51 protein-coding genes and 1 pseudogene (2 of these 52 running past the window's edge) are annotated in these 56,607 nt (G+C 71.4%); 22 read left to right on the forward strand and 30 right to left on the reverse strand.

Translation table 11 applies throughout. The annotated features are described in order from the left end of the window. On the reverse strand, positions 1-242 hold the 5' portion of the coding sequence (locus QSJ40_RS09665) for an NAD-dependent succinate-semialdehyde dehydrogenase (protein WP_006213627.1). 1,138 nt of this gene lie to the left of the window's left edge; 242 of the gene's 1,380 nt are visible here — the first part of the coding sequence; it begins with the start codon at positions 240-242; the stop codon falls past the left edge of the window. A 115-nt stretch (positions 243-357) separates the two neighbouring features. Here QSJ40_RS09665 and QSJ40_RS09670 point away from each other — a divergent pair, with 115 nt between their 5' ends. The 7 genes from QSJ40_RS09670 to QSJ40_RS09695 all read left to right on the forward strand — a co-directional run bounded on the left by QSJ40_RS09670 (position 358) and on the right by QSJ40_RS09695 (position 7,096). After that, positions 358-1,482, forward strand: a complete 1,125-nt coding sequence (locus tag QSJ40_RS09670) for an APC family permease (protein WP_352156407.1) — start codon at positions 358-360, stop codon at positions 1,480-1,482. A gap of 2 nt (positions 1,483-1,484) precedes the next feature. Beyond that, positions 1,485-1,814 carry a hypothetical protein gene (locus QSJ40_RS12815; RefSeq protein WP_352156409.1) on the forward strand — a complete coding sequence of 110 codons (330 nt, stop codon included), beginning with the start codon at positions 1,485-1,487 and terminating at the stop codon, positions 1,812-1,814. A 62-nt stretch (positions 1,815-1,876) separates the two neighbouring features. Further along, on the forward strand, positions 1,877-2,551 hold the full coding sequence (locus QSJ40_RS09675) for a histidine phosphatase family protein (RefSeq protein ID WP_006213630.1): 675 nt from the start codon (positions 1,877-1,879) through the stop codon (positions 2,549-2,551). Between the two features lie 150 nt (positions 2,552-2,701). After that, positions 2,702-4,216 carry an NAD-dependent succinate-semialdehyde dehydrogenase gene (locus QSJ40_RS09680; protein ID WP_006213631.1) on the forward strand — a complete coding sequence of 505 codons (1,515 nt, stop codon included), beginning with the start codon at positions 2,702-2,704 and terminating at the stop codon, positions 4,214-4,216. Continuing rightward, positions 4,207-5,835: an amidase gene (locus QSJ40_RS09685; protein ID WP_006213632.1), complete on the forward strand. Its 1,629-nt coding sequence runs from the start codon at positions 4,207-4,209 to the stop codon at positions 5,833-5,835. The genes QSJ40_RS09680 and QSJ40_RS09685 overlap by 10 nt, the downstream gene beginning before the upstream one ends. Before the next feature lie 35 nt (positions 5,836-5,870). Further along, on the forward strand, positions 5,871-6,191 hold the full coding sequence (locus tag QSJ40_RS09690; RefSeq protein WP_006213633.1) for a putative quinol monooxygenase: 321 nt from the start codon (positions 5,871-5,873) through the stop codon (positions 6,189-6,191). A gap of 221 nt (positions 6,192-6,412) precedes the next feature. Then, positions 6,413-7,096: an SDR family oxidoreductase gene (locus QSJ40_RS09695; RefSeq protein WP_006213634.1), complete on the forward strand. Its 684-nt coding sequence runs from the start codon at positions 6,413-6,415 to the stop codon at positions 7,094-7,096. 66 nt (positions 7,097-7,162) lie between these two features. Here QSJ40_RS09695 and QSJ40_RS09700 read toward each other — a convergent pair whose 3' ends face one another. After that, complete coding sequence (locus QSJ40_RS09700; RefSeq protein WP_006213635.1) at positions 7,163-7,348, reverse strand: hypothetical protein; 186 nt, start codon at positions 7,346-7,348, stop codon at positions 7,163-7,165. A gap of 71 nt (positions 7,349-7,419) precedes the next feature. On the opposite strand from QSJ40_RS09700, the gene QSJ40_RS09705 reads away from it, so the two are divergent. The 7 genes from QSJ40_RS09705 (at position 7,420) to QSJ40_RS09735 (ending at position 15,046) form a co-directional block, all read left to right on the forward strand. Further along, complete coding sequence (locus QSJ40_RS09705) at positions 7,420-7,605, forward strand: hypothetical protein (RefSeq protein WP_006213637.1); 186 nt, start codon at positions 7,420-7,422, stop codon at positions 7,603-7,605. Positions 7,606-7,913: 308 nt separating this feature from the next. After that, on the forward strand, positions 7,914-8,957 hold the full coding sequence (locus tag QSJ40_RS09710) for a nucleoside hydrolase (protein ID WP_006213638.1): 1,044 nt from the start codon (positions 7,914-7,916) through the stop codon (positions 8,955-8,957). Beyond that, positions 8,954-9,895: a ribokinase gene (locus tag QSJ40_RS09715; protein WP_006213639.1), complete on the forward strand. Its 942-nt coding sequence runs from the start codon at positions 8,954-8,956 to the stop codon at positions 9,893-9,895. Before QSJ40_RS09710 ends, QSJ40_RS09715 begins: the two co-directional genes overlap by 4 nt. A gap of 75 nt (positions 9,896-9,970) precedes the next feature. Next, positions 9,971-11,605 (forward strand): phosphoglucomutase (alpha-D-glucose-1,6-bisphosphate-dependent), encoded by a 1,635-nt coding sequence (pgm, locus tag QSJ40_RS09720; protein WP_006213640.1) that lies wholly within the window; start codon positions 9,971-9,973, stop codon positions 11,603-11,605. Between the two features lie 225 nt (positions 11,606-11,830). Continuing rightward, positions 11,831-12,730: an ABC transporter substrate-binding protein gene (locus QSJ40_RS09725; protein WP_006213641.1), complete on the forward strand. Its 900-nt coding sequence runs from the start codon at positions 11,831-11,833 to the stop codon at positions 12,728-12,730. 4 nt (positions 12,731-12,734) lie between these two features. After that, the gene (locus tag QSJ40_RS09730) at positions 12,735-13,412 is read left to right on the forward strand and encodes a LysE family translocator (protein ID WP_285730601.1); all 678 of its coding nucleotides are present in this window, start codon (positions 12,735-12,737) and stop codon (positions 13,410-13,412) included. Positions 13,413-13,705: 293 nt separating this feature from the next. Continuing rightward, a complete protein-coding gene (locus QSJ40_RS09735) occupies positions 13,706-15,046 on the forward strand; it encodes a uracil-xanthine permease family protein (protein ID WP_285730706.1) in 1,341 nt (446 codons plus the stop codon). Positions 15,047-15,136: 90 nt separating this feature from the next. Here QSJ40_RS09735 and QSJ40_RS09740 read toward each other — a convergent pair whose 3' ends face one another. The 10 genes from QSJ40_RS09740 to QSJ40_RS09785 form a co-directional block, all read right to left on the reverse strand. Further along, positions 15,137-16,216 (reverse strand): enoyl-CoA hydratase/isomerase family protein, encoded by a 1,080-nt coding sequence (locus tag QSJ40_RS09740; protein WP_285730603.1) that lies wholly within the window; start codon positions 16,214-16,216, stop codon positions 15,137-15,139. 81 nt (positions 16,217-16,297) lie between these two features. Next, positions 16,298-17,731, reverse strand: a complete 1,434-nt coding sequence (locus QSJ40_RS09745; RefSeq protein WP_053446795.1) for an MFS transporter — start codon at positions 17,729-17,731, stop codon at positions 16,298-16,300. A gap of 61 nt (positions 17,732-17,792) precedes the next feature. Beyond that, positions 17,793-19,679, reverse strand: coding sequence for an ATP-binding cassette domain-containing protein (locus QSJ40_RS09750; protein WP_285730606.1), 1,887 nt, complete (start codon positions 19,677-19,679; stop codon positions 17,793-17,795). Then, positions 19,676-20,677: an ABC transporter permease gene (locus QSJ40_RS09755; protein ID WP_006213648.1), complete on the reverse strand. Its 1,002-nt coding sequence runs from the start codon at positions 20,675-20,677 to the stop codon at positions 19,676-19,678. Before QSJ40_RS09755 ends, QSJ40_RS09750 begins: the two co-directional genes overlap by 4 nt. Next, the gene (locus tag QSJ40_RS09760) at positions 20,674-21,630 is read right to left on the reverse strand and encodes an ABC transporter permease (protein ID WP_006213649.1); all 957 of its coding nucleotides are present in this window, start codon (positions 21,628-21,630) and stop codon (positions 20,674-20,676) included. Before QSJ40_RS09760 ends, QSJ40_RS09755 begins: the two co-directional genes overlap by 4 nt. Before the next feature lie 3 nt (positions 21,631-21,633). After that, a complete protein-coding gene (locus tag QSJ40_RS09765; protein ID WP_006213651.1) occupies positions 21,634-23,169 on the reverse strand; it encodes an ABC transporter substrate-binding protein in 1,536 nt (511 codons plus the stop codon). Positions 23,170-23,642: 473 nt separating this feature from the next. Beyond that, positions 23,643-24,515: a glycerophosphodiester phosphodiesterase family protein gene (locus QSJ40_RS09770; protein WP_006213652.1), complete on the reverse strand. Its 873-nt coding sequence runs from the start codon at positions 24,513-24,515 to the stop codon at positions 23,643-23,645. A gap of 77 nt (positions 24,516-24,592) precedes the next feature. Beyond that, a complete protein-coding gene (locus QSJ40_RS09775; RefSeq protein ID WP_006213653.1) occupies positions 24,593-25,498 on the reverse strand; it encodes an HAD family hydrolase in 906 nt (301 codons plus the stop codon). Further along, positions 25,495-25,995 carry a YbhB/YbcL family Raf kinase inhibitor-like protein gene (locus tag QSJ40_RS09780; RefSeq protein WP_006213654.1) on the reverse strand — a complete coding sequence of 167 codons (501 nt, stop codon included), beginning with the start codon at positions 25,993-25,995 and terminating at the stop codon, positions 25,495-25,497. Before QSJ40_RS09780 ends, QSJ40_RS09775 begins: the two co-directional genes overlap by 4 nt. An 80-nt stretch (positions 25,996-26,075) precedes the next feature. Then, positions 26,076-27,071 (reverse strand): carbohydrate kinase family protein, encoded by a 996-nt coding sequence (locus tag QSJ40_RS09785; RefSeq protein ID WP_051990392.1) that lies wholly within the window; start codon positions 27,069-27,071, stop codon positions 26,076-26,078. A 195-nt stretch (positions 27,072-27,266) separates the two neighbouring features. Here QSJ40_RS09785 and QSJ40_RS09790 point away from each other — a divergent pair, with 195 nt between their 5' ends. After that, complete coding sequence (locus QSJ40_RS09790; RefSeq protein WP_006213656.1) at positions 27,267-28,724, forward strand: glyceraldehyde-3-phosphate dehydrogenase; 1,458 nt, start codon at positions 27,267-27,269, stop codon at positions 28,722-28,724. Between the two features lie 176 nt (positions 28,725-28,900). Here the strand turns inward: QSJ40_RS09790 and QSJ40_RS09795 are convergent, their stop codons facing one another. From QSJ40_RS09795 to QSJ40_RS09805, 3 genes are all read right to left on the reverse strand, one after another. Further along, entirely contained in the window at positions 28,901-29,611 is a 711-nt protein-coding gene (locus tag QSJ40_RS09795; RefSeq protein ID WP_285730615.1) for a class F sortase, read from the reverse strand. Positions 29,612-29,701: 90 nt separating this feature from the next. Then, positions 29,702-30,142: a hypothetical protein gene (locus QSJ40_RS09800; RefSeq protein WP_285730618.1), complete on the reverse strand. Its 441-nt coding sequence runs from the start codon at positions 30,140-30,142 to the stop codon at positions 29,702-29,704. A gap of 173 nt (positions 30,143-30,315) precedes the next feature. Continuing rightward, positions 30,316-31,677, reverse strand: a complete 1,362-nt coding sequence (locus QSJ40_RS09805) for a M18 family aminopeptidase (protein ID WP_502875248.1) — start codon at positions 31,675-31,677, stop codon at positions 30,316-30,318. Between the two features lie 159 nt (positions 31,678-31,836). On the opposite strand from QSJ40_RS09805, the gene QSJ40_RS09810 reads away from it, so the two are divergent. Further along, complete coding sequence (locus tag QSJ40_RS09810) at positions 31,837-32,247, forward strand: hypothetical protein (RefSeq protein ID WP_040560389.1); 411 nt, start codon at positions 31,837-31,839, stop codon at positions 32,245-32,247. A 103-nt stretch (positions 32,248-32,350) separates the two neighbouring features. Here QSJ40_RS09810 and QSJ40_RS09815 read toward each other — a convergent pair whose 3' ends face one another. The 3 genes from QSJ40_RS09815 to ptsP form a co-directional block, all read right to left on the reverse strand. After that, positions 32,351-33,664 (reverse strand): CPBP family intramembrane glutamic endopeptidase, encoded by a 1,314-nt coding sequence (locus tag QSJ40_RS09815; protein ID WP_285730624.1) that lies wholly within the window; start codon positions 33,662-33,664, stop codon positions 32,351-32,353. A 215-nt stretch (positions 33,665-33,879) separates the two neighbouring features. Then, positions 33,880-34,629, reverse strand: a complete 750-nt coding sequence (locus QSJ40_RS09820) for a glutamine amidotransferase (protein ID WP_285730626.1) — start codon at positions 34,627-34,629, stop codon at positions 33,880-33,882. A gap of 10 nt (positions 34,630-34,639) precedes the next feature. Continuing rightward, a complete protein-coding gene (gene ptsP, locus QSJ40_RS09825) occupies positions 34,640-36,358 on the reverse strand; it encodes a phosphoenolpyruvate--protein phosphotransferase (protein WP_251715169.1) in 1,719 nt (572 codons plus the stop codon). Between the two features lie 137 nt (positions 36,359-36,495). Here ptsP and QSJ40_RS09830 point away from each other — a divergent pair, with 137 nt between their 5' ends. The 4 genes from QSJ40_RS09830 to QSJ40_RS09845 all read left to right on the forward strand — a co-directional run bounded on the left by QSJ40_RS09830 (position 36,496) and on the right by QSJ40_RS09845 (position 40,937). Next, complete coding sequence (locus tag QSJ40_RS09830) at positions 36,496-37,347, forward strand: DeoR/GlpR family DNA-binding transcription regulator (protein WP_006213667.1); 852 nt, start codon at positions 36,496-36,498, stop codon at positions 37,345-37,347. Next, positions 37,344-38,309: a 1-phosphofructokinase family hexose kinase gene (locus QSJ40_RS09835; RefSeq protein WP_204782653.1), complete on the forward strand. Its 966-nt coding sequence runs from the start codon at positions 37,344-37,346 to the stop codon at positions 38,307-38,309. The genes QSJ40_RS09830 and QSJ40_RS09835 overlap by 4 nt, the downstream gene beginning before the upstream one ends. A gap of 123 nt (positions 38,310-38,432) precedes the next feature. Continuing rightward, on the forward strand, positions 38,433-40,607 hold the full coding sequence (locus tag QSJ40_RS09840; protein WP_204782652.1) for a PTS fructose transporter subunit IIABC: 2,175 nt from the start codon (positions 38,433-38,435) through the stop codon (positions 40,605-40,607). Between the two features lie 60 nt (positions 40,608-40,667). Further along, positions 40,668-40,937, forward strand: a complete 270-nt coding sequence (locus QSJ40_RS09845) for an HPr family phosphocarrier protein (RefSeq protein WP_006213670.1) — start codon at positions 40,668-40,670, stop codon at positions 40,935-40,937. 247 nt (positions 40,938-41,184) lie between these two features. On the opposite strand, the gene QSJ40_RS09850 is transcribed toward QSJ40_RS09845, so the two are convergent. The 11 genes from QSJ40_RS09850 to QSJ40_RS09900 form a co-directional block, all read right to left on the reverse strand. Beyond that, a complete protein-coding gene (locus QSJ40_RS09850; RefSeq protein WP_285730631.1) occupies positions 41,185-42,546 on the reverse strand; it encodes a glycosyltransferase 87 family protein in 1,362 nt (453 codons plus the stop codon). Positions 42,547-42,629: 83 nt separating this feature from the next. Next, positions 42,630-42,797: a hypothetical protein gene (locus tag QSJ40_RS09855; protein WP_006213672.1), complete on the reverse strand. Its 168-nt coding sequence runs from the start codon at positions 42,795-42,797 to the stop codon at positions 42,630-42,632. A gap of 2 nt (positions 42,798-42,799) precedes the next feature. Next, positions 42,800-44,122 carry a ThiF family adenylyltransferase gene (locus QSJ40_RS09860; protein WP_285730634.1) on the reverse strand — a complete coding sequence of 441 codons (1,323 nt, stop codon included), beginning with the start codon at positions 44,120-44,122 and terminating at the stop codon, positions 42,800-42,802. After that, complete coding sequence (locus QSJ40_RS09865; RefSeq protein WP_006213674.1) at positions 44,107-45,291, reverse strand: molybdenum cofactor biosynthesis protein MoaE; 1,185 nt, start codon at positions 45,289-45,291, stop codon at positions 44,107-44,109. Before QSJ40_RS09865 ends, QSJ40_RS09860 begins: the two co-directional genes overlap by 16 nt. Then, positions 45,288-45,785: a cyclic pyranopterin monophosphate synthase MoaC gene (moaC, locus tag QSJ40_RS09870; RefSeq protein ID WP_006213675.1), complete on the reverse strand. Its 498-nt coding sequence runs from the start codon at positions 45,783-45,785 to the stop codon at positions 45,288-45,290. The genes QSJ40_RS09865 and moaC overlap by 4 nt, the downstream gene beginning before the upstream one ends. A gap of 187 nt (positions 45,786-45,972) precedes the next feature. Then, complete coding sequence (locus tag QSJ40_RS09875; RefSeq protein ID WP_204782649.1) at positions 45,973-47,208, reverse strand: MFS transporter; 1,236 nt, start codon at positions 47,206-47,208, stop codon at positions 45,973-45,975. A gap of 74 nt (positions 47,209-47,282) precedes the next feature. Then, positions 47,283-48,083, reverse strand: coding sequence for a respiratory nitrate reductase subunit gamma (gene narI, locus QSJ40_RS09880; RefSeq protein ID WP_024289264.1), 801 nt, complete (start codon positions 48,081-48,083; stop codon positions 47,283-47,285). 6 nt (positions 48,084-48,089) lie between these two features. After that, complete coding sequence (gene narJ / locus QSJ40_RS09885) at positions 48,090-48,917, reverse strand: nitrate reductase molybdenum cofactor assembly chaperone (RefSeq protein WP_006213679.1); 828 nt, start codon at positions 48,915-48,917, stop codon at positions 48,090-48,092. Then, positions 48,914-50,596, reverse strand: coding sequence for a nitrate reductase subunit beta (gene narH / locus QSJ40_RS09890; RefSeq protein WP_204782647.1), 1,683 nt, complete (start codon positions 50,594-50,596; stop codon positions 48,914-48,916). Before narH ends, narJ begins: the two co-directional genes overlap by 4 nt. After that, positions 50,596-54,333, reverse strand: a complete 3,738-nt coding sequence (locus tag QSJ40_RS09895; protein ID WP_285730641.1) for a nitrate reductase subunit alpha — start codon at positions 54,331-54,333, stop codon at positions 50,596-50,598. Before QSJ40_RS09895 ends, narH begins: the two co-directional genes overlap by 1 nt. Positions 54,334-54,627: 294 nt before the next feature. Next, the gene (locus QSJ40_RS09900) at positions 54,628-55,059 is read right to left on the reverse strand and encodes a hypothetical protein (RefSeq protein ID WP_006213684.1); all 432 of its coding nucleotides are present in this window, start codon (positions 55,057-55,059) and stop codon (positions 54,628-54,630) included. A gap of 129 nt (positions 55,060-55,188) precedes the next feature. Between QSJ40_RS09900 and QSJ40_RS09905 the strand changes: the two genes are divergently transcribed. After that, complete coding sequence (locus tag QSJ40_RS09905; protein WP_006213685.1) at positions 55,189-55,554, forward strand: PadR family transcriptional regulator; 366 nt, start codon at positions 55,189-55,191, stop codon at positions 55,552-55,554. A gap of 26 nt (positions 55,555-55,580) precedes the next feature. After that, on the forward strand, positions 55,581-56,339 hold the full coding sequence (locus tag QSJ40_RS09910; RefSeq protein ID WP_006213686.1) for an HAAS signaling domain-containing protein: 759 nt from the start codon (positions 55,581-55,583) through the stop codon (positions 56,337-56,339). 23 nt (positions 56,340-56,362) lie between these two features. Here QSJ40_RS09910 and QSJ40_RS12820 read toward each other — a convergent pair. Beyond that, positions 56,363-56,607, reverse strand: a pseudogene (locus QSJ40_RS12820) (lipase family protein); its annotated part runs 367 nt beyond the window's last position; the annotation flags it as partial.

A 56,607-nucleotide genomic window follows, 5' to 3' on the forward strand; every position in this document is an offset into this window, starting at 1 on the left:
CCCTGGCTCAGCGGCTTGCCCATCTCGCGGGCCTGGGTCGAGGCCAGGTCCCGGCTGCGGCTGCGGTAGAGCGAGGCCAGCGCGGCCATGGTCTCCGCACGCTCGCGCATGGGGGTCTCTCGCCAGGCCTGCTGCGCCGCATGGGCGCGGTCGAGCATCTGGCGGATCTGATCGTCGGTGTGCGCCTCGAACTCGCGCACCTTCTGGTTGTCGGCCGGATTCACTACGGCGTAATCAGTCATGGGTTCAACCTAGGGAGCGGCCTGGGCTCGGTCCATGGAGCCGCCCCAGGATTCGCAGTCGGCTGAACAGGGAATGTGCTCCAGCTCACGATCACCCGAGTCCAGGAGGACGTCGATGACGAAGGACCGAGACGACGCCCCGGAGCAGGAGGGGGCCTTCGTCAAGGCGCTGGGCTCCCTGGATGCGCTGTTCATCGGCTTCGGCGCCATGATCGGTTTCGGCTGGATCACCCTGACGGGCGGCTGGATCGACAGCGCCGGCACGGTGGGCGCGCTGCTGGCCATGATCTGCGGCGGCATCCTGATGGCGCTCGTGGGGCTGGTCTACTCCGAGCTCGTCGCCGCCATGCCGCAGGCCGGGGGCGAGCACAACTACCTCCTGCGCGGCCTGGGCCCCCGAGCCTCGATGATCGGCTCCTGGGCCATCGCCGGGGGCTACATCGCCGTCGTGCTCTTCGAGGCCGTCTCGACCCCCACCACCGCGTCCTACATCTTCCCCGGGCTCGAGCAGATCCGCCTGTGGAGCATCACGGGCTTCGACGTCCACTTGACCTGGGCGCTGACCGGATCCATCGCAGCGCTCGTGATCATGTGGATCAACATCCGCGGGGTGAAGCTGGCCGGGCTGGTCCAGACCTGGGTCGTGTGCTTCCTGATCCTCATGGCGGTCCTGCTGCTGGGCGGCAGCGCGCTCGGCGGCGACCCGGCCAACCTGCAGCCGCACTTCACCGGCGGGGCCGTCGGGTTCGTGGCCGTGCTGGGCGCGGTGCCGTTCCTGTTCGTGGGCTTCGACGTCATCCCCCAGTCCGCCGAGGAGATCGACATCCCGCCGCGGAAGATCGGCCGGCTCGTGGTGGTCTCGGTCTTCATGGCGGTCGCGTTCTACGTCGCGATCATCGTCAGCACGTCCATGGCGCTGCCGGCCTCCGAGCTCACGGGGCTGAAGCTGGTCACCGCCGATGCCTTCGCCGCCCTGACCGGCAGCACCGTGTGGGGCAAGGTCGTGATCGCCGGGGGGCTGGCCGGGATCATCACCTCCTGGATCGCGTTCCTCATGGGCGCCTCGCGGCTGCTGTGGGCCATGGCGAACTCCGGGATGCTGCCCCGCTGGTTCGGGAAGATGCACCCCAGGCACCGCACTCCTGTCAACGCGCTGCTGTTCATCGGGGTGCTCTCGGCGATCGCGCCGTTCTTCGGGGCCCCATGCTCAACTGGGCGGTCGATGCCAGCTCGCCCCTGATCGTGCTGACCTACGGTCTCGTGGCGGTCACGTTCGTGATCCTGCGGCGCACGCAGCCGCAGATGGACCGCCCGCTGCGCATCGGCGGCAAGGGGCGCGGCGGCGTGGTGATCGGGGCCGTGGCCGCCGTGCTGTGCGCGGCCCTGCTGCTGGTCTACATCCCCGGGCTCACCCCGATCTCCGTGACGCTGGCCTGGCAGTCGTATCTCATGCTCGGCGTCTGGCTCCTCGCCGGCGTCGTGCTGATGCTGCGCCTGCCGCGCGGCATCCGCCCGGGCCCGGAGGCCGAGGAGGAGCTCAAGGCGGCCCTGCAGCGCCGCCGCGACGGCTGAGCCCGCGGCCGGGCCCGCTCCGTAGAGTGGAGACGACCACCGACGAGAGGACCCCGCCCGCCATGAGGCTCTACCTGATCCGTCACGGGCAGACCCCGTCCAACGTGCAGCGCCTGCTGGACACGGGCGAGCCCGGCCCGGGCCTGACCGAGCTCGGCCGGCAGCAGGCGGAGGCGCTGCCGGAGGCCCTGGCCGGCGCTGGGATCGAAGCCCTCTACGCCTCGAGCCTCGTGCGCACCCAGCTCACGGCTCGGCCGCTGGCCGACGCGCTGGGCCTCGAGCCCGCCATCCGCCCGGGCCTGCGCGAGATCGGAGCCGGGGACCTGGAGATGGCCGGCGACGATGCCTCCGTGCGCACCTACCTGAGCACGGTGTTCGGCTGGGGGCAGGGCCGGATGCACGAGGCAGTTCCCGGCTCCGGGGAGGACGGTCACGACGTCCTGCGCCGCTTCGACGAGGTCGTGCAGGAGGTCCTGGACTCCGGTGTGCAGACGGCCGCCCTGTTCTCGCACGGCGCCATGATCCGCGCCTGGAGCGCCTCGCGATGCCGGAATCTCAGCCCCGCGTTCGTTGCGCGGGAGGGACTGGGCAACACCGGAGTGGTCGTGATCGAGGGCGATGGCAGCACCTGGGCGGCGCTGAGCTGGCAGGATGCCTCATTGGGCCCCAAGGCCGTGGACTCCGACGACGACGGCCCCGCCGCCGAGCCCCTGGATCCTTCCGAGATCAAGGGCTGAGACCTCCTCCGGGGAGCCTTGTGCTGTCAGCGAGACCCCCTAGGCTGAGAGGCAGAACACAGCGATCAGCTGAATCCGCGCCCACCGGCTGACGACCCAGGGCTCCTGCCCGCGAACCGGCGCGCTCACTTTGTCGAAAGGCTGTACTCCATGACCGCTTCGCAGTCCTCCTTCGCCGATGCCTCACCCGACCAGCGCCAGGAGATCATCCGCGATCTGCTCGAGCGCACCCCCAAGGGGATCCTGATCGAAGGGACCTGGCGCGATGCCTCCGGCGGCGAGACCTTCGACGTCGAGAACCCCGCCACCGGCGAGGTCCTGGCCTCCATCGCCTCGGGTACCGAGAAGGACGCGCTGGCCGGGCTGGACGCAGCCTCGGCCGCACAGGAGGACTGGGCCCGCACCCCGGCCCGCGGGCGCGCGGAGATCCTGCGCCGCGCCTTCGACCTGGTCCAGGAGCGCCGGGAGGACCTGGCGCTGCTGATGACCCTGGAGATGGGCAAGCCCTTCGCGGAGGCCCTGGGAGAGGTCACCTACGGCGGCGAGTTCCTGCGGTGGTTCTCGGAGGAGGCCGTGCGCCACTACGGCCGCTACGCCGACACCCCGGAGGGGAACCTGCGGATGGTCGTGCGCCACAAGCCCGTGGGCCCGGCGCTGCTGATCACGCCCTGGAACTTCCCGCTGGCCATGGCCACGCGCAAGATCTCCCCCGCGGTCGCCGCCGGCTGCACCATGGTGCTCAAGCCCGCGCGCCTGACCCCGCTGACCTCGCTGTACTTCGCGCAGATCATGCTGGATGCTGGTCTGCCCGCCGGCGTGCTCAGCGTCGTGCCCTCGGCCTCGGCCTCCTCCATCTCCGAGCCGCTGATGCAGGACGAGCGCCTGCGCAAGGTCTCGTTCACCGGCTCCACCGGCGTGGGCAAGAACCTGCTCAAGGCCGCCGCGGACAACGTGCTGCGCACCTCCATGGAGCTCGGCGGCAACGGGCCCTTCCTGGTCTTCGAGGACGCCGACCTGGACAAGGCCGTGGCAGGTGCCCTGGCCGCCAAGATGCGCAACATGGGAGAGGCCTGCACCTCCGCCAACCGCATGCTGGTCCACGAGTCCGTGGCCGAGGAGTTCGGCCGCCGCCTGGCCGAGGCCATCGGCGCCAAGAAGGTGGGCGACGGCACCGAGGACGGCTCGGAGGTCGGTCCGCTGATCGAGAAGAAGGCGCTCGAGTCCATCTCCTCGTTCGTGGACGATGCCGTCGAGCGCGGCGCCACGGTGCTGACCGGCGGCGAGCGCATCGGCGAGAAGGGCTACTTCTACGCTCCCACCGTCCTGGCGAACGTCCCCCGCGACGCCCGTGCGGCCTGCGAGGAGATCTTCGGCCCCGTCGCCCCGATCCTCACCTTCACGGATGAGGACGACGCCGTGGCCCTGGCCAACTCGACCGAGTACGGCCTGGCCTCCTATGTCTTCACCGAGGACCTCAAGCGCGCCCATCGCATCGGCGATCGACTGGACTTCGGCCTGCTGGGGCTCAACGTCGGCGTGATCTCCAATGCCGCCACCCCGTTCGGCGGCATCAAGCAGTCCGGCATGGGCCGCGAGGGCGGAGCCGAGGGCATCGAGGAGTACACGGAGGTCCAGTACATGGGCATGGAGAACCCGTGGAGCTGAGCCTCCCGCTCACCGACGCGACCGCCCTGCAGGATGCCCTGCAGGGCGGTCGCGCCTCTGCCCGGGACGTGGCCGCTGCCGCACTGCGTCGGGCGCGCGCCGCGGAGTCGGACCAGCACGGCCCTGCGCTGGGCGCCTTCGTGCACCTGGAGTCTGGGGAGGCAGCGGACGAGCGCGCCACCGCACTGGACGCCCTGCCTGCCGCGCAGCGCGGACGCTGGCACGGGATGCCCATGCCGCTCAAGGACCTGCACGACGTCCAGGGCCAGCCCACGACCTCGGGCTCCCGCGCCGTGGCCGCGGAGGGGCGGGACTGCGCGCCGGTCGCGGAGGCCGACGACGAGACCGCGCAGCTGCATCGCGCCCTGGGCGCGCAGCTGCTGGGCAAGACTCAGGTGCCCGAGTTCGGGCTCAACTGCTACAGCCAGAACCTGCTGGGACCGGTGACCCGCAATCCGTGGGACCTGCAGGCCGATCCCGGGGGCTCCTCCGGCGGGCAGGCCGCCGCGGTGGCCGCCGGGATCATCCCCGCTGCCGTGGGCTCCGACGGCGGCGGCTCCATCCGCATTCCCGCGGCCGCCTGCGGGCTGATCGGGCTCAAGCCCGGCCGCGGCACGGTGCCCACCGGAGACGGTCTGCGCGATCACGGGATGCTCGCGGTCAACGGGCCGATCGCACGCACGGCCTTGGATGCCGCACTGGTCTTCGACGGCCTCACCCAGCCCGCACCCGGAGCCGTCGGGGACAATCGCAGCTTCCGACCCGTCTGCTCGCCGGGGGCTGCGGCTGCGCGGGATCCGTGGGGGCCGCCGTCGTCCGGGCCGCCGTCGGACCTTCCTGCCGGGCCGGGGCCGGCGGTGCAGGCCGTGCGGCTTGCACAGCAGGGCGAGCCGCCGTGGGGCAGCCGGTCGCTGTCGATCGGCGTGAGCATCTCCTCGGCCTTCGAGGCCGCGCACCCCACGCCGGTGTCCCTGCAGGCCGCTGAGGCTCTGCAGGCGGGCGTCGACGTCCTGCGCGCAGCGGGTCACGACGTCCAGGAGGCCGACATCCGCCACCACCCCGCCTACCCGGAGGCCTTCTTCCAGCTGTGGACCGCCTCCGTGGGCGCTGCGCCGCTGAGTCCCGAGCAGGAGCCGCTGCTCACCGGGCTGGCGCAGGAGTACCGCCGCCGCGCGGGCCAGCGCACGGCATCTGATCTGGTGAGAGCCATCCGCACGCTGCGGGACATGGAGCGCCGTGCGCTGCAGGACTGGGACCGCTGGGATGTCGTGATGACCCCGGCGCTGGCCCAGACGCCCAGGCCCCACGGCTGGTGGTGGGAGGGCTTCGAGCCCACCGATCCCGCCTCCGCCGATCAGGACTACGAGCGCCAGTGCCGCTACACCCCCTGGACCTCGCTGATCAATGTGATCGGACTGCCCGCCGTCGTCGTCCCCACGACGATCGTGCGCTCGGAGGTCACCGGCGCTCAGGTGCCCATGGGGATCCAGCTCATCGGCCGGCCCGGTGCGGAGATCGGACTGCTCGTGCTCGCCGACCGGATCACCTCCGGGCTCGACCCAGCCCTCCGCGAGTGCCTGGCCGCCCCGCCCCAGGAGCGCTTCCGTGCGATAGCGTGATCCCCGAGCCCGTCCCACCGCAGAAGGAGACCCCCATGATCTTCATCGTCGTGAAGTTCCCCGTGAAGCCCGAGCACTCGGCCCAGTGGCCGGAGATCTCCCGCGAGTTCACCGAGGCCACCCGCGCCGAGCCCGGCAACCGGTTCTTCGACTGGTCGCGCTCGGTCGAGGACACCAACGAGTTCGTCCTGGTCGAGGGCTTCGACGACGACGCCGCCGAGGCCCACGTGAACTCGGATCATTTCCAGAAGATGCAGCAGGAGTTCCCGCAGTACCTGGCCGCCACCCCGCAGATCATCTCGGAGCAGATCAGCGCCGACGGCTGGGGCGAGATGGGCGAGATCAAGGTCGACTGACCCACGCCGTCATGCGGAGTGACGTGCATCACAGGGGCGTACTCTGAGCCTGCCGCGCTTCGGCCGCGCTCGTGCTCTGCGTGGTCCATGCCTTCCGCGGCTTCGGCATGATCGGCGGCGCCTGCTGAGCTGAGCCGACCCCGTCGCCTGCATCGGCTGGCCCCGTGAAGTGCGCTGAAGGACTCCGTTGTCCTGGACACACGCATCCTTGAGGAGGAGCCATGTCGAAGATCGTCATCCTGGGCGGCCACGGAGCCGTCGCCATGATCGCCGGGCGCAAGCTGGTCGAGGCAGGGCACCAGGTCACCTCGGTGATCCGCTCCGCCGACCAGAAGACGGAGATCGAGGCCATCGGCGCCACGCCGCTCGTCCTCGACCTGCAGGAGGCGAGCACCGAGCAGCTCGATGCCGCGATCGCCGGCCACGACGCCGTCGTGTGGGCCGCCGGAGCAGGCGGGGCTGGCCCGGAGACCACGTTCGCCGTGGACCGCGATGCCGCCCAGCGCTCGATCGACGCCGCGCAGCGCGCAGGCGTCAAGCGCTACGTGATGGTCTCCTACCAGGGCTCCACGCTCGAGCACGGCCTGAGCGAGGACCACGGGTTCTACCCCTACGTTCAGGCCAAGGCCGAGGCGGATGAGACCCTGCGCCGCTCCGACCTGGACTGGACCATCCTGGGCCCCGGCTTCCTCACCGACGACGAGCCGACCGGCACGATCGGACTCGGCCCCCTCGAGGAGTTCGGCGGCGACCGCGAGTCCGCCGGACCGAACGGGGAGCGGAACATCTCCCGCAGCGACGTCGCCCAGACGATCGTCGACGCCCTGGACATGACGGAGACCGTCGGGAAGTTCATCGAGTACGGCCGCGGGGACACCCCCATCCGCGAGGCGCTCGCGCGCTGATCGGGCTCGCCCCGGTCGATGAGGCTCGCCGAGCTTCCGTCAGGACCCGACGGCAGCCGGCGGGCCTCAGCTCACCTGCATGCCCGTGGCGATCATCGTCGCAGCGAACAATCCGAGTACTCCCAGGACCAGCCCGACGATGCCGCCGATCAGCAGGAACGGCGAGACGACGCCCGCCACGACCCACACCAATGATCCGATGACGGTGAACCATGCGGCGGGCCGAGCGGCACGGGAGACTGCGGCGGACATAGAAGGTGACAGGCCTCGCTGAGATCGGGACGGCGCCTCACTGCAGTGCCGCGACGTGGGACAGTATCCGCATGAGAATCCTGTCGACCCTGATCACCATCGTCATCACCCTGGTGGTGGCCAACCTCCTGCTCGGCGGAGTGCAGAACTCGTTCCTGCGCATCGCCGCCGTCATCGTGATCGCGCTGATCGTGGGCGCCATCGTGAACCGCGTGATCCCCAGCGGCCCGAGCCGCAGCCCCGAGCGCCGCCGCTGATCAGCGCTGACGGCTGGGGTCAGTCGTCGCTCGCCGCCTCCGGGGTGGTGTGCCCCTCGAGCAGCCCCGCATCTCTGCCGCCCCCGAGAGGCCGATTCCGCACCTCTTCTTCATCGAGTGGGAGATTCCCCGCCGATTGCGCGTCGACGCGGTGCAGAAGCGGCCAGTCGCGGCGCTTGCGGTGAGGAATCGGCCACTCGTCGAGTTGACGGTGGCAGGGACGGCGGGACCGGGACGACGGGGCTGTGGCCGCCTCGAAGGCGGTGCGCCCCGGTGCGGGCGTCGGTGTGACATTGGATACTGGGGATATGACTCGACGCGTGATCATCGACTGCGATCCGGGCGTGGATGACGCCCTGGCCCTCATGCTCGCCCACGGCAGCTCGGAGCTGGACGTGACCGCGGTGACCGTGGTGGGCGGCAACCAGACCCTCGAGAAGGTCACCCGCAACGCCCTGGCGCTGACGGAGGCCATCGGCCTGGACGCGCCGGTGGCAGCCGGGGCCGCGGACCCGCTCGAGCGCCAGCCGCAGACCGCCGGCCACGTGCACGGCGACACCGGCCTGGGACAGCTCGTACTGGCCGAGCCGCAGGCGCAGCTTTCGGACGAGCACGCGGTGGACCTCATCATCCGCGAGCTCCGGGCGGCCGAGCCGGGCACGCTGACGCTGATCGCCCTGGGCCCGCTGACGAATCTGGCGCTGGCGGCGCAGAAGGCCCCGGAGGTCGTCGAGCGCGTCCGCGAGGTCGTGCTCATGGGCGGGGCGATCGCCGACGGCAACATCACGCCCGTGGCCGAGTTCAACATCGCCGTGGATCCGGAGGCCGCGCGCATCGTCTTCGCCGCAGGCTGGCCGGTGACCATGGTGGGCCTGGACGTCACGCACCAGGCCGTCGCCACGCAGGACATCGAACGATCGTTCGCGGATCTCGGCACCGACGCAGGACAGATCGCCGTGGACCTCATCTCCAGCTACCGGGCGGCTTATCAGGACAACCAGGACTTCTCGGATCCGCCCTGCCACGACCCCGTGGCCGTCGCCGCCGTGATCCGCCCCGAGCTGCTGACGCTGCGCCGCGCGCCGATCGACATCGAGTGCTCGGGCGAGCTGACCACCGGCATGACCGTCGTCGACCGGCGCGGCCCGGAGGACCCGGACCTGCTCACAGCCGCCGCCACGGGCCTGGACGTCGACGGCTTCTGGGAGCTCGTCCTGGAGGCCACGGCTCGGCTGCAGGTCGGCGAAGGCGCCCTGCCGGAAGCCCAGCGGCGCATCCCTGAGATGGTCGAGACCTCCGACGGCGGAACGCAGGACACCGACGACAGCCACCAGCCAGGAGCCGCACGATGACCGACCGCTACCCCGCCACCGACGGCGACGTCGTCATCATCGGCTCGCTGAACGCCGATCTGGTGGTGCGCACCCAGCGCCATCCCGAGCCGGGCGAGACCGTCCAGGGCGGCCCGCTGAGCACGGCTCCCGGCGGCAAGTCGGCCAACCAGGCCGCCGCGGCGGCTCGGCTCGGCGCCCGTGTGCGGATGGTCGGCGCGGTGGGCGATGACCCCCACGGCCAGATGCTCCTGGAGTCGCTCGAGGGCCACGGCGTGGACACCGCCCACGTCGCATCCCTGTCAGACACCGCCACCGGCACCGCCGTCATCACCGTCTCCGAGGACGGCGAGAACACGATCGTCATCTCCCCCGGCGCCAACGGAGAGGTCGCCCCGGAGCGCATCACCCCGGAGCTCTTCGACGGTGTGCGCACGCTCGCGCTGACCTTCGAGATCCCGGCCGAGACCGTGATCGCCGCCGCCCGCGCAGCGCACGACGCCGGCGTGACGGTCGTGCTCAACCCCTCCCCCTTCCGCCAGCCCGAGCCCGAGCTGCTCGAGCGCACCGACCTGCTCGTGGTCAACGCCCACGAGATGGCGCAGCTCAGCGGCACCGAGATCCCCGACGACGACTCGCAGTGGCAGCGCGCCGGGCAGCGCCTGGCCGAGACCACCGGAGTGGCGGATGCCGTCGTGACCCTGGGCCCGGACGGCGCGGTCCTGATGCGCACCCGCGACGGGCGGACGCAGGCGCAGCGGGTCGCCGGTCATCGGGTGCAGGCGGTCGACACCACGGGCGCAGGCGACTCCGTGACGGGAACGCTGGCCGCAGCGCTGGCCGCCGGCGCCGAGCTCCCGGCGGCCGTCGAGCTGGCCATGCGCGTGGGCGCGATCGCCACGCGCAGCGAGGGCGCGCAGCCGTCGTACCCGTCCCGGGCGCAGCTGGACGAGCTCTGAGCGGTACCGGACGAACTGACCACAACTCGGTCAATCGCGTGACCGGCCCCACGTGGGCTGACTACTCTGAGAGGCATGACTGATCGCGCGGGCACCGTCGCCCTTCCCGAAGACCTCGTCGACCTCTCCGAGCTGCTCGAGGCCTACGCCTCGCGCACCCCGGATCTCTCGGATCCCGGCCAGCGGGTCGCCTTCGGCACCTCCGGGCACCGCGGGTCCTCCCTGAAGTCCTCGTTCAACGACGCCCACATCGCCGCCATCACGCAGGCCATCGTGGAGTACCGCGCGCAGGAGGGCACCACCGGCCCGCTGTTCATGGGCCAGGACACGCATGCGCTCTCCGCCGTGGCCCAGGACACCGCCCTGCAGGTGCTGGCCGCCAACGGCGTGACCGTCCTGCTGGACTCCCGCGACGGCTACACGCCCACCCCGGCGCTGTCGCACGCGATCCTGACCTACAACAAGGACCGCGAGCGCGATCTCGCCGACGGCATCGTGATCACCCCGTCGCACAACCCGCCGGCCGACGGCGGCTTCAAGTACAACCCCACCCACGGCGGCCCCGCCGACACCGACGCCACCGGCTGGATCGCCGATCGCGCCAATGAGCTGCTCGAGGGCGGCAACGCAGACGTCAAGCGCATTCCGCTCGAGGAGGCGCGTGCCGCGGAGACCACCCAGTCGTTCGACTACCTGGACAGCTACGTCTCCGCGCTGCCGGAGATCATCGACCTCGAGGCCATCAAGCGCGCCGGTGTGCGCATCGGCGCAGACCCCATGGGCTCGGCCTCGGTCGCGTACTGGAAGGAGATCGGCGAGCGCTTCGGGCTGGACCTCACCGTGGTCAATCCGGAGGTCGACCCCCAGTGGGCGTTCATGACCCTGGACTGGGACGGCAAGATCCGCATGGACTGCTCCTCCCCCAGCGCCATGGCCTCGCTCATCCAGCAGCGCGACAAGTACGACATCGCCACCGGCAACGACGCCGACTCCGACCGTCACGGCATCGTCACCCCGGACGCCGGGCTGATGAACCCCAATCACTACCTGGCCGTGGCGATCGACTACCTCTTCGCCCACCGCGACGGCTGGCAGGAGGACGCCGGGATCGGCAAGACGCTGGTCTCGTCGTCGATCATCGACCGCGTGGCCGAATCGCTGGGCCGCCGCCTGGTGGAGGTCCCCGTGGGCTTCAAGTGGTTCGTTCCGGGCCTGCTCGACGGCTCCCTGGGCTTCGGCGGCGAGGAGTCCGCCGGTGCGTCGTTCCTGCGCAAGGACGGCTCCGTGTGGACCACCGACAAGGACGGGATCATCCTGGCGCTGCTGGCCGCGGAGATCATCGCGGTGACCGGCAAGACCCCGTCGCAGCGCTACGCGGAGCTCACCGAGCAGTACGGGGCCCCGGTCTACCAGCGCATCGACGCACCCGCCGATCGCGAGCAGAAGGCGGCGCTGAAGAAGCTGTCGCCCGAGCAGGTCACCGCCGAGACCCTGGCCGGCGACCCCATCACGGCCAAGCTCACCGAGGCTCCCGGCAACGGCGCGCCCATCGGCGGGCTCAAGGTCACCACGGACCGCGCCTGGTTCGCCGCGCGCCCGTCGGGCACCGAGGACGTCTACAAGATCTACGCCGAGTCCTTCGTGGACGAGGAGCACCTCAAGCTCGTGCAGCGCGAGGCCAAGGCGCTGGTCGACGGCGTGATCGGCTGACCCTTCGGAACTGACGACGCACATGGGCGCCCCCTCGGTCTCGAGGGGGCGCCCATGTGCGTCCTGGACCTCGCATGCCCGGTTGGTGACGGATCTGCACCCCATCAGCGGTGATGGGGTGCAGATCCGTCACCAACCGCGTCCCCTGGAGGGATCCGCTGTCCGGGCGGCGTCCCTGCCGGCTGGACAGCGCTGACGCCGCACCAGCGCAGCCCATCAGGTGCGATGGGGCGCGCTGGTGCGGCCTACACGGCGTCGCAGGGCGGCAGCGCCTCGACGGATCCGTCGGCGCCCGTGCGCGTGGGATACCTGCCGATCACCAACGCCACCCCGCTGCTGATCGGGCACGCCAACGGCTACTACGAGGAGGCCGGCGTCCCGGTCCAGGCCCCAGTGCTGTTCCGCAGCTGGTCCTCGCTGGCCGGGGAGTCGATCGCGATCCCGGCCTGGTGGTCCGTGCACAACGTGGTCGTGCAGCAGATGCTGCGCGGCGCCGGGCTCACCCCGATCATGCGCCGCACCCCGTCGGCGGACGAGGGCACCGTGCAGCTGCTGTCCATGGCGCCCTCGGACATGCTCCCCGCCCTGAACAACGGGGTGATCGGCGGATACACGGTGGTCGATCCCTTCAACGCGGCCGCGGCGGCGCAGTCCGTCGGCGGGATCCAGCGCTTCCTGGGCGATGCATGGCGCGATCACGTGTGCTGCGTGGTGCTGCAGGACGCTGCCACGAGCCTGTGGCGGCTGCTGTGCGGATTGGCGATCGCGGCGGTCTGGCCAGTCGCGCTGAACACCGCCTCCGGCGTGGCCGCGCTGGATCCGCTGCATGTGCGAGTGGCCCGGACTCTGCGGGCCACCCGCCCGGAGATCCTGCGCGCCGTGGTGCTGCCGAGCATCCGCCCCTTCACCATGACGGGCGTGCGCCTGGCGCTGGGCATCGCGTGGGTCGTGATCCTCCCGGCCGAGATGCTCGGCGTGTCCTCGGGACTCGGCTATGAGATCCTCAATGCTCGCGATCGCCTGGCCTACGACGAGATGCTCGTGGTCATCCTCCTCATCGGGCTGATCGGCATCGCGCTGGACGCCCTGGCGCAGTGGCTGCTGCGCGAGCGCTCGAGAGGCTGATCGCATGGAGCTCGCCCAGCTGCCGGGCCTGGCACTGATCTGGATGGTCGCCGTGGCGGCACCCGGTCCGGACATGGTCCTGGTGCTCCAGCAGTCCATCACGCGCTCGCGCCGGGCCGGTCTGCTGGCGGCGCTCGGCATCACGACGGGGGCGACCGTCTGGCTGCTCGGCGCCCTGTTCGGGCTCTCCGCGCTGCTGCAGGCTCTGCCCTGGCTGATGAGCTGGCTCGAGCTGCTGGGCGGTCTCATGCTGATCCTCATCGGCGCCACCGGTCTGCGGTCCTGGCGGGCCGCGCGCCGACGCGGCGCCTCCTCGGACGCCACGACCGCGCAGCAGCAGGCTGTCGGACGGGACCGCACGGCCGCTCCTGCCGGAGCGGATGCCTATCTGCGTGGCCTGGCCACCAACCTGTCGAACCCCAAGGCGCTCGTGTTCTTCGGGGCGATCTTCTCCCCGTTCCTCACCAGCAGGATCGTCAGCCTCCAGACGGGGATCGTGGTCGGGACCCTGATCGTGCTCACCGTCGTGTGGTTCGGGCTCATGGCGCTGGCGGCCTCGCAGCGGCGACTCGCCCCGGTGATCGACCGCTTCCGCTCGGGCTTCGACGTGATCGCCAGCTGCTTCTTCATCGCCGTCGGCCTGGGCTTCGTCCTCACCGCGCTCGTGCACCTGCTCGGCTGAGCCGCCTTCCCCCGACAGGCCGTGACGACGACACGACTTCCCGACGGCCGCCGCATCGTCGCGGTCGGGGCCGTCGCGGGCCCCGGCCTGCGGCTACTCTGATCCGCGATCATCGCGCGTCCGCCTCCACGGCTCGCGCCCCCGCTCACTCCTCCAGGAGATCGCCCATGAGCAGCTCCGCTCCCCGGCCGGACCAGCACCGCTCCGGCCCCGACTCGTCCCCCAGCTCCGACTCGTCCCGTGACCCGGAGGCCTCCCGCCGCACCGAGGAGGCCACCGCCGAGCGCGGCTTCCTGGCCAGGGCCGGGCTGAGCTGGTCGCTGCACGGCGACGGCCGCAACGTGGCCGCCGGCGCCGTCGTGCACCCGCAGCAGCGGCTGTCCTGGCCGCGCACCATCGGCATCGGCGCCCAGCACGTGGTGGCCATGTTCGGGGCGACCTTCCTGGTCCCGCTGATCACGGGCTTCCCGCCGTCGACCACCCTGTTCTTCTCCGGGCTGGGCACGATCCTGTTCCTGGTGGTCACGCGCGGGCTGGTCCCGTCGTACCTGGGCTCGTCGTTCGCGTTCATCGCCCCGATCTCTGCGGCCATCGGCCAGTACGGCCCCGGCGGCGCGCTGGGCGGCGTGGTCATGGCGGGCGCCGCCCTGTTCCTGATCGGCGTGATCGTGCAGGTGGCCGGCACCGGCTGGCTCTCAGCGCTGATGCCCCCGCTGGTCACGGGCACGATCGTGGCGCTGATCGGCTTCAACCTGGCCCCTGCGGCCAAGGACAACTTCATGCTCGCGCCCACCACGGCGCTGGTGACCCTGCTGGCGATCATCCTCACGTCCGTGCTCTTCCGCGGGATCCTGGGCCGGCTGTCCATCCTGGTGGGCGTGGTGATCGGGTATCTCACGGCGGTGGTGCGCGGGGAGGTCGATTTCTCAGCGATCAGCGCCGCCTGGGAGGCCGAGGGCCTGCTGGGGCTGCCGCAGTTCCATGCCCCGGAGTTCCACGTCTCGCTGATCGGGCTGTTCGTGCCGGTGATCCTGGTGCTCGTGGCCGAGAACATCGGGCACGTGAAGTCGGTGGCCCTGATGACCGGTCAGGACCTGGATCCCGTGCTGGGGCGCACGATCATGTCCGATGGCCTCGCGACCATCCTGGCCGGCTCCGGCGGCGGCTCCGGCACCACCACGTACGCCGAGAACATCGGCGTCATGGCCGCGACCAAGGTCTACTCGACGGCCGCCTACTGGGTCGCGGCGATCGTGGCCCTGCTGCTGTCGTTCTTCCCGGTCTTCGGCGCCGCGATCGCCACGGTTCCGCCGGGCGTGCTGGGCGGTGCCGCCACGGTGCTCTACGGCATGATCGGCATGCTCGGCGTGCGCATCTGGGTGCAGAACCGCGTGGACTTCTCCCACCCGGTGAACCTCACGACGGCAGCCGTGGCCATGATCATCGGCATCGCCGACTACACGTGGGATGCGTTCGGGATCCAGTTCGCGGGCATCGCCCTGGGCACCGCGGCCACCCTGGTGGTCTTCCACGGCATGCGCGGGATCGCCCTGTGGCGCGGCACCGCCGGCGGCGATCCGCTCACCCCGGACCGCGCGAGCACCCCGCACGACCAGGCCTCCCCGCTCGGCTGACCCTTCCCCGCACCGCCGAGTGGATCCCCAGTTGCGCTGTTCGCCCCGATAGCGCAACTGGGGATCCACTCGGCGCAGTGAGGGGGGGGGTTAGGGGCGGGTGCGCAGCTGTCCGGGCTGATCGAGCACGCGGCGGATGGCCTCCACATCGACCTCGCTCACCGTGGCCGGCGACCACTGCGGCTCGTCCTGCTTGTCGATCATGGTGCAGCGCACGCCCTCGGCGAAGTCCGGGGAGACGATCGTGTCCGCGGCCAGCGCCAGCTCGCGCTCCAGGCACTCCTGCAGCGACTCGGCCTCCGCCCCGCGCTCCAGCAGCTCCCACGTGCGCACCAGCGACGACGGCGACGCCCCCGCCAGGTCCTCGGCCGGGGCCTTGACCAGGATCTCGCCCAGGGTGTCCGCACCGTAGAGCTCCTCGATCTCCTCCCAGCGCTCGGGCAGCGAGGCCTCCGGGATGCCGTCGTTCTCCCCCGGGCCGGCCGAGTGCTCGGCGACGGCGGCGGCGACGCCGTCACTGACCACGGCCTCCTTGAAGGCCTCGAGCCGCGACTCAGGCACGAAGTTGTCGGCCAGCCCGATCGCCAGCGCGTCCGGCCCGGAGATCCGAGCGCCGGTCAGGCCCATCCAGCGGCCTACGCCCAGCGACGGACCGCGGCCCAGCAGCGAGACCCGCGGCAGGAACCACGAGGCGCCGATGTCCGGGAAGAATCCGATCGCCGTCTCCGGCATGCACATCACGGTCGTGTCGGTGACGATGCGGTGCGAGCCGTGCACGGAGATGCCCATGCCGCCGCCCATCGTGTAGCCCTCCATGACCGCGACGTACGGCTTGGGGTACTGCGCGATCACCAGGTCGAGCGAGTACTCGTCGGTGAAGGCGGCCACGCCGTCCTCGAAGCGGTCGTCGAGCACGGCGTCGCGGATCTGCCGGATGTCGCCGCCGGAGCAGAAGGCGCGCGGGGCGGAGGTGGTCACGAGCACCTGGGTGACGGCGTCGTCGTCCCGCCAGGCCCACAGGGCCTCCAGCATGTCGCGGTACATGCGCGCCGTGAGCGCATTGAGGGCCTTGGGGCGGTCCAGGACGATGATCCCGGTGCCGTCCCGCACCTCGGTGCGCACGTAGGCCTCGGAATCGGGGGCGGGTTCGCTCGCTGCGTTCTGCGTCATGATCACCACAGTAGGAGCGCGCACCTGCCGGGAGGCAGAGCCCGACGGCGGTTGCCGCCGCAGTTCCCGTCGACGGCCCCCTCAGCCGATCAGGCGCCCTTTCATCTCCGGGAGCAGGAGCCCGGCGATCGCCGCGATCGCGAAGGCCGCCGAGAACACCCCGAAGACCACCGGCATGCCGCCGGCGACGAACAGCACGGGGACGATCAGGGGCGCTGCGATCGAGGCGATGCGCCCCACTCCTGCCGCCAGCCCGGTGCCGGTGCCGCGCAGGGACGTGGGGTAGAGCTCGGGGCCGATCGCGTAGAGCGTGCCCCAGGCCCCGAGGTTGAAGAACGACAGGCAGCACCCGGCCGCGATCACCGCGGCCTCCGAATCCGCCAGCCCGAAGCCGATGGCGGAGGCAGCCGAGCCCGCCAGGAAGACCACCAGCGTCACGCGCCGTCCCAGGACCTCGATCAGCCACGCGGCCATGGCATAGCCGGGCAGCTGGGCGAGCGTGATGATCAGCGTGAAGCCGAAGGAGCGCACCAGGCTGTAGCCCTGCTCGACCAGCAGCGACGGGATCCACGTGAACGCCCCGTAGTAGGCCAGGTTGAGGCAGAACCACACCGTCCACAGCGCGAGCGTGCGCCGTCGCAGCCCAGCGGCGAAGATCGACGACGGCTGCCCCTGCTCGGGCTGTCCCTGCAGCGACGGATCTGCCGGTGCCTCGACCCTCGCGGAGTCGATCGCGGCTGCGGGCCGCTCGGCGGACCGGATCTCGGCCTCATCGCGCGCCGCCTCGACGGCCGCGGCGTCGTCGTGGTCGGAGCCCTCCCGGCGCCCGCCGTCGGTCTCGAAGTCGCGCACGACGCGCTCCGCCTCGTCATACCGGCCGCGCGATTCCAGGAAGCGCACGGACTCCGGCAGCCCGAATCGGACTACCAGGGCGTAGAGGGCCGGCACCGCCCCGAGAGCCAGGGCCCAGCGCCAGCCGGAGTCTGAGGCCGCGACCACGAAGTACCCGATCGCCGCGGCGGCGATCCAGCCCAGCGCCCAGAACGCCTCGAGCCACACGACCACGCGGCCGCGGATGCGCCGCGGCGCGAACTCGGACACGAGCGTGGAGGCCACCGGCAGCTCCGAGCCCAGGCCGAGGCCCACGAGGAAGCGCAGGATGATCAGCGCCGTCACCGACATCGCCAGCGCGCTGGCCCCGGTCGCCAGGCCGTAGACCAGCAGCGTCAGGCTGAACACCGCTCGGCGTCCGATCCGATCCGCGAGCAGACCGCCCAGCGAGGCCCCCAGCGCCATGCCCAGGAAGCCCGCCGAGATGATCCAGGACCGGGTCTGCGCGTCGAGGCCCCACTGCTGTGCCAGGGCGGCGATCACGAAGGAGATCAGGCCCACGTCCATGGCATCCAGCGCCCAGCCGATGCCGGAGGCTCCGAGCAGCCGGCGATGCCGCCCGTTGAAGGGCAGCCGGTCGAGGCGCTCGGTGCGCGTGGGGCCATGGACGGTCTGCGTGTTCACGAGCCTGCTCTCTGTGGGGGCGTGCCGGGGTCGGCCGCACGGATGGGGTCCGCGCCGCCGGTCACAGCGTCAGCACGTGCTCCAGCAGATCGCGCGTGTACTCGCTGTCCGGACGGGCCAGGACGTCCTCGGTGAACCCATGATCCACGATCCGGCCCTTCTGCAGCACCGCCAGGCGGTGAGCGATGTGCCGGGACAGCGTGATGTTGTGCGTCACGAACAGCATGGCCATGCCGGTCTCGTCCTGGATCTCGCGCAGCAGCTCGATCACCGCGGCCTGCACGGAGACGTCCAGCGCCGAGGTCACCTCATCGCACACCAGCACCGACGGGGCGCTGACCAGCGCGCGGGCAATCGCCGCGCGCTGCCGCTCGCCGCCGGAGAGGTCACCGGGTCGGCGGTCGATGTAGGAGCGGCCGAGCCGGACCTGATCCAGCGCCACGGAGACCGCCTCGCGACGCTGCGCCGAGGACATCCCGCCGCCCATCTGCAGCGGCACGGCCAGGGACTCGCCGATCGTGCGCCGGGGGTTCAGCGACGAGAACGGCGACTGGAAGATGTACTGTATGCGCCGACGCTGCTCCGCCGTGCGCTTGCGGGTGGTCTCGGCCAGCGGCTCGCCGTCCAGCAGCACCTGCCCGGTCCACGACGCCGCCGACAGTCCCGCGATGGCGCGGGCCAGGGTGGTCTTGCCGGAGCCCGACTCGCCCAGCAGCATCGTGGTCTGCCCCGAGTGCAGCTCCAGCCGCAGCCCGTCCAGCACCGTCTTGGGCCCGTACGACAGGCTCAGGTCCTCGACCGCCAGCAGGGGACGCGACGACGGCGTCGTCGCCTCCCGCTCGGACCGAGGCTCGGCCAAGGCCGTCGTCTCGGGCTCGGCCGTGGACGCCGAGGGGGCCGCGGTCCCCGCCGGGTCCTCGGTCGTGTCCGCGTCCTGCGCCCACGGGAGCGCGGCTGGGGCGCCGACCGCCGTTCCGGCTCCCGACGGTGCGTCCGAGGGCGCCTGCGCCGCGTCAGCCGCGCCCGCCCCGCCGCGCTGGCCGACCGGCAGGCCGCCGCCGATGCGCTTGCGGCCCTCGAGGTCCGGCACGGCCGCCACCAGGCGGCGCGTGTAGTCGTGGGTCGGGGCGCGCAGCACCTGCTCTGCCGAGCCGGCCTCCACGATGCGGCCCTTGAGCATGACCGCGACCTCGTCGGCGATCTGGGCGACCACCGCGATGTCGTGGGTGATGTAGAGCCCTGCGGCGTCGTGGCGGCGGGTCAGGTCGATGACCGTGTCCAGGACCAGATCCTGGGTGGCCACGTCCAGGCCCGTGGTGGGCTCGTCCAGGATGATCACGGCCGGGCGGGTCGCGAACGCCATGGCGATGCCGATGCGCTGCTGCTGACCGCCCGAGAGCTGATGCGGGTAGCGGCGCTGGGAGGCGGCGTCCGAGGGCATGCCCACCTCCTCGAGCACCTCGGCCACGCGCGCCGTGCGGGAGGCGGGGCCGTCGCCGTAGTCGTGGATGCGCAGGACCTCGGCGATCTGCTCGCCCACGCGCATGGACCCGTTGAGCGACAGCGCAGGGTCCTGCGGGACGTAGGCGATCGTGGACCCGCGAAGCCGCCGCACCTGCGCCGAGCTCAGCTCCGGGAGCTGCGCGCCGTCTGGGTGGAAGCGCGAGGCGCCCGGATGCAGCGTGATCGAGCCGCCGCGCAGCTCCAGGCCCGGCCTGAGGTACGACATGCACGCCAGGGCTGCCGTCGTCTTGCCGGAGCCGGACTCCCCCACCAGCGCCAGGATGCGCCCGGGGTGCAGCTCGAAGCCGATGTCGTGCAGGATCTGTCGTCCGCCCGTCACTCCGAGATCCAACCCGGACACGCTCAGGGCGGTCTCGACGGTGGCCGCCGACGACGGGTCCGCGGCGCGCCTGCCTTCTGCGCGCGATGCAGTGCTCGGGGTCATCGTCGTCCCTCCTCGGGGCTCGAGGCGGCATCGGATTCGGGAACCGCCGGGCCGCCCGCTGGTGCCGCGCCCTGTGCGCCGGCTCGGATGCCCTCGAGATCCTCCTCGACCACGGAGCTGCCGCCGGCCGAGGCGGCCGCGATGCCGTCGGCGATCAGGTTGGTGCCCACCGTCAGCACGGCGATCGCCAGCACGGGAAGCAGCACGCCCCACGGCTGGACGGCCAGGGCGATGCGGTTCTCGTTGATCATCAGGCCCCAGTCGGCGGTGGGCGGCTGCATGCCCAGACCCAGGAAGGACAGCGAGGCCAGCGCGCCGATCGAGTAGGTCATGCGCAGACCGAGCTCGACCATCAGCGGGCCCGTGACGTTCGGCAGGATGTCCTGGGCCAGGATCCGCCACTGCGGCACGGCGTACATGTGGGAGGCCAGGACGTAGTCCTCGCCCACCACGCCGACGGCGGCCGAGCGCATCACGCGCGCGGTGCGCGGCGCATGGGTCAGGCCGACGACCAGGATCAGCACCCAGCCCTTGGGGCCGAGCACGGTGACGGCCAGCATGGCGAACACGAGCTGCGGCAGCGCGAGTCCGATGTCGCCGATGCGCATGATCAGGGCATCGAGCCAGCCGCCGCGCATGGCCGCGACCATGCCCAGCACCGCGCCCAGGCCCACGCCCAGCACCGTGGCCGCCGCGGACCACAGCAGAAGGCGCCAGCCGCCTGCCAGCCAGCGGGAGAGGACGTCGCGGCCCAGGTTGTCAGTGCCCAGCGCCGCGCCGTCGGCCACGAAGGGCCGCCCCACGAACTCGGTGGTGGTGTGCCCCGTCAGCGCGGCGGCCAGGAACGGCCCGAGGATCGCCACGAGCAGCACGGCCCCGGTCAGGATCAGACCCGCCTTGGACTCCGTGCGGGCCAGGAATCGGCGGGTCAGGCTGTCTCGGACCGGGCCGCCGCCGATCGCGCCGGTCGAGGGGGCCCTGGTGGTGGAAGCGCTCATCGTCCCGACTCCGTTCGCAGCTTGGGATTGGCCAGGATCCCGACGACGTCGGCCAGCAGGTTGACCACCACGTAGAAAGCGGCGATCAGCAGCGAGATCGTCTGCACGACCTGGACGTCGCGGTTGTTCACCGCATCGACCATGGCCTGCCCGATCCCGGGATACCGGAAGAGGACCTCGATGACCACGATGCCGCCGGCCAGCCAGGCCAGCTGCATGGCCACGACCTGGGCCACCGGACCGATCGCATGGGGCAGGGCGTGGCGCAGGATGACCTGGCGCTCCGGCACGCCCTTGAGCCGGGCCATCTCCACGTAGCCGCTGGAGAGGACCTCGGTCATGGTCTGGCGCATCATGCGCACCATGTAGGGCACCACCACGAGCACGAGCGCGGCCACCGGCAGCACGAGCTGCAGCGGGAACTCCCACACCCGCGTTCCGGGGGCGGCCATGGTCACGGAGGGCAGGATCTGCAGCACGGTCGTGGAGAACAGCGCCACGAGCACGATGCCGACCACGAACTCCGGCAGCGAAGCGAGGATCATGGACCCGGTGTTCAGCGCGGTGTCCGAGGCGCGGCCGCGGCGCAGGGCGGCCCAGGTGCCCAGGGCGAGCCCCAGGGGCACGGCGATCACGGCGGCGATGGCCATGAGCACGAGCGAGTTGACGATCCGCTCGCCCAGCAGCGCGCTGATCGAACCGCCCGTGGCGGCGGAGACGCCGAGGTCCCCGGTGAGGATGCCGCCCAGCCAGTCGAAGTAGCGCTGCCACCAGGGCTGATCCAGCCCCAGCTGCGAGCGCAGGGCCTCGAGCCGCTCGGGGGTCGCCTGCTGGCCCAGGATCGCCTGGGCGGGATCGCCCGGCAGCAGCAGGGTGAAGACGAAGACGACGAAGGACACCGCCAGCAGGACCAGCACGGAGACCGCCAGCCGCTTCAGGATCATGCTCAGCATCTCTCAGGCCTCCCCGTCCGCGGCGTCGCCGGTCTCGATCCAGAGGTTCCGGAAGCGGAACGACGCGATCGGCATGCCCGATCGGTCGCTGGCCCCGCCGCCCACGTAGCGCTGATAGGCATCGGCCACGTCGAAGAAGCCGAAGATGATGTTGCCGCCCTCGTCGTGATGCAGCTGCATGGCCTGGCGGATCAGCTCGTCGCGATCGGCGTCGTCCAGGGTCTCGCGGGCCTGGGCCACGAGCTGCGTGAACTCGGGCTGGTCCCAGTGGGTCTCGTTGTACGGAGAGTCCGGCAGGGAGGTGTCCGCGGCCTGCGGCAGGAAGTTGCGCGTGTAGTAGAACGACTGCGCGAACGGGAACTCCAGGTAGCCCGAGCCGAAGAACGTGGTGGCATCGACCCTGCGCAGCGAGACCTCGATCCCGGCGTCGGCGGCCTGCTCGACGAAGACCGTGGCGGCCTCGACCGCACCGGCCTGGATCGGGGCGGTCACCAGCTCGACGCTCAGCCCGTCCGGGTGCCCGGCCTCGCTCAGCAGCTGCTTGGCGCGCTCGATATCGCGCTCGCGCTGCGGCAGGTCCAGCGGGTAGGCGGAGTCGAACGGCGAGTACATGTCGTTGCCGACCCTCCCCTGCCCGGCGAAGGCGACCTCGATCATCTGCTCGCGGTCGATCACGAGCTTGAAGGCCTCCCGCACCCGGGGGTCGTCGAACGGCGCCATGTCGGTGCGCATGGTGAACGGGACCCAGTTGCCGGTCTCGGAGGTGATCACCTGGATGCGGGGGTCCTCCGAGATCACGTGGACCAGCGGCAGCGGCACCTGCGCGATCACGTCCACCTGCGAGGACAGCAGCGAGTTCATCAGCGCGTCCTCGTCGTCGAAGTTCATCAGCAGGACCTCGTCCAGATGCGGACGGCCCTGCCAGTAGTCGTCGAAGGCCGTCAGCTGCGTGGTCCCGCCCGGTTCGAAGTCCGTGAGCCGGAACGGACCGGTGCCGATCGGGTCGGCGGGGTCGTAGTCCTGCGGCACGATGCCCATGACGTACTGGGCCAGCGCATCCGTGAGCACCGCGTCCGGGGAGCCCAGCACGAAGCGCACGGTGCGCTCGTCGACCTCCTCGACGGACTCGAGCGTGGCCAGCTTGCTGGACCCGCTCTTGGGATCCTCCGGGTTCATGATCCGTTCGAAGGTGAAGCGCACGTCCGCCGAGGTCAGCGGCCTGCCGTCGTGGAAGCGCACCCCTTCGCGCAGCGTGACCGTCCACTGATCGCCGGTCTCGTTCGGCTCGGCCGACTCGGCCAGCGACGGCACCACCTGATAGTCCGCGTCATAGGCGAACAGGGTGTCGTAGAGGTTGAACATGCGGGCGGCGTCGCCGGTGCCCAGGGGAACGTGGGCGTCGACGGTGTCCGAGGCGCCGCCTCCGGTGATCCCCACGCGCAGCGTCCCGCCCTCCACGGGGGTGTCGCCGGCCTCGAGCACCGAGGCCTCCGTTCCGCCGCAGCCGCTGAGCACGAGCCCGGCACCGCCGGCAGCCACGGCCAGCAGCCCTCGACGGCTCAGCCGAGGGGGTATCGGGCGAGCGGAGAGCGCAGACGAGGACAGGGGGACAGAGCGGAGCTGAGGGTCTGAAGCCATGGAGTCATCCGAGTGTCGAGCCCCGAGACGTGACGGGGCACTGCGCCCGGGCGATCGCAGCGGACCTGACCGGGTCGTGGGCAGAAGGATGCTCAGCTACGGGATGCTGCCGGAGCTGCGCTCATGGAAGCTCCAGTCGCGGCGGCGGGCCTGGAGGGTGGATCCGCTCACTGTCGTCATGATCCGCCTCCTTCAGGTGCGCGCGACCGCGGCACCGGGGTGGTGCCAGACCCATGAGGTCTCCTGCCGAGTCGCACGTCACACACTAGGCCCCGGGATGGACCGCGGCCAGGGCGGAGGGCTTGATTGCAGGCCTTGTCATGAGCGGGTGCTGCGGAGCCGAGGGCTCGGGTCGGGCGTCGCGGGCCTGCACGTCAGGCCCGAGCGGCCTCCTCGGCCAGCACGTCCATGGCCAGATCGGCGCGGTTCGTGACGATCGCGTCCGCCCCCTCATGCAGGAGGGTCCTCATGTCCTGCGGCTCGTCGACGGTCCAGACGTGCACCTGGACTCCGACCGCGTGGGCGCGCTCGATCAGTCGCTCGGTGATCAGGCGGCGATCGCGCAGGCGAGGACCGATCACCGGCAGCCCGATCAGCTCGGGGGCGAACCAGCGCCAGAACATGGGCACCTGCACGGCCTCGAACGGCGGGACCCAGCGCCCCGCCAGCCGGAGCACCACCGGCCACAGCCGCGGCACCAGGCTCAGGCAGATGATCATCAGCGCGGAGCCGAGGGACCCGGCCGACGAGCTCGGCACGGCCAGCCCGCGCTCGCGCAGGTGCTGAAGGGTCCGGCGCCGGCGGCAGTCCGAGAAGGACGCGATCCGCACGCGGTCCACGGCACCGGTGCGCTCCAGCAGCTCGGGCAGCGCCGCCACGGAGGCCTCGTCCTTCACATCGATGTTGAACCGGGCCTCCGGCATCTCCTCGAGCAGGTGCGCCAGCGTCAGCGGGGGCTCTCCCCCTGCCACGCTGAGCTCCATCATCTGGGCGTGGGTGTGATCGCCGACCTGCCCCGAGCCGTCGGTGACGCGGTCCAGCGAGCCGTCGTGGAAGACCATGACCACGCCGTCGCTGGTGGTGTTGACGTCGAGCTCGAGCCACAGGCAGCCGAGGTCCCAGGCGGCCTGGAAGGCGGTGAGGGTGTTCTCCGCTCCCGCGAGGGAGAAGCCGCGGTGGGCCATGACCGACGGCGTGGAGCCGTCCCTGTTGGTGTCGACGGCCGAAGGCGCCGTGCGGGATTCCATGCGCCGATAGTACGCACTTAGTTACCGACGAGTCACCAGAGTTCCGGGCAGTTGCCACGTGATTCCCGCGACGTGGTTCACAGGTCGGCGCGCACCGCCAGCAGCTGCTCGATGACCTGGGCGACGCCGTCGTCGTCGAAGCCGGGCGCGGTGCGCTCGACGGCCGCCACGACCGCCGGGTCCCCGGAGCTCAGGGCATAGCCGTACCCCGCCCACTGCAGCATCCGCAGATCGTTCGGCATGTCGCCGAAGGCCAGGACCTCATGGGCCTCGATGCCCCTCTGGCGGCAGTGCTCGGCCAGCGCCTCCGCTTTGGAGAGCCCGGTGCGCGCGATCTCTGCCAGGGGGGCCTGCGCCACGGAGTGCGTGACCGAGACCAGATCGGAGACCTCCTCGCTGACCGCGGCCACGAACTGCTGCGGATCGGCTCCGGGCAGGCGGGCGAGGAGCTTCACGACGCGGTCATCGGGCTCGAGCACCTGGGGCAGCGGGCCGATCCGAGCTCCCCTGATCCGAGTGCGGTCACCGACCAGCCAGTCCGGCTCGGCCGCCACGCCGCGCAGCGTCTCGGCGCTGAACACGGCCTGCGGGAAGAGTCGGCGCAGGCGCGCATGGACCTCGAGCGCCGTCTGGGCGCTGAGGGTCCTGCTGGAGACCACGGCCTCTTGGGCGAAGTCGTAGACGAGCGCCCCGTTGGAGCAGATGACGGCCCCGATGGGTGCCTGGTCCTCCCCGTCCGCACCCGGGGTGATCGACTCCCCCAGCTCATGGAGATCGCGCAGAGGATCCAGCCATCGCCACGGGCGCCCCGTGACGAAGATGATCGGGATCCCGGCCGCCTCGAGCTGTCTCAGGGCCTGCTGGGTCCGAGGCCGGAAGCGGAAGTCGTGGCCGATCAGCGTGCCGTCGAGGTCGCTGGCCACGAGACGGACCTCCCGGGCCATCCGCTGCGGATCCGGGCCCAGGAGGTCGGTCCGACTCATTTCTCCTCGTGGGTCCCGGTCAGGAAGGCCCGGCCGATGCCGTGGAAGAACAGGTTGAAGTTCAGCACGGCGGGCGAGGCGCCCTCCACGTCCAGGTGATCGGTGTCCACCGCGGTGACGCAGAAGATGTAGCGGTGAGGGCCGTGGCCGGGAGGCGGAGCCGCGCCCTCGAAGGCCTCGGAGCCGCCGTCGGCGCGGTGGCGCGTGGAGCCCTCCGGCGGGTTGGCGGCCGCACCGGTCTCCAGGGAGGTCACGTCCGCGGGGATGTTGGACAGCGCCCAGTGCCAATAGCCCGAGGGCGTGGGGGCATCCGGGTCGAAGGCCGTCACCACGTAGGAGCGGGTGCCCTCCGGGGCGCCGGACCAGCTCAGCTGCGGCGAGACGTCCTGCCCCGCGACCTGTGCCTGGGGCAGCGGCTGGCCGTCGGCGATGTCCTGCGAGCTCAGCTCGAAGACGGGCAGCTCGGGAAGTCCTGCATAGGGTTCGCGATCGAGCATGGGATCCTCCTAGATCCGTCGTGTCCTTGCGGTGGTCCTCCGGCGCCGCCAGCGCTCCTCTCAGCGGCGACCGGGGGTGGTCAGTCTTCCTGCCTCCGGTCGGGTCCGGTCGCCACCGCGGGAGCGGCCGGCTCCGCGGCGACGCCCGCCAGGGCCTCGAGCTCGCTGCGGCGCGGGAGATCCGCACCGGCGCGCGAGACGGTGATGGCCGCAGCATCTGCCGCCCGGGTCAGGATCTCCCGGACCTCGTCCTCGCCGAGCGCCGCCAGGCGCTGGGCGGCTCCGGGACCGGTGATCCCGCGATCGGCGGCCTGCGAGATCAGCGCGGCCATGAAGGTGTCGCCGGCGCCGACGGTGTCCACGACATCCGTGCGGCGGGCGGGGACCTCGATGCCCACGGGGCCGGTGGCCTCGGTCACCGCCCAGGGTCCCATCTCCCCGCGGGTCACGACCACCATGCCGGCGCCCTTGCGCAGCCACGCGCGGGCCGACTCCTGGAGGGTCGAGCCGGGGTAGAGCCACAGCAGGTCCTCGTCCGAGGCTTTGATGAGATCCGAGCGCTCGGCCAGCTCCTCCACGCGGGCGCGGACGCGCTCCACGTCCGGGGTGATCGACGGGCGGCAGTTGGGGTCCAGGCTGATCAGGGCTCGGCCCCGCGCCGCCTCGATGAGCCGACGCACCGTGTCCGCGCCCGGCTCGAGCGCGGCTGCGATGGAGCCGGTGTGCACAGCCTCCGAGGTCTCGGCGATGCGCTCCAGGTCCTCGTCCGACAGCGGCGGATCCCAGGTCAGCGCGAACTCGTACTCGGCCGAGCCGTTCTCGGCCAGGATGGCCTCCGCGGTGGAGGTCGGCTGAGCCTGGCGCGGCAGCGGCAGCTCGATCCCCTCTGCCGAGAGGCTCTGCTCCAGGAGGCGGCCGTCGTCGTCCTCGCCCCAGGTGCCCAGGAAGGTCACGGGGTGCCCCAGTCGGGCCAGGCCCACCGCGACGTTGAAGGGGCTTCCGCCGGGGTGCCTCACGGCCTCTCCGCCCGGGCGTGAGACGACGTCCACGAGTGCCTCACCGATGACTGTCAGCATGGCGCCACAGTAGCAGTGGGCCACGCCGCGGCTGCGTGGTGCACCGGCTAGGATCTAGCCCGGATCCAGGCCTCCGTGCCTGCGCCACACACACTCCGGAGCACCGGCCCACCGCGGGCCAGCGGTGCGAGTCGTGCGACGACGCACGCAGCCAAGGCCCCGACAGCGTCGTCGGAGCCAGGAAGCAGGTCATCTGTGAACTCCGTCGAGCCCTGGAACGAGCGCGAGGCCCGCGCCGAGGCCATGGTGCCCGTGATCGGCCGTCTCTACCGCGAGAACAAGGTCGTCCTGAGCATCCACGGCCGGTCGCTGGTCCACAAGTCCGTCCTGGACATCCTCAAGGCGCACCGCTTCGCTCGGCGCATCGTCGGCGAGGAGCTGCCCACGGAGGTCACCGAACAGCTCATCGGCATCATCGACTCCCTCGATCTGGGCGCCAGCCGCATCGACCTGGGCCGTCTGGCCGCCGGGCTGCAGGAGTCCCAGCGCGAGGACGTGCAGCAGTACGTCCGCGAGCAGCTGGCCGCCGTCGTCCAGCGCAAGGGCCAGAACATCGCCAAGACGCAGGACGTGGTGCTCTACGGCTTCGGGCGCATCGGCCGCCTGCTGACCCGCATCCTGGTGGAGCGCAACGACGGCACCGGCATGGTGCTGCGCGCCGTCGTGGTCCGCAAGAAGCCCGGCAACGACCTGGTCAAGCGCGCGTCCCTGCTGCGCCGCGACTCGATCCACGGCAAGTTCAACGGCTCGATCGTGGTGGATGAGCAGCGCAACGTGATCACCGCCAACGGCGTCGACATCCAGGTGATCTACGCCGACAGCCCCTCCGAGGTCGACTACACCGCCTACGGGATCCACGACGCCATCCTGATCGACAACACCGGCGTCTGGCGCGATGTCGACGGCCTCTCCCGGCACCTGCAGTCCCAGGGGATCGCCAAGGTCCTGCTGACCGCGCCGGGCAAGGGCGGGATGAAGAACATCGTCTGCGGCGTCAACGACTCGGACATCTCCGCAGAGGACCGGATCGTCTCCGCCGCCTCCTGCACCACCAACGCCATCACCCCGGTGGTCAAGGTGATCGACGACGAGTACGGCATCTCCCAGGGCCATGTGGAGACCGTCCACGCCTTCACCAACGACCAGAACCTCACGGACAACTACCACAACGGCCCCCGACGCGGCCGCGCCGCCGGGCTGAACATGGTGCTCACCGAGACCGGCGCCGCCAAGGCCGTCGCCAAGGCGCTGCCCAAGATGGAGGGGCGCCTCACCGGCAACGCCATCCGCGTCCCCGTCCCCGACGTCTCCATGGCCGTGCTGACCCTGCAGCTCGATCGTGCCCCGGCCGATGCCGCCGAGCTCAACGCCTTCCTGCGCGGCATCTCCCTGGACTCCCCGCTGAGCCGCCAGATCGACTACACCGACTCCCCGGAGACGGTGTCCTCCGACCTCGTGGGCTCCCGCTACGCCTCCGTGGTGGACGGCCTGGCCACCGTCGTGAACGGCAAGACCGTGGTGGTCTACGTCTGGTACGACAACGAGTTCGGCTACTCCTCGCAGGTGGTGCGCGTGGCCGCCAAGATGGCGAACATCCAGCAGCCCACCTTCCCCTCGGACTGGACCGGCGCCAGCGCCATCCCGGCGAACTGAGGCTCAGGGGCCGCGTCGAGCAGCCTCCGGGTGTCGCCTTCCCCGTCGAGTGGCCCCGTGGTGTGCGCTGAGAGCCTCAGACGCACACCACGGGGCCACTCGTCTGTGCCGGAGCCGAATGCTCACACCGCGGCGCCGTTCGACGCAGGTGAAGGCCGACGTGCGGAATCGAGAGCTCAGACGGTGGGAGCGGTGACGACCAGGTTGTACTCGTAGCTCCAGGCGCCGCCGGTGCTGATGGAGGCGCCGGAGCAGGTCACGAGCACCAGCTCATCCGGACCGGTGCTCTGCAGCATGTCCTCGGGAAGCGCCTGCTGCTCGTAGACCTGCAGCGATTCGACGACGTACTCGTGGACCTCGCCCTCGTCGTCGGTGACCAGGACCGGGGCGCCCGTCTCGAGTCCGGCGATCAGCGACGCTCCGGGCGCACCGATCTGCGCGGACTGGTCGTACCAGACGGTGCCCGGCGCCTCGGGCAGCACGAGCGCTCCGTCCACCGCCCGCGACGGCGAGCAGCCCACGCTGAGGCTCCGGGTCGGGGCCTCGAGGCGATCGGGCTGACCGGCCAGGGAGGCGGCTGCCGCGGAGGTGTCCACGGAGCCGTCGTACGTGTCTGCGGCCTCGGGGCCGTAGGGCCGCTCGGGCATGGGCGCCTCGACCACGCGGGCCTCGGGCTCGCGCCCGGCTGCGCGGTCGAGGAGATCGGAGCCTTCGCGCTGCGCCCCCGCCTGCATGCGATCCCACGCACTGGATCCCGGCGGGGTGCCGACGGCGGCGTCGGGCTGAGCGGCGTAGTGCACCGCCGTGCCGATCACCGCAGCCACCACCAGCAGCGCACCGAGCAGCGCAAGGACGGCGGCCACAGGCCTGCGGCGATCAACGCTCATGGGGCCCAGCATCTCAGGATCCAGGGACGACGAAGCCCCCGACCGACGGCAGCTCCCTCAGGGCTGCCGCCGACCAGGGGCTCCGAGGGCTCACCCGCCGCGCGAGCGCCGCAGGCGCGGCACGGCGAAGACGGCTGCGGCCAGAAGCAGGAGCACGCCGTCGCCCAGGGCGAGGAGCGTCCAGCCGCTCGTGCCGACCAGACCGGCGCCCTCGCCCGAGTGGACCTCCACCTGATCGGGGCCGCCGTGGTCGCCGCCGCCCGAAGCCGGGACCACCGGCTGCTCGGAAGGCTGCTCGCTCGGGGCTGCCGGGGTCTCGGGCACGGCAGAGGGCGTCGCCGTGGGCTCCGGGGTCGGCTCCGGGGTCGGCTCGTCCGGCACCGCGACGATGCCAGCGTCCAGCGAGCGCAGGTGACGAGCCCCGGGTCCGAAGGCCACCGTGGAGGTGGTGACGGCTGCGACGACGGCCAGAGCCGCCGTGCGACGCGGACGAGTGCTGCGGCCGAGGACGGCAGACGGATGCTGGGACATGGGTCTCCTCATGGTCGTGGGGGCGCCACCCGGTGCACCCGCTCACTTTCCCCCATGAGGCCAGGCACAGCACCTTGTGCCGTTGGCCACGTCGTAGACCTGAAACTGCAGGTCAGAACGGTTTTCCGGGGAAAATTCCCGCGCCCGTCTCCAAAGAAGCACCAGACGATCCCTCAGCCCAGCAGCCACTCCTGCATGGCCTGGCCCAGCCCGTGCAGATCCTCGAGATGGACCATCTCCCGCGCCGAGTGCATGGACAGCAGCCCGACGCCCACGTCCAGGGTGCGCATGCCCAGTCGTCCCGCTGTGATGGGACCGATGGTGGAGCCGCACGGCACGGCGTTGTGGGAGACGAACTCCTGGACCGGCACATCGGCGCTGCGGCAGGCCAGCCGCCACTGGGCAGCGCCATCGGCGTCGGTCGTGTAGTGCTGATCCGCGTTGATCTTCAGCAGCGGACCGCCTCCCGGCATCGGCCGCACGGCGGGGTCGTGGTGGCCGGGGTAGTTGGGGTGCACCAGGTGCCCGGCATCGGAGGACAGACACGAGGACGAGGCGATCGCCGCCCGTCGACGGTCCTCGTCCCAGCCCAGCGCCGCCCCCACGCGCACCAGCACATCCTCGAGGAACGGCCCGGCGGCCCCGGAGCGGGTGCGCGAGCCGACCTCCTCGTGGTCGAAGGCCGCAAGCATCGCGATGTGCCGACCGCCGCGCAGGTCATCGAGCCGGCCGGTCAGCGCCTCGAGACCCGCGTGCACGGAGGTGAGGTTGTCGAGCCGCCCCGAGGCCAGCAGCTCCTGGTGCGCGCCGAAAAGGCGCGGCTGCTGCGTATCGGCCAGCACGATGTCCCAGCCCAGCAGGTCCTCGGCGCGCACCCGCAGGCCGCCCCGGGATGCCGCCTCGGCCAGCAGCGCCAGGACATCCCCGGGTTCGTCGCCGCAGCCCCAGATCGGCTGGGTGTGCTGCTGCGGATCCAGGCTCAGCGCCTTGTTGGCCCCGCGGTCCAGGTGAATCGCCAGCTGCGGGATCCGCGCCACGGGCGCCGTCGCCACCAGGCGGGACTCCGCCCCCTGCTCGGTGCGCACGGTGATCCGCCCGGCCAGGCGAAGCTCTCGATCCAGCCACGAGTTCACGAGCGGGCCGCCGTAGATCTCCACCCCGGCCTGCCACCAGCCTGAATGCCCCGTGCTGGGGCGCGGCTTGAGCTTGAACGACGGCGAGTCCGTGTGGGCCCCGACGACCCGGAATCCCACCCGCTCCCCCAAGGCCCCCGGGGTCACCCAGGCGATCAGGGCGCCGTCGCGCACCACGTACGACGGCTGCCGGACGTCGTCGCCGGACCAGGCGTCGCGCTCGTCGAGCTGATGGAAGCCGGCGGCTTCGAGCCGTCGCGCGCCCTCTGCGGCAGCGTGGAAGGAGCTCGGCGAGGCCATGACGAGCTCCGCGAGATCCTGGGCGTTCCGCCCGGCCGGCGACTGCGGCCAGTCGGGATCGGCGGGGATCTGGGGACTGGGCTGAGCGGGCGTGTCGACCATGTGCTCCAGTGTAGGGACGGCCCACGGAAGCAGCTGCGTGCGATAGCGGGACCCCGGGGCAGATCCATCGACTCGAGTCCATGCCGTGCCGTCGGGCTCTGCTCCTTCGAACTTCGAGATGTAGGGCATTCCGAACCTCAGAAACTGTATGTTCTCTGTATGACACACGCGGCGTCGGACGCCCCTCCGAAGCCCGCCTCCCCCCAGATCCTCTCTGACGGCACGGGGCGGGGCCCCACCATGGGCATGACCGCCCTGGCCCTGGCCCTGACCGCCATCGTGCTCTCGACGATCTGCGCGGCCTTCGTGGGCGTGGTGCTGATCGAGGCGCAGCAGTTCGGCGACGGCACCTGGGCAGGCATGCCGCGCGACTCCCAGATCAAGGCCTCCGTGCTGCTGGCCGCACAGGCGGTCTGCGGTCTCATGGGCCTGGCCGCCATGGCCATGGGCGCGACCGCCTTCCTGCGCCGACGCGGACGCGGCGCGGGCCGCATGGCCATGATCGTGGCGGCGCTGGGCCCCGTCGTGGCCTGGGGGACCTGGAGCGCCGCCTCGAGCGTCGCAGCCTGAAGCCCCGCGCCTGACGGGGCCTCCCGCCGGAGCCCTGCTCTGCCGCACCGCGCCACTCGACCAGGCAGCGCCGCGGCACCGATCACGGTGAGGGCCGCTGGCCCTAGGGGCGCGGCGGAGCCGCCGGGGGCCCCATGGGGGCGGGCTGCTCCGGCTGCCCGGGGACGGGCGCTCCGGGCCGTCCGACGGGAACGGCCGGGCCCGCCTGCCAGGAGGTCGCGCCCGGACCGGCCTGACCACCGGCACGCCAGGCGCCGAGCATGTCCGCGATCTCCGCAGCTGCGGGCAGCTCGCGCACCCCGGCGGCGTCGAGCCCCGTGAAGCGCTCCCAGTCGCGGCGGGCGCGGGCCGGCCACACGGCGCTGCGTCGGGTCACGGCCAGGCCGCTTCGCTTGGCGATCCAGATCGCCAGGAGGCCGAAGGACACCTGCATGACCGCCGTGACGAGGAAGCCGAACCAGCCCACGGACTCTGCCTGCGCCTCCGGGTCGAACGGCACGAACAGCACCGTCAAGGAGGCGAAGATGTTGTTGACGACGTGCAGAGCGATGGCGGCCTCGAGCCCGCCGGTGCGCCAGACGACCCAGCCGGCCACGAGCGCCATCATGCCGACGGAGAGCTGACCCCAGATGTCGTAGAGGTGCCCGAGCATGAACAGCGGGACGGGCAGCAGGATCGCGAACAGGGGGTGACGCAGCCAGCGTCCCAGCATCTGCGCCAGGTAGCCGCGGAACACGACCTCTTCAGCGGTGCACTGGATGGGCACGATCAGCAGCATCAGGATCAGGCTCAGCCACCACCACGGCTGCGGCTCGAACTCGAGGCCCTGCTCCTGCGGGGCCAGCGCGCTCAGCAGCAGGCTGAGCCCCACCTGGATCACCAGGTAGATCGCGGCGGCCACGCCCAGGGTGATGAAGAGGTACTTCCAGCGGATCCGTCCGGTCACCGACCAGATCAGTCCCATCGGCCGGGGCCGCATGACCCAGCGGGCGAACAGCGCGATGGGCAGCCAGATCGCGACCGATCCGAACAGCAGCACGAGCAGCCACGGATCCGCCATGTTCATCTGGTTGGGATCGCCCGTCATGAACGTGTCCGTGAGCTCGGGGCGGAAGACGAGCATGCCCAGCAGGAGCGCAACGGTGAAGAAGATGCTCGCCCCGAGATATATCCCGCCGCTCAGCGCGCCCTCGATCAGCGGGGCCCACGGGCGATGCCGGTGGTCGGCGAGGCCGAGCCGGTGATAGGGCAGGTCGCGGACCTCCGCACCCAGCGGAAGGCGTCGCGTCCCGGAGGGAGCCCCGGTCCCGCGCGCGGGAGGACCGCCGACGGGCCCCGGCGCTGCGGCACCGCCCCAGGGCACGGGCTCAGAAGGGGAAGCCGTGGGCGACGACTGGGCGGAGGCGGCGGTGCTCATGGTCTCCACCGTATCCGCGCGGGACGACGACGCCCTCCCTCCCGAGGGTGGTTCCGGACAGCGCCGCGGTCCCTCTCACGGACGACGACGCCCTCCCTCCCGAGGGTGGTTCCGGACAGCGCCGCGGCCCCTCTCACGGACGACGACGGCCCCCGATCGCTCGCCCGCCGCACCGGATCCGACCGGAGCCGAGCCGTCCCCGCAGGCTCTGGCCCTCAGCGGGCGAAGACCTCCGCGAAGCGAGCCAGCAGGCGCCGCGGCTGATCGGCCTGGGGGCCGTCGATCACGCGACGGCGCACCTCCTCGGCGTCCTCCGGACGGAAGTACCCATGGTGCTTGTAGGCATCGATCCGGCTCAGCAGCGCGGTGTCGTCGAGCTCCGGATGGAACTGCGTGGCCCAGGCCCGCTCGCCGATGCGGAACATCTGCACCGGGCACTCCTCCCCCGTGGCCAGCAGCACGGCATTGGACGGCAGAGCGCGCACGGCCTCCTGGTGCCCCACGTACCCCCAGAAGGTCTCCGGCATCCCCTCGAGCAGGACGTCCCGGGAGCCTTCGTCGGTCACGGTGATCCGGATGGGACCCACGCCCTCGGCGTAGGTGCCGTCCACGACCCCGCCCTGATGCACACCGAGCGTGCCCACGCCGTAGCAGGCCCCGAAGAAGGGGGTGCCGCGGTCCATGACGCGGTCGAGCAGCTCGCCGAGGTCCTTCTCCACACGGACCTGCACCTCGGTCTTCTCCTCCTGCGGCGTGGAGGTGGTGAACGGCGAGCCGCCCACGAAGATCCCGGAGATCTCGTCCAGGTCCAGATCCTGCAGCTCGCGGGCGACCTCCGGACCCTTCCCCAGGCGCAGCTGGCGCAGCTGATCCGGCTCCAGCCCCGTGAAGCGCAGGAAGGTATCGAGCTCCTCCTCGGCGATCGAGTCCTCCGGCCGGGTGGAGATCAGCAGGAACGGCTTCACCTGCGCCGCCTCAGGCCCGAGCGTCGGACAGCGCGGCCGAGGCGGCCTCGCGGGCGGCCTCCGGCGACGGGGCCTGCACGGCGGCCTCCGCGGCGCGCTTCATCTGCTCGTCCGTGGCCTCGCCGAGCTTCACGCCGACGGCTGCCAGAGCCGGGGCGGCCGCGGACAGCGAGGTGATGCCCAGGCCGATCAGCACGCAGGCCAGCAGCGGGTCGGCTGCGGCCTCTCCGCACACTCCCACGGGCTTGCCGGCGCGCTGGCCCGCCTGCGCGGCCATCTGCACGAGCTTGAGCACGGCGGGCTGCCAGGGATCCGTGAGCTGGGCCAGACCCGAGGCCATGCGGTCGGCGGCCATGGCGTACTGGGTGAGGTCGTTCGTGCCGATCGAGAAGAAGTCGACGTGCTCGATCAGCTGATCGGCCAGCAGAGCGGCCGACGGGACCTCGATCATGACGCCGGGCTTGAGGTCGCGCTCGCGGCACAGATCGCCGAACCACTTGGCCTCATCGACCGTGGCGATCATGGGGGCCATGACCCAGGGCTCCGCCCCGGATCCCTCGGCTGCAGCGGCGATGGCGTCGAGCTGACGGGTCAGCACGCCGTCGTCCTCGAAGGCGATGCGCACGCCGCGCACGCCCAGCGACGGGTTGGGCTCATCCGGCATGGTCGCGAAGGCCAGGGGCTTGTCCGAGCCGGCGTCGAGGGTGCGCACGACCACCTTGGAGCCGTCGAAGGCGTCGAAAACCTCGCGGTAGAGGGCGGTCTGCTCGGCCACGGAGGGCTCGGCCGTGGCGTTGAGGAAGGACAGCTCGGTGCGGAAGAGGCCCACACCCTCCGGCAGGCCGGTGGCCACGGCGGTGCGGGCGCCCGCTCCGTCCTGGACGTTGGCCAGCAGCTGGATGCGGGTGCCGTCGGCGGAGACGGCGGGGCCGGTCCAGGTGCGGATGCGCGCCAGCGTCTCGGCGGACTCGGCGGCCCGGGAGGCGGCGGAATCGGCCTCCGGCTCGAGCTCGATCACACCGGACTCGCCGTCGACCAGGATCAGCTGGCCGTCCTCGATCTGACGCAGCGCGGAGCCTGCACCCACCACGCAGGGGATGCCGAACTGGCGGGCGATGATGGCGGTGTGGCTGGTCTTGCCGCCGAGCTCGGTGACGATGCCCTGCACGAGCTCGGGCTTGAGCCCCGCGGTGTCCGCGGGGGCGAGGTCGTCGGCCAGCAGGATGATCGGCTCGGCCGGATCCGGGACGCCGGGCTCCGGCTCCCCGCGCAGCTCGGCGATGACGCGGTCGCGGATGTCCTTCAGATCCGTCGTGCGCTCGGCCATGAGGCCGCCGATCTTCTCGAACTTGGCCACGAAGGTGTCCGTGGCCCGCGCCGCGGCGAGCTCGGCGGAGGCGCCGGAGTCGATCTGCTTGCCGACGGCGCGGCGCCAGCCCTTGTCCGTGACGAGCGCGGCGGTGGCGCCGAGGACCTCGGCCGCGTGGCCCTCCGCACGCTGCGCGCGGGCGTCCAGGCGTCCGGCGACGGTGGCGGCGGCGATGTCGAAGCGCTCCTTCTGCGACTCGCGATCCGACTCCGGGATCTCCGGCCCGTCGGTCGGCAGGGCCGGGCGGGGCCGGACCCACATGGCGGGACGAGCCGCGACGCCGGCGACGACGCCGATGCCCGTCAGGTCGGCCTGCGGGGCAGCAGCGGCGGCAGTGTTCAAACGGGCATCTTCGGACATGAAGAGCGCTCCTCATCATCGAGTCGCTGAAACCGCGCGGACATGCGCGGGCGAGCGTTGCTTGCAGGTATTCTAGTGAAGCGGGACACAGATTGACAATCAACGCATCCGGGCATGATCATGTACAAATGGGCGTAATGAACATCACAGAGCAGCCTCTCTCGGGGGACGCGGCGGGCTCGGATCCGGACACCGGGCAGGGCCTCTTCGCGCCCGAGCGGCGGCAGGCCATCTCGCAGCAGGCCGCCGTCCAGGGGCGCGTCTCCGTGGCGGAGCTGGCAGTCCAGTTCTCGGTCGCCCCGGAGACCATCCGCCGCGACCTCGACGTCCTGGAGCGGCAGGGCCGCATCCAGCGCGTGCACGGCGGTGCCATCCCGCCGCTGGGGCGCAACGGCCGCGAGGCCGCCGTCGATGACCGCAGAGCCACCCGGATCGGGGCCAAGGCCGCGATCGCCCGGGCCGCCATGGGCCATCTTCCGCCGGCGCACGGCTCGGTACTGCTCGACGGCGGCAGCACCACCGGCTGCCTCGCCGCCGCCATGTCCGCCGCAGCGCGGGAGGGGGCCCTCGAGCCCGTCACGGTCGTGACGAACTCCCCCAGCGCCGGCGTGGAGCTCTCCCACGCCCGCGATGTCGAGGTCCTCCTGCTGGGCGGACGACTCCGCCCGGTCACGGAGACGGTCGTGGGAGCCCAGACCAATGCCCTGCTGAGCTCGATCTCCGCGGACGTCGCCTTCCTGGGCTCCAACGGCCTGTCCGCCGTGCTCGGACTGACCACCCCGGACGCCGAGGAGGCCGCCGCCAAGCGCCTGATCGCCGCCCGCTCCCAGCGCGTGATCGCGCTGGTCGACTCCACCAAGTTCGGCGCCGAGCACCTGTGCACGTTCGCCGACCTCAGCGCGATCGACGTCCTCATCACGGACGCCGTCCCGCCCAGCTCCCTTGCCGAAGCCCTGAACCGAGCAGAGATCGAGGTCGTGATCGCATGATCGTCACCTTCACCGCCAGCCCCAGCATCGACCGCACCGCCGCCCTGACCGCCCCGCTGGAGCGCGGCGGCGTCAACCGCATCGCGTCCGTGGACGACGGCCCCGGCGGCAAGGGCATCAACGTCTCCCGCGCCCTGGCCCTGGCGGGCGCACCCACCCTGGCCGTACTGCCCGCATCCAGCGGCGACCCGCTGCTGTCGGCCCTCGCCCAGGCGGACGTGGCCCACCGTGCGGTGGACCTGCCCGGACGCGTGCGCACCAACATCACCCTGACCGAGCCCGACGGCACCACCACCAAGATCAACGAGCCCGGGGCGCTGCTGGATGACGATGCCCAGCTGGCCTGCCTGGCCGCGGTCCGCGACGCCGTCTCGCCCGGCGACTGGGTGGCCCTGTGCGGCTCGCTGCCCCCGGGCCCGTCGGAGGACTGGTACGCACAGCTGATCACGCAGCTGCGCGGCAGCGGTGTGCAGATCGCCGTGGACACCTCGGACGCCCCGCTCGTGGCGCTGTCCGAGCGCCTCGAGACCGCAGCTCCGGACATCCTCAAGCCGAACGGGCTCGAGCTCGGCCAGCTCGTGGGCGATGACGGCCTGGCCATCGAGGCCGCCGCCGACGACGGCGACTTCCTGCCCGCCGCGCGTGCGGCCCGGCGGCTCGTGGAGCGCGGGGTCCGGGAGGTGCTGGCCACCCTCGGCGGTGCCGGGGCCGTGCTGGTCACCGCCGAGGGCGCCTGGTCCGCGACTCCCCCGCCCATCACACCGGTCTCCACCGTGGGCGCCGGCGACTCGTCGCTGTCCGGGCTGCTGATCGCCCACACGGAGGGCCTGGCCCCGGCCGAGCGGCTGCGCCGCGCGGTGGCCTACGGCTCCGGCGCCACCGCGCTGCCCGGCACCGGCGTCCCCTCCCCCGAGCAGATCGACCTCGACGGCACCACGGTGTCCGAGCTGCCGCTCGACTGAGCGGCCCCACCAGATCTCCCCCTGCATCCGCAGCGGATGCAGGCTCCCCGCGGTCGCCACCGGGACTCCCCCGGAGGCGAGCACCACCGAGCGGCCGCCGGCCGCCGCATCGAAGGACAGGACATGTCAGAGAACGCACCGCTGATCACAGCTGACCTGGTCTCGCTCGACCAGGATCTCGGCTCCGAGAAGACCAAGGTCATCACCAAGCTGGCCGGAATCGTCGCCGCCACGGGCCGGGCGGACTCCGCCAAGGGCCTGGCCGGCGACGCCCTGGCTCGCGAGCAGCAATCCGCGACCGGCCAGCCCGGCGGCATCGGCATCCCGCACTGCCGCTCGGCGCACGTGCAGACCACGTCGCTGGCCTTCGCCCGCCTGCCCAAGCCCGTGGACTTCGGCGCCAAGGACGGCCCGGCCGATCTGATCTTCCTGATCGCCGCCGCCGACGGCGAGGGCCAGGCGCACCTGAAGCTGCTGTCCAAGCTGGCTCGGGCCATGGCCCGCAAGACCTTCCTAGCCTCCCTGCGGGAGGCCCAGTCAGCCGAGGAGGTCGTGGCGATCGTCGAGGAGGTCCTGGCCCCCAAGCCCAAGCCGGCCACGGATCAGCTCGAGGCCGCTCCGGCACCGAGCGGCAGCACCGCCACCGGGTCCTCCGATGCCCAGTACGGGGGCGCCGCAGCGGGCGCCGCAGCCGGAGCAGGTGCGGCGGGCGCGGCAGCGGCCGACGACGGGGCCCGAGCGGCCCCCGCCAAGCGCCACCTCGTGGCCGTGACGTCGTGCCCCACGGGCATCGCGCACACCTACATGGCGGCCGAGGCGCTCGAGCAGAAGGCCGCGGAGATGGGCCACGAGCTCGTCGTGGAGACCCAGGGCTCCTCCGGCGGCACGCCGCTGACGCAGGAGCAGATCGATGCGGCGGATGCCGTCGTCTTCGCCGTGGGCGTGGGCGTGCGCGACCGCGAGCGCTTCGCCGGCAAGCCGGGCGTGGAGGCCGGCGTGAACGTGGGCGTCTCGGATCCCGAGGGCCTGATCACCAAGGCGCTGGCCGCGGCCGATGACCCCAATGGGCACCGGATCGCCGGCGGCGGCGGCTCGGGCGGCGAGTCCGCTGGCGCGGGCCAGGGCGGCACGAGCTGGCCGAGGCGCATCCAGCAGGCGCTGATGACCGGCGTGTCCTACATGATCCCGTTCGTCTCCGCGGGCGGTCTGCTGGTCGCGATCAGCTTCCTCATGGGCGACGCCGGCATCGCCAACGTGTCCGCCGACATCGTCGCGAACAGCAGTCTCGCCAATCTGCCTAGCGCAGCCGACTACTCGGACGCCGCCATCCGCGGCGACGGTCTGCTGCTCTATCTGGCGGCCGTGCTCAGCGTCGTCGGCGGTCTGGCCATGACGTTCCTGGTCCCGGCGCTGTCGGGCTACATCGCCTACGCCCTGGCCGGTCGCCCCGGCATCGCCCCGGGCTTCGTGGGCGGCGCGATCGCCGTGGCCCTGAACGCCGGCTTCATCGGCGGCCTGGTCACCGGCCTGATCGCCGGTCTGATCGCCATGTGGATCGCCTCGATCAAGGTGCCGCGCTGGCTGGCCGGGCTCATGCCCGTGGTCATCATCCCGCTGGTCACCACGCTGATCGTGGGCCTGCTGATGTACCTGCTGCTCGGCGCCCCGCTGGCCGCGCTCATGACGGCCCTGCAGAACGGGCTGTCGTCGATGTCCGGCTCCTCCGCGGTGCTGCTCGGCGTGATCATCGGCCTGATGATGTGCTTCGACCTCGGCGGGCCGGTCAACAAGGCCGCCTACCTCTTCGGCACCGCGGGCCTGTCCGCCGGCGGCGAGGCGAACCAGATGATCATGGCCGCTGTCATGGCCTCCGGCATGGTGCCGCCGCTGGCGCTGGCCCTGTCCACCACGGTGCGCGGCAAGCTCTACAGCGAGGCCGAGCGCGAGAACGGCCGCTCCGCGTGGCTGCTCGGCGCGGCCTTCATCTCCGAGGGCGCCATCCCGTTCGCCGCGGCCGACCCGCTGCGCGTCATTCCGTCGATGATGGCGGGCGGTGCCGTGACCGGCGGACTCATCGCGGCGCTGAACGTCACGCAGAACGCCCCGCACGGCGGCATCTTCGTCATCGGCACGATCGGCAACCCGGTAGGCTTCCTGATCGCGCTGGTCGCCGGTGTGGTGGTCTCCGCGGTGATCGTCACGGTGCTGAAGAGCCAGCGCCAGCGCGCGCTGATGGCCCGCGCCCAGCGCGACGCCGAGTCCGCAGATGCGCCCACGGCGCAGACAGCCGCGGCCTGAACCGCATAGGCTGAAGACGCCACTAGCAGCGGTGCGATGAAGCACCCGTCAGGAGGAAGCATGCCCAGCAAGAAGGTCATCGTCGGCTCCGCCGTCGGACTGCACGCCCGTCCCGCAGCCATCATCTCCGAGGCCGCCGGGGAGTACGACGACGAGATCCTGATCGGTCTCGTCAACGACCCGGACGAGGAGCCGGCGGACGCGTCGTCGTCGTTGCTGATCATGGCCCTGGGTGCCGAGAAGGGCACCGAGGTCGAGGTCTCCTCGGACAACGCCGAGGCCGTCGAGAAGATCGCCGGGCTCATCGAGCAGGATCTCGACGCCAGCTGATCCGCCTCCTCCCGGAGGCCGGGAGCGCACAGCACGGGACCCCCGCAGCCGCCTGGCTGCGGGGGTCCCGTCGTCTCCGCCCTCCCCGCGGCTGGCCGATTCCCCACCCCATCTCCGTCGACGGGCCGTTCCCTCACCGGTTCAGCCGCGAAACGGTGAGGGAACGGCCCGTCGACGGCGGGGAGGGCCGGAGTCGGCCTCTCGAGGCGGAGGCGTCGAGGCAGGCGGCGGGCGTCGGTGCGTCGGGTCAGGCAGCGGGGGCCGGGGTGCCGGACCCCGCGCGGCGATCGCGTCGGGCAGCGACGACGACGGCCGCGGACCAGGTCAGCAGCAGGACGAAGAGCACCAGGTAGGGGATGACCCAGATCGTCTCCGCGGCATGCAGGTGCACGCCGAACAGGTCCACGATCCACAGCCCACGCATGGGCCCGATGTAGGCGCCCACGAGCCAGATCCACGCCATGATCTGCGCTGGCATCCGGAAGCCCCCGCGCAGAACGTGCGGGAAGGCCTCGGTGAACAGCGCTACTGCGATCACCGGGTAGTAGACCTGGTGGTGCGACCAGGAGATCGGCGACATGAACAGCATGACCAGCGCGTTCATGGAGATCGCCGACAGCGTCATCCCGCGGCGCAGCAGCAGTGGCAGCGCCACGGCAACCGCGATCAGCATGATCAGCACCAGCACGTAGCGGATCGGGTCCACCGCATCGGCCGGGACGCCGGTCTTGATCAGCACGCCGGTCAGGGCGGTGTTGTCGATGTACTTGATCGAGCCCACGCGGTCGGACGACGAGACGGCGTCGGTCCAGAACTGGATCGAGTCCTGGTACAGGACCAGGAAGCCCAGCCCGACGGTCGCGGCGAACGTGACGCCCATGGCCAGGATCGCCTTGAAGTTCTTCCCCATGAGGAAGATGAGGCCGAAGGCCAGCGGGGTCAGCTTGATGCCGGCGGCGATGCCGATCAGCACGCCGCGCGGGATGAAGGCCACGGCGTTCTCGAGCCGCGAGCCGGTGCCGTCGGTGCGGCGCACCAGATCCAGGAAGATCAGCGCGAAGAGCAGGATGTTGACCTGCCCCAGCGAGATCGTGCGGATCCAGGGGCCGCAGAACAGGATCAGCGCGGTGATCAGGGCCAGCGACGCCGACGAGCCCAGCGCCCGCGTCCACGGCAGCGGACGGCCGCGCCGCTCGGCGACGGCCAGCAGGCCGCGGCCCAGCACGACGGCACCGATGATGTCCAGAGCCAGCAGCAGGAAGCGCGTGAGGTCGAACGGGATCCAGGCCAGCAGCCCGAACAGCAGGGCGGCGAACGGCGGGTAGGTGAACGGCAGCGTGTCCGGGCCGCCCCACGGGACGGGGAACTCGAGGTCGTACAGCGGCTGCGCCCGGGTCGCGGGGTGGGCGACCCACTGCGCACCCATGTTGTAGACCATGAGGTCCAGAGACCCCTCGATCACGAGCTTGACGGCCCAGGCCAGCACGGCGACCAGGGCGATCCAGGCGAGGGCCCTGCCCCACGCGGGGCCGTCGCCCGAGCGAGGCGCGGGCGCTGCGCGATCTGCGGCCTGCGCGGCGGCGGAGCTGGAGCGGGCAGAGGAAGACAACCGGACCTCCTGGACGGTGGGTGCGGCCCCGGGCGGGACCGGACCAGGGTAGCCCTCAGGCACCAAGGACTTCGACGGCAGTCTCAGCGCCGACGCAGGCCGCGCAGCACCACGGCCAGGGCCAGCGACCCCGCAGCCCCGAGCACCGTCCCCCACCGGTCCGGGCGCACCAGTCCGTGGGCGTCCTGGGAGGCGGTGAGGCCGTGCTCGGCGCTCGACGGGTGATCGTCGTCTTCAGGGGTCGATTCCATGCTCAGTCTCCTGTCGTGGGCAGGCCCGCCCCGCTCCATGACGACATGCCTCCGGCCAGGTGCCGGACGCGCCGCGTCCGTCCGGCCACGATATCCGCCTCGCGCAATCGGTTGAGGGCCTGGGCTGAGCGCACTCCGGCCTGGCAGAGGAGGATGACGTCATCCGGGCCGTCCAGCTGGCCAGCCGCGCCGTCGGCGATCTCCGGCGCATCGGGTTGCCCGAGGAGCTCTCCCAGCGGGATGAGCTGCGCGCCGTCGATCCGCTCGAGCCGGTGCTCCCAGGGCTCGCGCACGTCGATCAGCTCGAACGACGCGCGCCCCGCCGCCCGTTCGGCCAGCAGGTCGGACAGCTGCTCGGGGGTCACCAGCTCCGGATCCGAGGCCGTCGGGTCCGACGACGGAGGCCCCGGCTCGCTCGCGACGCAGCTGGCGCCGCCCCCGCTGGTCCCGGTGGCTCCGGCGAGGAGCCGCTCGGAGTCCTCGGCCCCCGGATAGCCGTCGCGGGCCGGGTCCGCGAAGGGCGACATGTGCGTGACGGCCGCGGCTCCGGCGGCTCGCCGCAGGGGGATCTGGGTCCAGCTGCCGTCGAGGGCGTCGCAGATCGACAGCCTCCCCAGCAGCGTGACGCCGGTGCCCATGATCAGCTTCATGGCCTCCATGGCCAGGGTGGAGCCGAGCATCCCCGGCAGCGCTCCGAGCACTCCGGCCTCGGCGCAGCTGGGCACCGAGCCGGGCTGCGGCGGCATGGGGTGCAGATCGCGGTAGGTGGGCCCGTGCTGCGCCCAGAACACCGAGGCCTGGCCGTCGAACCGCAGGATCGAGGCCCACACATGGGGGATCCCGGTGATCTCGCAGGCATCGGAGACGAGGTAGCGGGTGGCGAAGTTGTCCGAGCCGTCGAGCACCAGATCGCACCCGGACACGAGCTCCAGGGCGCTTCCGGCGTCCAGGCGCCGCCGGTGCTCGACGACCTGCACGTCCGGATTCAGCTCCCGGATCCGCGCGGCGGCAGATGCCGTCTTGGCCCGCCCCACCGCCTCGGAGCCGTGGATGACCTGGCGCTGGAGGTTGGACAGCTCCACGTCGTCGTCGTCGACGATCGCCAGGGTCCCGACCCCCGCGGCGGCGAGGTAGAGCAGCGCCGGGGAGCCGAGCGCCCCGGCGCCTACGCACAGCACCGTGGCCGCGCGCAGGCGGCGCTGGCCGAGCTCGCCGATCTGCGGGACGCGCAGGTTGCGCGCGTAGCGGCGCAGCTGCTCCGGACTCAGCTGAGGGCCGGGCTCGACCAGCGGCGGCAGGCCGGCGGCGCTCAAAGGTTCACCCACTGCCTGCCTCCATCGTCCAGGTGCTGCTCCTTCCAGATGGGCACGCGGGCCTTGATGCAGTCCACGAGCTCGTCGCAGGCCTGGAAGGCGATCTTGCGGTGAGAGGCCCCCACGGCGACCTCCATGGCCGAGTCCCCAACCCTCAGATGCCCGATCCGGTGGGCCGCCGCCATCCGCAGGCCCGGGTGGGCGTCGGCGATCTCCTGGCAGGCGGCGCGCAGCGCTTCGGCGGCCTGCGGATGCGCGGTGTAGTCCAGGGAGGCGACGCCGCGGCCGCCGTCGTGATCGCGCACGATGCCGCTGAACCCGACGACGGCGCCCGCCGCGGAGGCAGAGGCCATGGCCCGCAGGCCCACCGGATCCAGCGGCTGATCCGTGATCCAGGTGTCCACGACCGTGGACGGGGCCAGGTCGGCCGGGTGATCGCCCTGCTGGCCGGAGGGCTGGTATCCGTCGGCGGGCGGAGCCGGGGGCTTGTCGGCGGCGGAGGCGCCGTGCTCGGCTGGCGGCACCGGGGCGACGGCCTCCTCGACGGGTGCGGCAGGCGCGCCGTCAGCGGAGGCCGCTGAGGGTGCCGCTTCCGTGCGGGGGGCCTCGGGGCTCGTGTGCCCCGCGTCCCGGTCGCCCTCGAGCTGGTGCAGGATGTGCTCGAGCAGCGGGATGATCACGGCCATGCCGTCCTTCACCCCGCCGCGGGAGCCCGGCAGATTGACCACGAGCGTGCGCCCGCTGATCCCGGCCAGTCCGCGCGAGAGCACGGCGGTGCGCACGTGCTGCAGGCCCTCGGCCCACAGCGCGTGGACGAGCCCGGGAAGCTGCAGGTCGAGCAGCTCGGCGGTGATCTCCGGCGTGCGGTCATCGGCCATCATCCCGGTGCCGCCGGAGGTCACGACCAGGTCCGGACGCTCGGCCTGCGGCAGCTCGCGCAGCAGCCGGTGCAGCTCCCGGCGCAGAGGCTCGCCGTCCGCCACCACCACGGGCTCCGGGCACTCGATCCCGGCCCGTCGCAGCGCCGTCACTCCTGCAGGCCCAGCGGTGTCCTGGTAGGTGCCCGCAGCGGCGCGGGTCGAGGCCACGACCAGCACAGCGCGCCGCGGGGGCAGCTGCGGATCCCGCTCGCCCCAGGCGCGGGCGCCCTCCGATTCGGTGCTCATCGGCTCGGTGCTCATGGCTGCGCGTCCTCTCTGGTCCAGTCGCCGGACTTCCCGCCCGACTTGGCCAGGACCCTGATCCCGCCGATCTCGGCGTGCTTGTCCACGGCCTTGATCATGTCGTAGAGCGTCAGCGCCGCCACGGAGACCGCCGTCAGCGCCTCCATCTCGACGCCGGTGGCCCCGCGGGTGCGCACGGTGGCCAGCAGGCGCACGGACTCCGTCCGGCGTTCGAAGTCCACCGAGGCCTTGGCGAGCGGCAGCGGGTGGCACAGCGGGATGAGGTCCGGGGTGCGCTTGGAAGCCATGATCCCGGCGATCCGCGCCGTCGGCAGGGCATCGCCCTTGGGCAGCTCGGCCGCGAAGATCCTCTCGATCACATCCGGTCGAGTGCTCAGCACCGCCTCCGCGGTGGCCTCCCGGGAGGTCTCGGCCTTGGCGGAGACGTCGACCATGTGGGCCGAGCCGTCCGCCCGGACGTGGCTCAGACCGCTGCTCGGGGTCTCGGACATGGGCTCCTCCTGAGGTGCTGCGAGCTGGGTGCTGCCGGCCGGACGCCGCGAGACGCAGGGCGCGCCCGGCGGAGTCGTCGTGCCGTCCACCGTACGGGGACCGCACGACGGGACAGCCTGTGGGCCCGACGGACGGCCCGCCCCTGCGGCGGGCAGAGACGGGCCGAGCGCGAGGCGCTGTGCGGGCTCAGGCCGTCTGGCGCTGGTCCACCTTGCCGCCGTTGCGCAGCACGAGCGCCACGAGCAGGCCGAGGATGCAGAACGCGGCCAGCAGCATCAGCCCGAAGAAGTAGGAGTTGTGCTCCGGGTTGTAGGTGGCTCCCATGACCAGCGGCGGGAAGTAGCCGCCCAGGCCGCCTGCCGCGGCGATCACGCCGGAGACGGTGCCCACCGTGCGGGAGTCCGAGGCCCGCGACACCCAGGCGAACACGCCGCCGGTGCCCAGTCCCAGGAAGACGGCCATGGCCAGGAACAGCGGGCCGTAGACGAACTCGTGGGAGGGCTGGAAGGCGACGATCGCGGCGAGCGCGGCCGCGCCGACGTAGGAGGCGATCGACACGGTCTTGGGACCGATCCGATCGGCCAGGGTGCCGCCGATCGGCCGGGCGATCACCGCGGCCAGGGCGAATCCGGCGGTGCGGGTGCCCGCGGCCGTGGGGTCGTAGTCGTAGACGTTGCCCAGATAGGTCGGCAGGTAGTTCGAGAAGGCGACGAACGCGCCGAAGACGATCGCGTACATGAAGCACAGCATCCAGGTCTCCTTCAGCGCGAAGGCGGCCTTGAGCTTGGGCATCATGGGCGTGGGCTCCAGTCCGCGTCGCGTGGGCGACTCGCGCAGCGCGATCCAGCTGATCGCGGCCATAGCGGCCACCAGCACCGCGACCAGCACGTGGGCGCCCATGTAGCCCAGGCCTGCGACGATGCGCGGGGTGACGAAGGCGGAGACCGCGGTGCCGACCATGCCCGCGCCGAACACGCCGGTCGCGAAGCCCTTGCGGTGGGCCTCGTACCAGGCCGAGCAGAACGGGATGCCGATCGCGAAGACCGTGCCGGCGATGCCCAGGAAGAACGAGACGAAGACGAGCAGCCCGAAGCTGTTCAGCTGCCCCACGATCGCGGTGAGCAGCACGAGCGGAGCGGTCACGCCCAGGATCGCGGTGAACATGACGCGCCCGCCGTAGCGGTCGGTCAGCGCGCCCACCGGGACGCGGGCCACGGAGCCGACCAGGATCGGCATGGCCACGAGGATCGAGGTCTGCCCCGCGGTGAGGTCCATGGCCTGCGAGTAGCGCGAGGACAGCGGGCCGATGATGGTCCAGGCCCAGAAGCCCATCACGGAGGCCAGGGTCGCGATGATCAGGTTCCGGGTCTGGCCGGCCTTCAGCTCGGCGTCGACGGACGGTCGGGTGCCCTCAGCGGACATGGGTGATCTCCTGGTGGTCGGCGCCGCGCTCGAGGCGGCGCGAGGGTGTGCAGTGGGGCCGTGGGAGGGGCGCGTCAGCGGCGCCCGGAGGACGTCGGCTGGCGCTTGGGCCGGGAGGCCGACGACGGCGCGCGGTCCTGCGTCCCGATCGGGTCCCAGCCGCGGCGCACGGGGGCGTGGCCGGTGGTGCGGCCCCGGTCCCGGGAGCGGTAGATGATGTACGGCCGGAAGAGGTAGTGCACCGGCGCCGTGAACGCGTGGATCAGGCGGGTGAACGGCCAGGCGATGAACAGCGCGAACGCGAACAGCACGTGCACCTTGAACGAGGGCGACGACGCGGCCATGGCGCCCACGTCCGGCTGCAGGATCCATATCGAGCGGAACCACGGGGAGACGGTCTCGCGGTAGTTCACGACGGTGTGGTCGAAGACCGAGATCAGCGTGGTCGCGATGCCCGCCAGCAGGGCCAGCACCAGCAGGACGTACATCATCTTGTCGTTGTTCGTGGTGGCCATGAACACTGGGCCTGTGGTGCGGCGGCGGTAGATCAGCAGGGCCAGGCCCACCAGCGTGCCGAAGCCCGCGAACATGCCGATCGTCAGCGCCATGATGTGGTACATGTGCTCGGACACCCCGGCGAAGTCCGTCCAGGACTTGGGGATGACCAGGCCCACGATGTGCCCGATCAGCACCGCCAGGATCCCGAAGTGGAACAGCGGCGAGGCGATCCGCAGCAGCTTCCCCTCGTACAGGGACGACGAGCGGGTGGTCCAGCCGAACTGGTCGTACTTGTAGCGCCAGATCGTGCCGCCGATGAAGATCAGCAGCACCACGTAGGGCAGCACACCCCACAGCAGGATGTCGGTGGTGTTCATGCGGTCTCAGTCCCTGGAGCTCGTGGAGGCGGCGGCCTCGCGTCGGTGGGTGGGGGTGCAGCCGGCAGCGGCGTGCGCGGCCGAGGGATGGGTCGCCGGATCCACAGGCACGGCACCTGCCGCCCCGCCGGTCATCCCCGAGGCCGAGGAGTCGGACAGCGGCAGCAGCCGCGGATCGAACGGCTGCAGGCCCACGGTCTCGGTGGGAGGGCCGTAGCCGGCCATGCGCATCACGGCGTCGCGGTCCTCCGGGGAGGCTCCGGGCAGCGTGGTGCACACGAGCTCGACGATCCCCAGGTGCGGGAGGCCGTCGTCCTTCAGCGCCAGGCGCAGCAGCTCCAGCGAGGGCCGGTAGCGCTGCAGCAGCTCTGCGCCGTCGTCGGGAGCCACGAGCGCTGCGAACTCCAGGACCACGGGGAGGTGATCGGGCAGCTCCGAGTCGTCCATGCGGAACCCGTGCTCGGCGTAGAGCTCCTTGAACGACAGCAGCGACTCGCCGCGGCGGCGGGTGTCGCCGTCGGTCCAGTACGTGAGGTGGAGGCTGTGCCGGCGCGAGAGGTCGTACTCCTGGACCCAGTCGCCCTGGATCTCGGCCAGCGGCTTGGAGAGCATCCACTGCTCGAGGCGGTCCACGGGCGCCGGGTCGACCCCGACCTCCTGCAGCGCCGCGCGGATCTGCGGGATCCGCCCGAGCAGCTCCCGGTCCGGGTAGCCGAGCAGAAGTGCTGCCGACTGGCGCACTACTGCGGAGCGCTGGGGGTCGGCATCGCGCCACGGCGCCGTCTCGACGGTGCCCTTGCCGCCCAGCCCGAAGATCCTGGCCAGCAGGCTCATCGCGGCTCCCCCTTCGACCCGGGGGACGAGCTCTCCGGGAACAGCCCGTACGGGGTCCCGTTGCCGTCCCAGTTCAGGAGGTTCACCCGGCCCGACATCTCGGAGGCACCCGCAGGCGAGTCAGCGGTCTGGCGCGCCTTGAGCGTGGCGAAGTTCTCGACCGCCACCGGCATGGGGCGCCCGGAGGCCTCGCCGAGACCGCCCATCTGGCCCATGCCCGGGCCGCCGTCGCCATCCAGGGAGCAGCCCATCTCCTCGAGGTTGTGGGCGTCCTCGGTGTGCGCGGTGGGGATGACGTAGCGCTCGGAGTACTTGGCGATCGCCATGAGGCGGTACATCTCGTACATCTGCGAGCCGGTCATGCCCACAGCCTGGGCGATCGACTCATCGGCCTGGTCGCCCAGGGTGATGTCGCGCATGTAGGAGCGCATGGCCGCCAGCTTGCGCAGCACGTTCGCGATGATCTCGGTGTCCCCGGCCGTGAACAGCTCGGCCAGGTACTCCACCGGGATGCGCAGCGAGTCGATCGCCCCGAACAGGACGTCGAGGTCCTGGCCGTCGTGGCCCTGGGTGGACAGAAGGTCCACGATCGGCGACAGCGGCGGGACGTACCAGACCATCGGCATGGTGCGGTACTCGGGGTGCAGGGGCAGAGCCACCCGCAGCTCCTTGGCCAGCTTGTAGACGGGCGACTTGCGCGCGGCCTCCATCCAGTCGTCGGGGATGCCGTCGGCGCGGGCCTGACGCTGGACCTCGGGGTCGTTCGGGTCGAGCATCAGGTCGAGCTGGGCCTCGTAGAGGTCCTTCTCATCCGGGGTCGCGGCGGCCTCGGTGACGCGATCGGCGTCGTAGAGGAAGATGCCGATGTAGCGCATGCGACCCACGCAGGTCTCGGCGCAGACCGTGGGGATGCCGACCTCCACGCGGGGATAGCAGAACGTGCACTTCTCGGCCTTGCCCGTCTTGTGGTTGTAGTAGATCTTCTTGTAGGGGCAGCCGGTGATGCACTGGCGCCAGCCGCGGCACTGATCCTGATCGACCAGAACGATGCCGTCCTCGGCGCGCTTGTAGATCGCCCCCGACGGGCAGGCCGCCATGCAGGACGGGTTCAGGCAGTGCTCGCAGATCCGCGGCAGGTGGAACATGAAGGTCTTCTCGAAGTCCAGCTTGATGCGGTCCTCCGAGTCCCGGCGCAGCTTCTGCAGCACGGGGTCCTGGGACTCCGTGGCCTCGATGCCGCCCAGGGAGTCGTCCCAGTTCGCCGACCACTCGACCTTGGTGTCCTTGCCGGTGATCAGCGACTTGGGCTTGGCCACCGGGAAGTCATCCGAGGCCGGGGCCGAGACGAGGTTCTCGTAGTCGTAGGTCCAGGGCTCGTAGTAGTCGTCCAGATGCGGCTGCACCGGCGAGGCGAAGATGCCGAAGAGCTTCTGCAGGCGGCTGCCCGACTTGAGCTGCAGGTTGCCGCGGCGATTGAGCGTCCAGCCGCCGCGCCACTTCTCCTGGTCCTCGTAGCGGCGCGGATAGCCCTGCCCGGGGCGGGTCTCCACGTTGTTGAACCAGACGTACTCGGTGCCGGCGCGGTTGGTCCACGCCTGCTTGCACGTCACGGAGCACGTGTGGCACCCCAGGCACTTGTCGAGGGTCATGACCATCGCGGTCTGAGCCATGATGCGCATCAGTACTGGACCTCCTGCGAGCGCTTGCGGATGACCGAGGTGACATCTCGGTTGTTGCCGGTGGGGCCGTGGTAGTTGAACGCCCAGGACTGCTGGGCGTAGCCACCCACCATGTGCGTGGGCTTGAGCATGATCCGGGTGACCGAGTTGTGGATGCCGCCGCGGCGGCCGGTGGCCTCGGACTTGGGGACGTCGATCGTGCGCTCCTGCGCGTGGTGGACGAAGACCGCTCCGGGGCGCATGCGGCTGGTGACGATCGCCCGCCCCACGAACACGCCATTGGTGTTCACGCACTCGACCCAGTCGTTGTCCCTGACCTCGATCAGCGCCGCGTCCTCGTCCGACATCCACACCGACGTGCCGCCTCGCGAGAGCGAGAGCATGAACAGGTTGTCCTGGTACTCGGAGTGGATGGACCACTTGTTGTGCGGGGTCAGGTAGCGCACGGCCACCGAGAGGTCCCCGCGCTCGCCGAGCCGCGGCTCGCCGAACAGCGCCGCGCTGTTCAGCGGCGGCCGGTAGGTCGGCAGGTTCTCGCCCATGTCCGACATCCAGTCGTGGTCCAGGAAGAAGTGCATGCGCCCGGTGAGGGTGTGGAACGGCTTGAGCCGCTCGATGTTCACCGTGAAGGGGGCGTAGCGCCGTCCGCCCGTCTCCGAGCCGGACCACTCCGGGGAGGTGATGACCGGCACCGGGGCTGCCTGGGTGTCCGCGAAGGTGATCTTCTTCTCCTCCGAGCCCAGCGCCAGGTCGTGCAGCTGCTTGCCCACGCGCTTCTCGAGGGTCTTGAAGCCCTGCACAGCCAGCTCGCCGTTGGTGGTCCCGGACAGCGCCAGGATGGCCTCGGCCATGCGGGCGTCGGTCTCGATCGCGGGTCGGCCCTCAGCCGCACCGGAGTCGAAGACGCCGTGCTTGCGCCCCAGCGCCTCGACCTCGTGGTTGACGTCGAAGGTGATGTTCTTGGTGGTCAGCCCGAGCTTGTCCGCCAGCGGGCCGAGCGCCACGAACTTGTCGCCGATCGCGGTGTAGTCGCGCTCCACGACCTTGAGGTTGGGGAAGTTCTTCCCCGGCACCGCCGGAAGGTCCGTGCCGCGCCACTCGGGAACGTGCCCGCCGGGCTGGTTGATCTGCCCCGGGGTGTCATGGGTGATCGCGGTGGCCACCAGGTCGTGCCGGGTGTCCAGACGGCCCTTGGACAGGCGCGCGACCTCGTCCGAGAGCAGCCGGAACAGCTCGTGATCCGTCTTGGCCTCCCACGGCGGGGTGATCGCCGGGTTGAAGGCGTGGACGTACGGGTGCATGTCCGTGGAGGAGAGGTCGAACTTCTCGTACCAGGTGGCGGCAGGGAAGACGACGTCCGAGAGCAGCGTGGACGACGTCATGCGGAAGTCCGCCGAGACCAGCAGGTCGAGCTTGCCCTCCGGCGCCTTCTCGTGCCAGGCGACATCGCGGGGCTTGTGGTCCACGTGGTCCTGGCCCAGCACGTTGTTCTGCGTGCCCAGCAGGTGCTTGAGGAAGTACTCCTCGCCCTTGGCGGAGGAGCCCAGCAGGTTCGAGCGCCACAGCACGAGCGTGCGCGCCCAGTTCGCCTCCGCGTCCGGGTCCTCGACCGCGAACTGCAGCTTGCCTGCCTTGGCCTGATCGGCGACCCACTGGCCCTCCGATTCGGCCTCCCCGCGCTCGACGGCAGCCGCTGCGGCGTCGGCGACGTCGAGCGGGTTCTGCGTGAACTGCGGGTAGAACGGCATCCAGCCCAGGCGCGTGGACTGGGCCACGACGTCCGCGGTGTGCATGCCGTCGAGGTGGCCCTTGGCCAGCGGGGACTGCAGGTGCGCCGAGGAGTGGCCGTCCTGGCGGAACTGGTCGGTGTGCATGTACCAGAACGCGGTGCCGATCATGAACCGCGGCGGGCGCGACCAGTCGCTGGCGGAGGCCATGGTGGCCCACCCGGTGATGGGACGGGCCTTCTCCTGCCCGACGTAGTGCGCCCAGCCGCCGCCGTTGCGGCCCTGGCAGCCGCACAGCATGAGCATGGCCAGGATCGCGCGGTAGGTGACATCGCCGTGGTACCACTGGCACAGCCCGCCGCCCAGGATGATCATGGACCGCCCGCCGGAGCGCTCGGCGTTGGCGGCGAACTCGCGGGCCACGCGGATCGCGGCCTCGGACGGGACGGAGGAAATGGCCTCCTGCCATGCCGGGGTGTAGGCGGTCTCGGCGTCGTCGTAGCCGGCGGACCACTGGCCCGGCAGGCCGTCGCGCCCGACCGCGTACTGGGCGAGCATCAGGTCGAAGACCGTGGTGACCGTCCGACCCGCCACCGTGCGGACGGGCACGCCGCGGCGGACCACGGAGCCCTCGCCGGTGTCATCGACGAAGGCTGACAGCGCGATCTCCGAAGCCGCCCCGTCCCAGTCGCCCAGGTCCATGATCGACAGCGCCGGGTCGTGGCCCTCTAGGTCCAGGTTCCAGTCGCCCTCGTCCTGGGCGTTGTAGCGGAAGCCCATGGAGCCCTTGGGGATGAAGGCCTCGCCCGTGGCGCGCTCGAGCATCACGGTCTTGAACGCGGGATCCGCCTGATCCGAGCCGAGGTCCTCGGCGGTGACGAACTTGCCCGGGACGGTCTGCCCGTTCTCGTCGGTGACCAGGGTGACCAGGAACGGGAGGTCCGTGAACTGCTTGACGTAGTCCTCGAAGAACGGGGTCCGCTTATGCGCGAAGTGCTCCGTGAGGATGACCTGGCCCATGCTCATGGCCAGCGCGGCGTCCGAGCCGGGCTGGGCGGGCAGCCACTCGTCGGCGAACTTGGTGCTGTCCGCGTAGTCCGGGGAGACCGAGACGACCTTGGTGCCGCGGTAGCGCACCTCCGCGACCCAGTGGGCGTCCGGGGTGCGGGTCACGGGGATGTTGGAGCCCCACATCATGAGGTAGGTGGCATCCCACCAGTCCCCGGACTCCGGGACATCCGTCTGGTCGCCGAAGACCTGCGGCGAGGCCACGGGCAGGTCCGCGTACCAGTCGTAGAAGCTGTTCATCACGCCGCCGATGAGGTTGATGAACCGGGCGCCGGCGGCGTGGGAGACCATGGACATGGCCGGGATCGGCGAGAAGCCCACGCAGCGGTCCGGGCCGTAGGCGCCGATCGTGTGAACGTGCGCCGCGGCCGTCATCTCGAGGGCCTCCTGCCAGGACGCGCGCACCAGACCGCCCTTGCCGCGGGCCTGCTGGAACTCCCGGCGCTTGGCCGGGTCGTCCACGATCGAGGCCCAGGCCGCCACGGCGTCGCCGCCGTGGGCCGCACGGGCCTCGCGGTACATCTCGAGCAGCACGCCGCGCACGTACGGGTAGCGCACGCGGGTGGGCGAGTACGTGTACCAGGAGAAGGCGGCGCCGCGGGGGCACCCGCGCGGCTCGTACTCGGGGCTGTCCGGGCCGACCGACGGGTAGTCCGTCTCCTGGGCCTCCCACGTGATGATCCCGTCCTTGACGTAGACCTTCCACGAGCACGACCCCGTGCAGTTCACGCCGTGGGTGGAGCGCACGACCTTGTCGTGGCTCCAGCGGTTCCGGTAGAAGGAGTCGCTCGCGCGGCCGCCCTCCCGGAACTCGGCGCGGCCGTCCGCGGTCTGCTCGCGACGGGTGAAGAAGCGGCCGGTCTTCAGCAGCGCCTGGCTGGCGGGGCCGTCGACGCCTGCGGCGTGGGCAGTATGCGCTCCGGAAGTCGTATTCGTGCTCATGGCTCGAGGCTATCGACGAGGCCGAGTCGCTGAGGAATGATTTCCGGCAGTTGCCGGAATTGCAGAAACGGATCCGGAAGACCGCTTGATCTCCGTCAAGGAAATCCGGATCCATATCTGGCACAGGCGTGATGACGCGGATCCAGAGCCCTCGAGGCAGCAAGGCCACCCTTATGGGAATTACACTACAGCGGCGTTCCTGAATTCGCTTCCGTCATTTCTTCTCGAATACCCCCAGAGAAGGCAAGCGATTTCCGGAAGATGCCACGAACCGACCGGAGGTCGGCGGGGGAGTCAGCGAGCGCCCGCCTCCGCATCGGCCGACGCGTCCGGATCAGCCTCGGCCTCCTCCTGCTCCTCGAGCTCGCGCTCGCGCTGGCGCGCCGAGGGGTTCGACGCCACGGCGACGACGGCCGTGATCAGCAGGACCAGGAAGGTCCCGTAGAACATCCACACCGACGGGTAGAACCAGAACAGCGCCATCCCCCAGCCCACGAGCGCGAGCACCAGCGCGAGCACCGACAGGACCAGAAGCCCCAGCCGGACGGTCGAGAACCGCTCGGCGCGCCCGCGCAGCCCGTAGAAGACGGCCAGGCCCATGAGGAAGAGGGTGAAGAACAGCTGCCCGGTGACCGTGATCGCGTCCTGGTGGTACTGATGCATCCCCAGCGCCTGGATCACTGCGGCGATCGCGAGCAGGGCGGGGGCGATGACGGCGGACTTCATGCTGGGAGATCTCCTGGGGGCCGGTGACGGACCCGGCCAGTCTAGGGGCGGGCCCTCCGGGGCACCTGAACTCACCCCTCCTTGTCGAAGTAGATAGACAGACCAACTAGTCTGTGTGACTATCTAGCCATGAGCTCGACACCAGACGCCTCAGCGGCACGGCGCAGCGAATGGCTGCGCGGCGTGCTGCAGCCGTGCGTCCTCCAGTGCCTGGCCGACGGCCCCGCCTACGGCTACGCGATCATCGCCCGCCTGGCCGAAGCCGGACTGGGCGAGATCAAGGGCGGCACCCTCTACCCCCTGCTCGCCCGCCTGGAGGCCCGCGAGCTCGTGACGATCGAATGGCGCACCGGCGAGGGCGGCCCCGGTCGCAAGTACTTCCGCCTCACCGAGACCGGCCGGGCCGAGCTGGCCGACGCCCGCAGCGCCTGGGGCGACTTCGCCGCAGCCGTCGACGCCCACCTGAAGCTCGACAGCGCTCCGTCGCGTCCCTGAACTCCACCCTTCTTCAGGAGATCACCATGAGCACAGCACCCGAGTCCCTGGCCGATGACCACGACGTCTGGCAGCGCCCGTTCGTGCGGCTGCACCGCCGCTGGTGCGACGACTTCGTCCTCGAGCTGCGCCTTCGCGATGTCCCCGGCGCGCGGATCGGCGACCACCTGGCCGAGGTCGAGTCGCACTGCATCGAGACGCGCACCGACCCGGAGGAGGCCTTCGGCGACGCCCGGGAGTACGCGCAGGAGGTCGGCGACGCCGACGAGCCCGCGCGAGACACCGGGGTCCTGCGCGTCACCCTGATCTCCCTGGCGGCCCTCGTCGTCTTCCTCACGGGCAATGACGCGACCAACCGGTGGGCCCGCGGCGAGGCGCTGTCCTTCAACGTGGCTGAGCTGATCTGCCTGGGACTGCTCGCCGCCGGAGTGGCGGCACTGCCCGTCCTGCTCGGGCCGCTGCTGCGCAGGACGCGGCTCGGCCTCGCCTTCTTCGCCGGGCTCTTCCTGCTGGGCGCGCTGCGCGCCCTGGCCGGACTCCTGCCGCTGGAGCCCGTGGTCGACGGCATCCCGGCAGCCCCCGTCTCCGTGGGCGTCCTCCTCGTCCTGTGCGTGCTCTCGGCCCTGGAGATGCGCGAGCTCTCCGGCGACGACGACCGTGTCACCTCTCCCCTGCGCGCTCCGGACGGCGCGCGACCGCCGGCTCGTCGAGGCGCGGTGCTGATCGCCTGGATCTTCCCGATCGCCTTCGTCGCGCTGGGGGCGCTGGCCTGGATCGTCGCCTGAGCGGCGGCTCCGAGGCGCTGCCGCTCGAGGATCGACAGGAACGGCTCGGCGCGGCTCAGCTCGGTCACGGAGCGCCCGCTGGCCGTCAGACTGCTCGTCCGGACCAGGGCCGTCGGCGCGATCGCCGAGGTCGTGCACTCGCCGATCGTCTCGGTGTAGAGCTGGACACCGCGGGGGTTCAGGAACGACGCCGGCGAGATGCCCTCGGACTCGACCAGCCCGCTGAGCGTGTACATGAGGAAGCCGTTGTAGAGCCCGTTGTCGATCT

It is taken from the genome of Kocuria sp. NBRC 114282 (genome assembly GCF_030268385.1).
In the GTDB taxonomy this organism is placed as follows: Bacteria; Actinomycetota; Actinomycetes; order Actinomycetales; family Micrococcaceae; genus Kocuria; species Kocuria palustris.

Bases quoted from the DNA above. Each gene is read 5' to 3' on its own strand.
- QSJ40_RS09775 (WP_006213653.1), bottom strand. From the start codon at position 25,498: ATGAGTCGGACCGACCTCCTGGGCCCGGATCCGCAGCGGATGGCCCGG.
- QSJ40_RS09810 (WP_040560389.1), top strand. From the start codon at position 31,837: ATGACACACGCGGCGTCGGACGCCCCTCCGAAGCCCGCCTCCCCCCAG.
- moaC (WP_006213675.1), bottom strand. From the start codon at position 45,785: ATGTCCGAGACCCCGAGCAGCGGTCTGAGCCACGTCCGGGCGGACGGC.
- QSJ40_RS09780 (WP_006213654.1), bottom strand. From the start codon at position 25,995: ATGCTCGATCGCGAACCCTATGCAGGACTTCCCGAGCTGCCCGTCTTC.
- QSJ40_RS09910 (WP_006213686.1), top strand. From the start codon at position 55,581: ATGAGCACAGCACCCGAGTCCCTGGCCGATGACCACGACGTCTGGCAG.
- QSJ40_RS09785 (WP_051990392.1), bottom strand. From the start codon at position 27,071: ATGCTGACAGTCATCGGTGAGGCACTCGTGGACGTCGTCTCACGCCCG.
- QSJ40_RS09805 (WP_502875248.1), bottom strand. From the start codon at position 31,677: ATGGTCGACACGCCCGCTCAGCCCAGTCCCCAGATCCCCGCCGATCCC.
- QSJ40_RS09840 (WP_204782652.1), top strand. From the start codon at position 38,433: ATGTCAGAGAACGCACCGCTGATCACAGCTGACCTGGTCTCGCTCGAC.
- QSJ40_RS09760 (WP_006213649.1), bottom strand. From the start codon at position 21,630: ATGCTGAGCATGATCCTGAAGCGGCTGGCGGTCTCCGTGCTGGTCCTG.
- QSJ40_RS09700 (WP_006213635.1), bottom strand. From the start codon at position 7,348: ATGTCCGCCGCAGTCTCCCGTGCCGCTCGGCCCGCCGCATGGTTCACC.
- QSJ40_RS09675 (WP_006213630.1), top strand. From the start codon at position 1,877: ATGAGGCTCTACCTGATCCGTCACGGGCAGACCCCGTCCAACGTGCAG.
- QSJ40_RS09705 (WP_006213637.1), top strand. From the start codon at position 7,420: ATGAGAATCCTGTCGACCCTGATCACCATCGTCATCACCCTGGTGGTG.
- QSJ40_RS09900 (WP_006213684.1), bottom strand. From the start codon at position 55,059: ATGAAGTCCGCCGTCATCGCCCCCGCCCTGCTCGCGATCGCCGCAGTG.
- QSJ40_RS09715 (WP_006213639.1), top strand. From the start codon at position 8,954: ATGACCGACCGCTACCCCGCCACCGACGGCGACGTCGTCATCATCGGC.
- narI (WP_024289264.1), bottom strand. From the start codon at position 48,083: ATGAACACCACCGACATCCTGCTGTGGGGTGTGCTGCCCTACGTGGTG.
- QSJ40_RS09670 (WP_352156407.1), top strand. From the start codon at position 358: ATGACGAAGGACCGAGACGACGCCCCGGAGCAGGAGGGGGCCTTCGTC.
- QSJ40_RS09800 (WP_285730618.1), bottom strand. From the start codon at position 30,142: ATGTCCCAGCATCCGTCTGCCGTCCTCGGCCGCAGCACTCGTCCGCGT.
- QSJ40_RS09680 (WP_006213631.1), top strand. From the start codon at position 2,702: ATGACCGCTTCGCAGTCCTCCTTCGCCGATGCCTCACCCGACCAGCGC.
- QSJ40_RS09830 (WP_006213667.1), top strand. From the start codon at position 36,496: ATGAACATCACAGAGCAGCCTCTCTCGGGGGACGCGGCGGGCTCGGAT.
- QSJ40_RS09905 (WP_006213685.1), top strand. From the start codon at position 55,189: ATGAGCTCGACACCAGACGCCTCAGCGGCACGGCGCAGCGAATGGCTG.
- QSJ40_RS09690 (WP_006213633.1), top strand. From the start codon at position 5,871: ATGATCTTCATCGTCGTGAAGTTCCCCGTGAAGCCCGAGCACTCGGCC.
- QSJ40_RS09755 (WP_006213648.1), bottom strand. From the start codon at position 20,677: ATGAGCGCTTCCACCACCAGGGCCCCCTCGACCGGCGCGATCGGCGGC.
- QSJ40_RS09725 (WP_006213641.1), top strand. From the start codon at position 11,831: ATGGGGCGCGCTGGTGCGGCCTACACGGCGTCGCAGGGCGGCAGCGCC.
- ptsP (WP_251715169.1), bottom strand. From the start codon at position 36,358: ATGTCCGAAGATGCCCGTTTGAACACTGCCGCCGCTGCTGCCCCGCAG.
- QSJ40_RS09875 (WP_204782649.1), bottom strand. From the start codon at position 47,208: ATGTCCGCTGAGGGCACCCGACCGTCCGTCGACGCCGAGCTGAAGGCC.
- QSJ40_RS09740 (WP_285730603.1), bottom strand. From the start codon at position 16,216: ATGACGCAGAACGCAGCGAGCGAACCCGCCCCCGATTCCGAGGCCTAC.
- pgm (WP_006213640.1), top strand. From the start codon at position 9,971: ATGACTGATCGCGCGGGCACCGTCGCCCTTCCCGAAGACCTCGTCGAC.
- QSJ40_RS09795 (WP_285730615.1), bottom strand. From the start codon at position 29,611: ATGAGCGTTGATCGCCGCAGGCCTGTGGCCGCCGTCCTTGCGCTGCTC.
- narJ (WP_006213679.1), bottom strand. From the start codon at position 48,917: ATGAGCCTGCTGGCCAGGATCTTCGGGCTGGGCGGCAAGGGCACCGTC.
- QSJ40_RS09730 (WP_285730601.1), top strand. From the start codon at position 12,735: ATGGAGCTCGCCCAGCTGCCGGGCCTGGCACTGATCTGGATGGTCGCC.
- QSJ40_RS09695 (WP_006213634.1), top strand. From the start codon at position 6,413: ATGTCGAAGATCGTCATCCTGGGCGGCCACGGAGCCGTCGCCATGATC.
- QSJ40_RS09865 (WP_006213674.1), bottom strand. From the start codon at position 45,291: ATGAGCACCGAGCCGATGAGCACCGAATCGGAGGGCGCCCGCGCCTGG.
- QSJ40_RS09710 (WP_006213638.1), top strand. From the start codon at position 7,914: ATGACTCGACGCGTGATCATCGACTGCGATCCGGGCGTGGATGACGCC.
- narH (WP_204782647.1), bottom strand. From the start codon at position 50,596: ATGCGCATCATGGCTCAGACCGCGATGGTCATGACCCTCGACAAGTGC.
- QSJ40_RS09895 (WP_285730641.1), bottom strand. From the start codon at position 54,333: ATGAGCACGAATACGACTTCCGGAGCGCATACTGCCCACGCCGCAGGC.
- QSJ40_RS09750 (WP_285730606.1), bottom strand. From the start codon at position 19,679: ATGACCCCGAGCACTGCATCGCGCGCAGAAGGCAGGCGCGCCGCGGAC.
- QSJ40_RS09855 (WP_006213672.1), bottom strand. From the start codon at position 42,797: ATGGAATCGACCCCTGAAGACGACGATCACCCGTCGAGCGCCGAGCAC.
- QSJ40_RS09770 (WP_006213652.1), bottom strand. From the start codon at position 24,515: ATGGAATCCCGCACGGCGCCTTCGGCCGTCGACACCAACAGGGACGGC.
- QSJ40_RS09835 (WP_204782653.1), top strand. From the start codon at position 37,344: ATGATCGTCACCTTCACCGCCAGCCCCAGCATCGACCGCACCGCCGCC.
- QSJ40_RS09845 (WP_006213670.1), top strand. From the start codon at position 40,668: ATGCCCAGCAAGAAGGTCATCGTCGGCTCCGCCGTCGGACTGCACGCC.
- QSJ40_RS09815 (WP_285730624.1), bottom strand. From the start codon at position 33,664: ATGAGCACCGCCGCCTCCGCCCAGTCGTCGCCCACGGCTTCCCCTTCT.